We start from the raw sequence: 53,783 nt of genomic DNA on the forward strand, positions 1-53,783 counted from the left end.
CCTGGTTTCCGGACCGCGCCTGGCTCGTGGCGCCGCGGCCCAGCGATCGCTGGCAGTTCGCCGCCAGCGTAGACACCGAGGAGCGCGAACTCGGCGACCTGTTCCGCAGTTCACCCTCAGTCGAGCAGGCCGAGCTTCGAGGAGCGCGCGACCGCGGCACTCTTGTTGGCCACGCGCAGCTTCGCAATGGCGTTCTTGATGTGGAAGTTCACGGTGTTCGCCGAGATCGAGAGGATCGAAGCGATCTCCTCGCTGGTCTTGCCGTCGGCCGTCCATCGGAGAACTTCGGCCTGCCCACGCGTGAGCGGCTCGTGGAGGGCCGCCTGGGCGCCGCCAAGATCGCCGGCGAGCGTCAGGTGCGCGTTGTTCGCGAGCCAGCGCATCATAGGATCGTGCGCGAGAAGCTCTTTGCGCGTTAACCGGTCGTTCGAACGCGCAAGCGTGAGCATGCCGATGCGGCCATCGGCATCGAAACAGGATTGGGCCCGGCCCACACGCAGGCCGAAGGAGCGCGCCTCCTCCCACATCTGCGGTGCACGCTCGAAAAGCTTGTTGCTCCACACCACCGGCTGCGCACTGCGCGTACCGTGCGCGACGGTCGGATCCGTGCGCAGGTAGCCGGCCTTAAGGTGGCGCTCGCGCCAGCCGCGCTCGTAACTCGAGAGGATCAGCGTTTTCGGATTGGTGAACGACAGCGGAAGGCGCAGGCCATAGGCACAGTACTCGAAGCCGAGCTCGCGTGCGCCGAGCGCGATCTGCGCGAACGCGTCCTCCAGGCTGCGTGCGCCCGTGAGCCGCCGCAATACGTCATGGGTCCACAGTGCCATCGAAGAGCCCCTCTCGAAGTACGGGACGCGAGGCACTCACATCCTGGTCGGGGGCAAGGCACCCCCCGCTGCCTGAAGGCTCGAGCACTTCCTCCAGCAGCCACAAGAGAAGTCTAGAAGTGACCCCAGCAGCCGACCGGCCCGCGCACAGCTGATGCCGCTCGCCGCGCCGGACAAGGTGCCGCGCTGTGCCCGGTGGCCGGCGCGAGTGCGTCGCCCGATCCCCGGCTCACACTTCGTGCAGCTTCAGGGACCGCACCAGCGCCAACAACTCCGCGCGCCGCGCCCCGACGGCCAAGGGTTCTTCATTCAGCACCTCGAACGGCGGCTCGGGAAGGCGTTGCCCGAACAGCATCAGACAGCGGGCCGCATCGTGGCGCTTCGAGCCGTAGCCGATCGCCTGGGCCGCCGGTCGCTGCAGGTAAGCCGCCTGGGACCAGCGCCTGGTCTGCGGATAGCACCCCGGCAGGCTGTCGATCAACTGCGCCCGCGAGATCTTCTGCAGCCTCGGCAGATACGGCGTATGGAAGCTGACATACCGCAGCACCGGCGGCAGCTTCAGCTTGACCAAGTGGAAATGCGCCAGCGAGGCCACCTCGAACAAGCCGGGCGGCGAGAGTGAGACGTCGTGGAGCACGGACTCCATGTAAGCGGCTTCCGGGCTGCTCGCAACATAGTAGGTGTGCACCGGCGTGTCATCCGCCTGGTCAATGGGCGCAAAGCGGGTGTCGCCCCAGCCTTCGGTGAACGTCTGTGCCGTGGTGCTGGGATGACTGCGCGTGCAGTACACGTGGTACCAAACGGGCACCTCTTCGTGCGTTACTTCCCGGACCTCGAAGTCCTCGGCCGCGCCGGGGTCGGGAAGGTCGCAGGCCGCGCCGTGCGGCGGACCGCCGCTCATGCGACGTAGCTAGTGCGCCGCCGCTGCGCCGCATGGAGCACGGCGTCATGCCGGTCCAGCGCCTCCTTTGGCGCGACCGGCGTGCCGTCGGCTCCGACGATCCAGGCATTCGGGTAGTGGAACCACGCCGCCAACACCCACGGGTCGGCGACTTCTCCGAAGGCTTTCAAGATCTCGCGGATGACAGGCAGGGGCTCGTACATCGCATCGAACTGGTAGCGGGCGAAGTACTCCCTCCCGCCGTGGCTCACGCCGTAGATACGCCCACGCCGCTTCCAGTCGCTCGCCGGCTGCGACTTGCTCTTGGGCGCCGCTGCCTGCAGCACGTTCAACTGCTCGGCGGTCAACCAGTCGCCCTCGGCGAACACCTGCCGCAGCGTCCGCATCCGATGCACGCGGTCCTCGAGCAGTTCGGTGCTCGGCTCCAGCAGGCCTGTGGCGATCTCCGCCAAATGGTCGGCACGCACGATCACCTGACCCTGGCCGGCGTGCATCAACACCACCAGCGCCTTCTCGATAGCTTCGACCACCGACGACACCGCTGCCGGATCGGTATCGTCCGGCATGTTGACCGGCACACGCAGCCCGCCGGCCGGCCCGGCAGGCATTTGAAAGTGCATCGCTTCGTTGGGCATGGCGGGCTCCTTTGGATTCCGATCTTGCCGACATACTATCATCAATCGTCAATCTCGGCAAACGAACGCGTTCGTGACGGCGTGGGTCAAAGGGCGCCCGCCCCCGGGCGGAGATCATTGGACCTGCCTTGTGGTTGGTCCCCGCTGGCCCTTTGCTGCTACGTGACGGCCAGCGGCTGCGCCGCCGAGTCGGTGCGAGCGCTCGCTTCGCCGCGCCGGTGGACGGCAACACCGCTTCGTGTTCCAGCAATTGGTGCCGCGGCGCATGCAGACCGGCGAGATTGCCGTGACCGACGCGGCCGGCGAGACGCGCGTGTTCCGGCGCGATTCCGACTGCCAGCCAACGACTGGTTCCTGGTCGGCCAGGCCGACCTCACGGTCGGACGGGACCGCACCAGTCGCCCTGCCGCATTGCTGATCAACGGCAAGAACCGCTCGTTCGAACGCGCAAGCGTGAGCATGCCCATGCGGCCATCGGCATCGAAACAGGATTGGGCCCAGCCCACACGCAGGCCGAAGGAGCGCGCCTCCTCCCACATCTGCGGTGCACGCTCGAAAAGCTTGTTGCTCCACACCACCGGGTGCGCACTGCGCGTACCGTGCGCGACGGTGGGGTCTGTGCGCGGGTAACCCGCCTCGAGGTAGCGCTCGCGCCAGCCGCGCTCGTAACTCGAGAGGATCAGCGTCTTCGGATTGGTGAACGACAGCGGAAGGCGCAGGCCATAGGCACAGTACTCGAAGCCGAGCTCGCGTGCGCCGAGCGCGATCTGCGCGAACGCGTCCTCCAGGCTGCGTGCGCCCGTGAGCCGCCGCAATACGTCATGGGTCCACAGTGCCATCGAAGATGGCCTCTCTCGAAGTACGGGACGCGAGGCACTCGCATCCTGGTCGGGGGCAAGGCACCCCCCGCTGCCTGAAGGCTCGAGCACTTCCTCCAGCAGCCAGAAGGCAAGTCTAGAAGTGGCTGCCCCTCGCGGGGTGACAAACTGCCCCTAAATCCCGCCAACGCCCCCTCCGTTGGTCGAAGTCATGCGCGTGTCACAAGTCGCTAAAGTGCGCGCGGGTTCGCACATCGGAACAAGCGCTCTCGAGCATGCAACGTGTCTGGTTTCTGCTGCTGCCCGGCTTTCCCGTGGTCGACGTGACGGGTGCGATCTCGGTTCTGGAGATCGCCAATGCCGTGCTCGGCGAGCTCAGGAAGAAGCCGTTCTACCGCGTGCTCGTGATCGGCGCCGAGGCAGGTGCCGTGCTGGCCTCCAGCGGCGTCGCGCTCGCCGCGGAGCCGCTGCCGGCGCGCATCCAGGGCAGCATCGCCATGCTCATCGTGGCGGCGGGCCCGTGGCTGCGCACGACCGGACACTCCGATGCGGGCCGGGCGGTGGTCGAATCCTGGCTCGCCCGCATGGCCCCGCATATCGGCAGCGGCGCGACGATCGGGCAGGACGCCCGCACGCTCGTCCAGGAGGCATCCCGCGCTGCCCGCGCCATGGCATCGGCACGCACCGCAACTGCTCCCGTGCACTGGAGCGCGGTGAGCGTGACACGTGGCGTCGACCTCGCGATGAGCCTCGTGGCCGCCGACCTCGGAGGCGTGATCGCGACGGCGATCTCGAGCCGCATGGCCGCTCCCTTCCAACGCTCCTACGGCGTTGGCCTTTGGCAGCCGCAGGGGCGAGAGCGCCACCGAGGTGCAGCGCGATCCACGCATTGGCGAGCCGCATCTGTGGATCTCGATGAACCTGCGCAGGTCCTATAGCGTGACGCAGCTCGCCGAGCACCTCGCGATGTCCGAGCGCACCTTCGCGCGGTTCTACCGCGGCGCGACCGGCTCGACGCCTGCGGCAGTCGTGCAGCAAATCCGCGTGGACGCCGCGTGTCGGCTGCTTGGGGGCAGCCATCTCTCGGTCAAGGCGATCGCCTCCCGATGCGGCTTCGCCTCCTCGGAGGCCATGCGCCGCGCGTTCATACGCAGCCTGCAGCTCTCGCCACAGCAGTACCGGCAGATCCAGACCCACACCCGCAGGCACGTTGAAACGGCGCATGGGTAGCCGCATCAGGTCGATGGCGGATCGGCGAGGAGGTCCGGTAGGCCGCGGCGTCCTGGACCGACAAGACGGCAGCGCCCCTTGCGTTCAACCGGAGCAGGAGCCAGCCGCGCGTTGTGCTTATACGCCCCATGATCAGCGATCCTCGCGAGTGTGAAACATGCGCACGATGAAGATCGTGCTGCCGTCGATCTCGTAGCGCAGTTCGTAGGCACCCACGAGAAGTCGCCGAACCTCATGAGGCTCGGGGGCCTCCACTCGGCGTCCAATGCGGGGGTTGGCCTGCAGAGTCACCGGGGCGGCAGTCAACATCTGTACCGTCCGAGCTGCAGCTGTCGTATCGACTGGCTCGAGGAATTCGTAGAGGCGCGCGAGGTCAGACAGAGCCTTGGAGGTCCAACGGATCTCCATCAGCGCGGCACCGGCACCGGCAGCGGCTTGTCAGTACCGAGGCTCTGGGCCCATGCGTGGACGGAGGCATGGTCGACGGTGCGGCCGGCCTTCACATCTTCGAGCCCTTCCAGCGTGAGCCGCATTCGCTCGGCTTCCTGCTCAACCCATGCGGTGAGGGCCTGCTTGATGACCCACGCGCGCGAGCGATCGAGCTTCGCAGCGAAGTGGTCGACCTGGTCGGCGAGCTCGGTAGGTACATGAGCCGTCATCACCTTGGTAGACGGAGGAGTAGCGGTTTGAGTCATTAGTGAATCATAGCGATTCAATTTGATTTATCAACCTCTCCATACTTTGAAGCCGATGGATGCGCCGTAAAGCGGCATCCCTTGTGTTGGCGTGGAACCGCTTGGGCCTTCCAAAAAGCCGCATCGATGGTAGTAGCCCGAGCTTCCCGCTCAGCGAAGGTCAGTGCGCTCGCCTTCCGGACGCAAGCTACAACCCCATTGCGACACGATCGCTCAGACCCTGAGTTGACGCGCACAACGCAATGTCGGCTATGGCATCTCGCCGAGGCTTCTTCATGTCGGAGTCATCGGTCCATCGCTTGAGTCGGATTGCCAGAACTTCCACCAGGGTCGCCTGGGGGTCGGAACCAGCGGGGCACGCAGGGTGATCATCTGGCTCGCGCGAATGCGCCCTCGCCTTTCGACTTCGAGCACGTGGGCGACTCCGAACGCGCCAGACTCACCACGCGCAGCGCGAGCCCGCCAGGCGTGCGCCAACTCGTCAAGCTCGGCATCTTCGAGCTGGGCCAGTTGAGATGGCGTTGGAACGGCAGTCATGTCCTCTTGAAGTGAACCGAGTGAATCTTGGACGGGCGCAAGGCACCCCCGAACGCTGTGGCATCCGGCACGACCATTATCTACATAATTAGTAATTATGACGTGGCATCTGTCACGGCACTTTGAGTTGGGAAGCGCGGCAAGAATTTCTCCTTCTAGCCCCAGGCGCGGGTTATCAATTCGCCCATGGCATCGGTGATCTGTTGCCCGTGATCCGCGAGCGATTCGACGACAGCACCCAGCTGGTCAAGGGCCACAGAGACGGTTTGAAGTGGATTGAGTACCACCTCGACGCCACCGACACTGAAGATCGGGTTCATTCGAGACCCGGATATGGACGCGCCGCTCGGGGCGTTCTGGCGGAGAACCAGCGGGACTACAACGCGGCGACGATAGGCATCGAATCGCGCGGACTGGATGACCACGACGTAAGGAATGCTGTCCTTCTGGCTGCCCTTGTTGCGATGGACGTCGAATTGCGCCATGGGCGGGTTAGAGCGTCGAGTGTTCGTCAGCGAACGAACCGAACTTGTTGTCGAATTCGTTCCAGGCCTCCGCGCTGGCTGTTGCCCAGTCGCGTTGAGCCTTCTGTTGGGTGTCACCGCGCGCTCGCGCCTCCTGAAGCTCTTTCATGTCTTGAGGGGAGATCATGTATGCAGCTGGTCGCCCATGGCGCGTGATGATGATTGGCTCACGCTGTGCCTTGTCAAGAAGCTGTCCGAATCTGTTTTGCGCATCAACGGACGTGACAGTAATCATGGTTCAATCCCGATTAAAATAGCTAACCTGTACAGTTTAGCGCGGTCAGCTGCCCGACGTCCAGCTGTGCCACGGACCGGAGCCGCCAACTGGTAGCTATGCGCTCGATCTGGCGCTCAGGCGAACAGCGCCGTCACCTGTGCCCGAGCGCTCACAATTCCACCTGGCTGGCCCGCCGGCGCGCCGGCGCGCTCTACTTCCGGCGCTACGCCGCCTTCGACTCCTCACCACCGGCCATCATGGTTGTCGTTCGACCGGACAAGATGAGTGTCGCGCCCCACGGCATCGAGTGGGAGAGCTGCGGCAACCTCGGAGCGGGCGATCCATGGCGCTGAACTGAGCCGATTAAAAGCTGGACAGTTGGAGGTCAGGCGTGGGAGTGAAACTGAGCAGCCTCTGCCCCTGCTCCTTCTCCTATCTGCCCGGTGAGTCTGCGAAGGCGAACGCCCGTCAAATAGAACGAAGTCGGAATTGCGGACACAAGGCAAGCTTCCCACAAACAGACAGCAGGGCGTGCGACGCAGAGAGCGAATTGAGGCGGCGCCTCGAGCCCATGTCACACACGTGTGCCACGCGTCGGTAGGGTTGAACGTCCTCCCGCGCTCTCCCCTTCAACCCCACCGGGCGGGCGTCTTCACTGGCCTCGAACTGCTCGGCCTGCGGGAAATTCTCCATGCGCTGCGCTTACGCGATCGGCCAAGCCCTGCAGCGCCGGCGCCGCGGCGAATCGATCCGGGTCGAGCAGGATCAGCCGTGCGGTCTGAATTTCTATTCCCGCCGCGCGGCCGCGCCCTGCGAACTCGGCGTCATCGACATGGGCGAGCTGCGGCAACGTCGGAAAGGAGGTCATGGCTTGTTGAAGTTGCTCGATCAAAAGCTGGACACTTCCGCCTTGGCGGCAAGACGTGTGAAAGAACCGCACGGCCCCTGCTGCCCTTGGCCAATGGCATGACGCCGAGTGGGCCAAGGATGATGGCGGCCGCAGCAATGCTCAGCATTCTTGGTGACAGCATGCCCATGCTTTGGGCGTTTTGAACGGATTCCGCACCCTGAGCCGAACGGCCGGTCCGGTCCTGACCATTCCGGTTGCGGCGGTTGAGCCCAATGAGGTGTCCGTCGTCGAAGACATCACGAGTCTCTCCGTGCCGCCGGGCCGTCCGTTGGCCTATTTCAGGATGCGGGAACTGTCAAAGATTAGTGTCGCATCGGCTCAACTACTGTGTCGCATGACAGAAGTTGGGGCAAGAATCAGCGCATCTCGGATTCCGTGAAACATTGCGCCTCCCAATTGGAGCAAGAATCCGCAAGACTTTTTCTGAAGTGCGACAACAACTTAGCTTGCGCGCTGTGCCTTGGGCAAAAAATTGTTTCACGGAAATCGGGGCCGGAAAAGCTCTTTGGCAATAGCGGGCTGATAATTCGGTTATTCAGTAACCAAATCATTCAGGCGTGGTGCATTTGTCCTCCTTACCCACCGATCGTGCTTCAGAACAGGTTGTGGATCTCGGAGAATTCCGTGATGCCGCATGGCCGGAAATCAGCAGTGTCGCGGACCTCGGGCGCATCCTGGTCATCCTGCACGGCGCCAGCGCACCGTCAGAAGCAATGCTGAAAAAGTGGAGTGCAAGCGGCGAATTCAGGGAATGTCTCATCGCGTCGCGCGGGGAGGCCGACCCAGGCGGTCAGGATGGCGCGAACGCCAAGGGCACCGTGCTGCCTGGCAAACCGGGCCGGCCAGGACTGCGCCTGGCCACCGACAAGGCGATCGCACGGGTCTACGAGTTGTGGCCGCAGCTTGCGGACTCGAATCCGAAAGCCGTTTTCGAGGAAGCCGTGGCGCGCACGGCCCGCCAGCTGTCTGCGGTGCTGCGCCCGCTGATGCACGACCAGGTGGCACCTGCGGCGCCCGCTCACCGATTCCACGAAGCGACGCCCGCGGCCGCGCCGCCCTCGGAGGAACTTGCAGAGTGGCAGCAGCGCATTGAGCAGGTGCTCGTGACGCTGGGTGACGACGTGCGAGAAATGCGGCGCGAGATGGCGCAGTTCGCTGCGCTGCGAAACAACCTGATTACCAGGCTTGACGAGGTGGTGGCGCGTTCCAGAGAGACTTTGCTCGCCACCGCGCGTGCGGACGGAGGCGGCGGCAACCCCATCGTCGAGGCTCGGCGCGACAGGGACATGGGAGTTCTGAAGTCGACGATCGATCAGATCCTGTCGTCGCTCGAGCGTCTCGAGGCGTCTCGCGGCTCGCAGTCATGAGAGGCGTGAGGGTGGTTGCGGCCTAATCGCCGTCGCTGTTCGGAGGGGTGTAGTACGGTACTACACGCAGTTCGGTACCGACGACTTCCCCGCCCGGGTCGCTTCGATCGCGGGGTGTAGTACCGTACTACACCTCCCGATTCGGATATTCGAGGCCAACAAAAAAGGCGCCCAAGGCGCCTTTTTTGTTTGTCCCGCAGGGGTCTCTCTTATCCTTCGGCGACGAACTGCTTGAGCAAACGGGCGAGCTCCAACTGACGCGCCGCGGTCAATCCGACATGGATGCGGATGGAGGGTTTGGCTTGTCCGTCGACCTTCATCGTCGCGATGGTCGTACCCGCCTTCTCGAAAGTCTGAATCGACGGGTGCGACGGGGCCCGCATTGCCGCTGCCTGCGGGGACGTCAGCCGAGCGAAGATTTCCTTCGCACTCAGGGTGCCGCGGTCCGCCGCGATCTCGGCCGCCCGAGCTTCCAATCCCGCGGGGTCGCTCTCCACCGCGGCCTTGAACGCCGTCGACCAGCGAAACTGAAGATCCAGCGGTGACGCGAAGGCCTGCAGCACCGCCTGCGGCAGCCGCGCCAGCACCAGCGCCTTCGAGAGATTGGTCGGGTCCACGCCGATCGCGCTGGCCATCTGGCGCAAGGACGGATAGAGGCCGCGGTCCAGCGCACGCGCGTACATCACGCCCTGCTCCCAGGCCGACAGATCGGCACGCTCCCGATTCTCGCGCTCCATCTCCTCGAACAGCGCGCGATCGTCCAGGTTGTCCACGAACGCCAGAACCTGCAAGCCCAACTGCAGACACGCCTCGTGCCGGCGATGGCCGAACACGATCTCGTACTTGGGACCATCGCCCGGACTCGCGATCGGGCGCACCTTGATGGGCTGGATATTGCCCCCGGCCTCCTTGATCTCACGCTTGAGATCCTCGAAGTCCTCGAGTCGAAAACTCGACTCGTGGCGATTGGCATAGTCGCTGCGCTTGATCTCGCGCGGATCGAGCAAGCGCGTCGCCTTGGCGCCGTCCCAGGTGTGGAGCTCGGTCACGGCGTCGTTCAGGCGCCCCTCCAGTTCCGCCGCGCGCGCGGCTTGCCCGCGCAGCAGGTCATTCTCGCGCAGGAGTTCGGAACGCTGGTCGTTGGCCAGGGCCATCATGGCGCCCGGCGCCGTCTTCGGCTTGGTGACGTCGGGCGTGGGTGCCGCCACCGGCATCAACGATGCGAAGTCGATCTTGGAGGCCTTGTCTTTCAGTCCCATGTCAAACCACCGTTTCCAGAACCTGCCGCTCCGCCACCTGGTGCGCCCACACCGCTTCGATCTGCTGCTCGATCAGCTCGCACATCCGATCGTAGGCAACGCGCGCGCGGGAAAATGTCTTGGAGTTCACCGAGCCGCGTGGCAGGTCATAGACCGTTCCGAACTCCGCGCTGGCGGTCGCCGCCACCGCGGTCTTCGGGATCTCGATCGGCAGCACCTTGTCGCCGTAGCCCTCGAGCACCCACTGGCGCACCACCGAGCTGGCCGTGTCCGAGGCCTCGACCCGCGACAACAGCACATCGATGAACTCGAAGCTCTTGTCCTTGCCGCGGCTTCGGACCAGCTGGTTGCACAGGTCGGAGAACAGGTCCCAGAACTGGGCCGAGCTCGCGAAGTCGAGCGCGGAAGGGGGCAGGGGCATGATGACGCCGTCGGCCGCCATCAGCGCGTTGATCGTCACGTAGCTCAGGGACGGCGGGGTGTCGATCACGATCACGTCGTAGGCCTCGCGCGTCAGGTCCAGGCCGCGGTCCAGCACGCGCCAGAACTCGAAGCCCGCGTCCCTCGCCTGGCGCGCCGGCAGGTGGAATTCCGCGCCATAGAGAAGCGGCGCCGCGCAGACCAGGTCGATGTTCGGCCAGTAGGTCGGGCGGATCGCATACTGCAGGTTGTCCTGCTCCCCGGTGAACAGCGACATCGCCGTGTGCTCGGTCTCGACTTCGGCGTCCGGCAGCACCCCGAACAGGGTGGTGGCGGAGCCCTGCGGATCCAGGTCCAGCAACAGCACCTTGTGCCCGCGCATCGAGAGCCCCTGGGCCAGCGTGACCGCCGAGGTGGTCTTCGCCACGCCGCCCTTGAAGTTGGCGACGGTGATCGTGATGCCGGCGGCGCCGTCCGGGCGCAGGTGGTCGGCACGCAACTCGCGGGCCCAGGCCTGGGCCTCCGCCATCGTCCATTCACGACTGTTGCCATGGATCTCGCCACTGGGCAGGTCGCCGCGCGTAAGCCGGTAAGCTATCTTGGACTTGTCGACCCCGCACAGCTCGGCCAGTTGCACCGCCTTGAGGGTCGGCGCGGTCTTGGTGGCGGTCGGTGCCAGCATCGCAACCCGGATGCGCTCCATCATGCCCGCGACCTTGTGCGCCTGGTGCTCGATGTCCTCGAGATTCTGGCGCCGGATGGTTTGCTTGATGTCCACGAAGTCTGCCCCGGAAGTTGAAGAGTGCTGCGATTATGCCCATCACCTTCGCAAAAACGAAGAATCTTCAACAATCATCCTGCGCGGACGCTGCCCTGTGGCGGCCTTTGTATTCTGTTCTCCATCCACCTCTCCCGAGATTAAAAGATATTGAATACCTTAAAGAGATTAAGCCCCTGGAAAATTCAATTTTCTCTTTATAAATCAATAACTTACGAGACAATATTCGCGTACGCCGTCCGGGTTTTGATCGCTTGCGTCCAGCTTCTAATCGCGTCTGTCCAGACTCTGATCGGCAACCGTCCAGCCGGTGACGCGATGCCTCGCAGCTTATCCACAGCGGTGCTGAGGCCCCAAAATCTGCCCGTTTGCCTTCGCAAGAGGGCAATGTCCAGGTTCTAACCGCCTCAATGAAGACCGTCAGAACAGGCTGCGAGGCGAACTGTCCGGGTTTTAATCGGGCCGGCTGAAGCTCCCGAGGCAGGGGAGATCACCAAGTGTCCAGCTTTTAATCGGGCCCCGTTCTGATTGTCGACCCCTCGCGCCCAGCGCGTGAGAGAGGGTGCCAACTGGACAGTGATTCCGCTTGTGTCCAATCGGAGTTGGACATACGATCAGGTCCTCATGAACAGTCAGAAGAACGTCGCGGCGCCTGATGCCGACGAAGCGCTCGAGTTGCGCAAGCCGCACGAGATGATCGTGATGATGCCGCGCTCGGCGCGGGTGACGCTGACCGGCCGTCGCATCTACACGGCGCTGCTGCAGATCTCCCAGACGCGGCTGGTGGCCATGCCGGCCATGCCCTCGGCCGACTTCATGTTCGAGGCACCCCTGGCGGCTGTGCTGCGCACCACCGGCTCCAGCGGCAGCGAGCGCACCGCGGCGAAGCGCTATCTGCTGGAAATGCGCAGCCTGGAAGTCGACTGGGAGTCGACCGCGCCCGGGGACGGCGTGAAGTGGCGGGGCTTCTCCATGCTCTCGGAAGTCGCGCTGGAAGTGCGCCGCGGCGAGAACTGGGTCAGCTGGTCGTATCCGCCCACGATCATGTCGGCCCTGCGCGAGCCGCAGCGCTGGGCCACCATCGATCTGGAGGTTCTCGGCAAGCTCGGCTCCTACACGGCCGTGGCGCTCTACGAGATCTGCATTCGCTACCGGGACAATCCGAGCGGGGTCACCAGTCGCAAGCCCGTGGCGTGGTGGGTCGACGCCTTGAGCAACGGCCCGGGCCCCGAGCGGCGCGAGTGGCGCAAGTTCAAGAACGAGCGCGTGAAGGATGCGGTGGCCGAGATCAACAGCGACACGGACCTCGAGATCGAGCTCATCGAACACAAGCAGGGCAGGCTGATCCACGAGGTCCAATTCGCCGTCAGGAAGAAGCGCCAGGCGTCGCTGCCACGGGCGGCCTCGAATCAACCCGTGGATGCCAACCTGATCCTGCGGGCCGAAACACTCGGCATCCGGGAGATCAAGCTCGAAGGCCTGATCAAGGAGTTCGGTGACGACCGTGTCCGCGATCAGATCGCTGTGCTGGAACGACGCGCCGGCAACAAGAGCCTGCGCGCCGTCGACAACGCTTTCTCCTATCTGCGCTCGCTGCTGCGCAACGAGACGGAGCCCGATGCGCCAACGGGGCCGGCGCCCGCCACCCCTTCGCTGCCCGTGGCTGCGCCCGCACAGGCCGTGCCCGCGCAGCCCGCAGCCTCCGACGGGTCGACCTGGTTGCGCGAGCAGATCGAAGCCATGAAGAAAGAGGTCGCCGCCCTGGAGCCGGCCAAGCTCAACGGCTGGGTCAATCGGGCCCTTCAGGATCTGGCGCGCAAAGGCGCGCTGAACGCGGTCATCAGTCGCAGAGCTGCGCAGGGAGACGTTCTTCACGGGCTCCTCGGATCAGCAGTGGTCTACGCCTATGCGGATGCGACCTACGGCCCGGACTGGAAGGTCGATCGGCAGCTGTTCGATGCGCCGGCCGGCAAATAGGCCCATTCCCACTGACCTCAGGATCCGGCGCCATGGTCCCGGCTTGACCAACGATTCAGCTACTGCAATCGCATCCAAATGATGTGAGTGTTCACATCATTGGAAGGGCGCTTAAAGGGGTGAACAGCCACCCCCGGCAATCCGTCCAGTGCTCTTGGGAGATTTTAATTCCGTGATCACCAAAAGCGAGTTCTTCACAGAATTCAGTTCAAGTGGTCATCGCCAGCAATATGATGAATTGAAGGCATTGCCTGCTGAGGACCGCTTGCATGATGATCAGCACATGCCAAGCCGCCTGACGTATCTTCCGGCGCTGCGCGGTGGTCTTTTGGCGCTGCTGGCGGCCGTCCTTTTCGGGATCAGCACGCCCCTCGTACAGCGCTTCGGCTCAGGCCTCGGAGCGTTCACGACCGCGGCGCTTCTGTATGCGGGTGCGGCGGCGGTCGGAGCGCTGTCACGCCAGCGGGTGGAGCGCGAGGCACGGATGGTTCGAGGCGATCTGCCTCGCCTCATGGCCATGGCCGCATTCGGTGCCGTGCTCGGCCCCGTGGCGATGGCCTGGGGCCTTCAGCACACCAGCGGCACCAGCGCATCGCTCATGCTGACGCTGGAGGCGCTGTTCACGGCGGTGCTGGCGCGATACCTCTATCAGGAGACGATGGATCGCCGCGTCTGGGCCGCGATGCTGCTGCTTCTCGCGGGCGGCGTGGCGCTGGTACTCGACCAGGGGCGCAGCGGAGGCACGCAGCTCTGGGGCCTGCTGGCGGTTCTGCTGGCCACCGCGGCATGGGGCGCGGACAACACGCTTTCCCGCGGACTCGCTGAGCGTGATCCGGGCCAGGTCGTCCTCGGCAAGGCCGTGATGGGTGCGTTGGCAACGACTGTGCTGGCGCTGCTCTTCGGCGACCCGCTACCCACGCCGGGCGCGACTGTCGCGCTCTTTCTCGTCGGCGCGACCGGCTACGGGTTGAGCTTGCGCTTCTACTTACTCGCGCAGCGCGCATTCGGCGCGGCACGCACCGGATCCGTTTTTGCGTTCGCGCCGTTCATCGGCGCAGCGCTTGCGATCGCGCTTGGCGACCGAAGCGGAACATGGGTGATGGCCGTGGGCGGCGTACTCATGATGCTGGGCGTGACCCTTCACCTTGCGGAGTCGCACGGGCACGAGCATGAACACGATCCGCTGGACCATGAGCACGCTCACTCGCATGACGACGGACATCACACGCATACCCATGATGTGATGCCCGGTGGACCACACAGCCATCGGCACACACACGAGCCCTTGCGGCACAACCACGCCCATGTCCCTGACGCGCACCACCGGCACGAACATTGATCAGTCGATCGTCACCATTGCGACGTAGAGCTCGACGGCGAGCCAGCCGATCAACGCGGCAGCACCAATCAGCAGGATGACCGACGAAACGGCTTTGCCTGCCAAGTACCGACGCGCTGAGGCCATCGACGTATTGCCAGGTGGTCGATCACGGGAGGAAAGGTCCATACGGATATTTTTGACCTCGCGACAGCCGGTGTTAATGGAATGTTCCCTTGGTGGGCTTTTCGTGCAAGCCCGACTTTTGGCATCAGACGACCGCGCCTCACTCTCTATCAAGCCGGCTCCGCCGCATCGCGCGCCACAGCGTCAAGTCATAGGCGATCTTGAGCATGCCGCAGGCGATGAGCGGCATCGAGATCCACCCCGCCGCGAACAGGGCGCCGCTCAGTGTCGGACTGATCGCCGCCGCCAGACTGCGCGGCACGGCCGTGAAACTTGCCGCGGCGCTGCGCTCCGCGGGGGTGACCACCGCCATCACGTAGGCCGTGCGCGTGGGAACATCCATCGACGACAAGGCGCTGCGGACAAACAACAAAGCCAGCGCAATCGGCAGGCTCGGCGCCAGCGCGGCCAGCACGAGACACACGTTGGCGGGCAGGTGCGTGAAGACCATGGTGTTGAGCAGACCGATGCGCCGGGCAACCACCGGCGCTGCCAACTGGGAGGCGGCGCTCAGCAGGCCGGTCCAGAAGAAGAACACGCCGGCCTGGGTCAGCGAGAGGCCGAAGCGCTCCAGCAGCCACAGGGACATCAGCGCGTTGACCGTCAGCCCGCCGGCGAACGCGTCGACGCTGAAGAGCGCCGCCAATCGCACCACGACCCCGCGCGAGGGGCCCAGCGGTGCCGGCGCAACAGGCTCACTCTCTGCACCGTTGGGGCCGCCGCGTGACGGCAGCTCCCGATACAGCCAGAGAACCGCCAGTCCGATCGCCGCGTACACGACGAACATGCCGCGCAGCGCGTCGAGGCGCCCCAGCTCGCTGTGTCGAACCAACCACTCCGGCACCGCGGCGGCCAGCGCGCCCAGCGCCGCGCACAACGCGCCCAGCAGGCTGTAGCGCGCGAACAGCGCAGTCCGGGCATGGCCCTGCGCAGCCGCGGCCAGGCGGGCGTGCTCGAGCGGCAGAAAAACGCTCACATCGCCCGAGCTGGGATTGAGCGTGCCGACGAGTGCCACGATCAGCAAAGGCCAAAACGACGACAAGCCCGCGAAGCCGAGGCCTGTGGCGGCCATCAGCAAGGCGGCTGCGCGCAGCAGTCGCCCGCTGGCGAAGCGATATCCCCACGCCCCTACCGCAAGAGTAGCCAACGCCGACCCCAGCATCGTCGCCGTGCTGACGATGCCGACCTCCAGCGTGCCCAGCCCAATCGACAACAGGTAGGCCGGCAACAGCACCGCCATGTAGCCGTCACCGAAAGCGCGCAGCGCCCTGGCGGCCAGCAGGGGCAAGGCGCCGGGGTCGACGCCGGCCGGCAACAGGCGCGCGAACCCGAACCGCGGGCGAGGCAAGAGATTTGTGTTCACCGCAACTCCGAAACAAGGAGCATTGTGCTTTGTAGCGATCGCGACATCAATGTATTATTCGCTACATGATCTCTCAGGATGTCTCCGCCGAAGCGCACGAATGGTTGTTGCTGGTGGTCTCTTTGCCCACGCAGGGCGCGACCGCCCGCATGCGCATCTGGCGCGCGCTCAAGGCGCTGGGGTGTGCCGCACTGCGTGACGGCGCGTATCTCCTGCCCGGCAATGCGATGCATCAAGAGGCCCTGCAAGAACTGGCGGACGAATGCGTACGCGAAGGAGGCAGCGCCTGGCTCATGATGATCTCGCCGACGAACACCGCAGATGCCGACACATATCCCCAGCTCTTCGACCGCAGCGCGGACTATGCAGCGCTCGTCAAGACGTGGAAGGAAGCCGCGGCGACCCTTTCCTCGCTCGGTGTTACTGAACTGACGCGCCTGCAAAAAAAGTTGCGCCGCGACTACGAAGCGGTCCTCGCCGTGGACTTCTTCCCTGGCGAAGCAAGTCTTGAGGCCGAAGCCGCATGGACAGACTTCAGCCAGCGAATCGACGGCGTCCTGTCACCGGATGAGCCGCACGAAACCGATGGCCAGATTCCGCGCCTGAACGTAGCCGACTATCAGGGGCGCCTCTGGGCCACGCGCCGTCGCCCATGGGTCGACCGCGTCGCGAGCGCCTGGTTGATCCGTCGCTTCATCGATCCCACCGCGCGCTTTCAGTGGCTGGCCAAGCCGGCCGACTGCCCGCGCAAGGCACTCGGCTTCGACTTCGATGGCGCCGCCTTCACCCATGTCGGAGAACGGGTCACCTTCGAAACTTTGATGGCGAGCTTCGGGCTTGAGGATGACCCGGCACTGACGCGCATGGGCGCGATGGTGCGCTCGCTGGATATGGGCACCGGCTCGGTCGCCGAGGGCGCCGGCTTCGAAGCAATGCTGGCCGGTGCGCGCGAGCGCTTACCCGACGACGACGCCCTGCTGGCAGAGATCGGCAGCGTGCTGGATTCGTTGTACGCGCATTTCGAACGCGAAGCTGCGCGCAACAAGGCTTGACCTGGATGCTCCACCTTTGGCGGCAGCGATGCGCAAGAAGCTGACTCGCTTCTTCTCATTTCGGCGGGTAGGTCTGCTGCTGGCGGCGCTCGGCGCGACGATCCTGCCATGCCTGGCCGCTGAGCAGGCCGCGTTTGCACCGTTGAACGGCGCACAGATTCGCTCGGTCCTGCAAGGCAAGGTTGTGAGCGATGACCGGCACTGGGCGCATCACTACTTGCCAGATGGTCGGTTGGTACGGCTCCAGAACGGCCGTCAGAAAGGCGGCCAGTGGATGGTGCAACGCGATGAACTGTGCTTCGTACTGCCCGAGGTCAGCAGCACGGAACCCGTCTGTTTCCAAGTGGTTCGCCACGGCAGTGAATTGCAGTATCTCGACGGCAAACAGGTCGTGTACAAAGGGTTCGTCCGCAGCCGGGCGGCGGCCCGAATGTTCGAAGGCACGACCGAGCGCTGAACAGTTCCCGGTTCTTTCAGGAGATGTGCCATGAAATGGGTTACCCGCAAACGTCCGAAGATCGACCGCATCGCCTGCCCCTGGCTGATCGCACGGTTCATCGACAACGATCCCGAGTTCCTCTATGTGTCCGGCACCGAGGTACTGAAGACGGCGGCAGCCACCGGTGCAGTGCCTTACCTTCGACGCCTTCCTCAAGAAGTACGAACTCGACGATCCGGCGCTGAGGCGCCTGGCCAACATCGTGCGCGGTGCCGACACCTCGCGCCTGGACCTGAAGCCGGAATCGGCAGGGCTTTATGCGATTTCGCTGGGGTTGTCACAGACCTTCGCGAATGATCACGAGATGCTGCGGAACGGTCTCGTGATGTACGACGCGCTGTACGCCTGGTGCAAGTCGCGCCAGGCCCAGACAGGCACGTGACCGTTATTCAACCGAGCGCGGCACCGAGCATGCCGCTCGAATGGAGAACCACATGAACCACGAACCGAAGCACACACGCCGAGACTTCGTCACCACAGCCGCGGCAGGTGCGGGATCTCTCGCCCTTTCGACCACCGCATTTGCCGCCGACCCACCGAAGGAGACCACCATGAACAGCGCACCCGCCTTCCAGAGCAGCGACACCCTGAAGCCCTTGCCGTTCGATCCCGCCAAACTGAACAGTCTGTCCGAGCGGCTGATTCGCTCGCACTGGGAGAACAACTACGGTGGCTCCGTGAAAGCCTTGGCCGTGGTGAAGAAGCGCCTCGCGGACGCGCTGGCGGACAAGGATCTGCCGCCCTACGTCTACAACGACCTCAAGCGCGAGCATCTGCTGCGCACCGGGTCTGTGGTGTTGCATGAGGACTATTTCGACAACCTTGGTGGTAGCGGCCGCGCGGGCACCGGGGAGCGCCAGGCGATCGCGAAGGCCTTCGGCAGCTTCGACGTCTGGGAAACCGAGTTCCGTCGCATCGCGGCAGGTCTGGGCGGCGGTTCAGGCTGGCTGGTTTTGGGCTTCAACCAGCACACGAGGCAGCTCGAAAATTACTGGATGGCCGACCACGCGCATGGACCGGCGGCCACCGTACCGATCCTGGTAATGGACATGTATGAGCACGCGTACCAGATGGACTTTGGCGCTGCCGCGGCGAAGTACATCGACGCCTTCTTCCAGAACATCCAGTGGGAAAAGGTTGCCGCGCGGCTCGCAGCCAGTGGTGCGACCAAGGTGTGAGGCCGTCATGAAGCGCGGCATTGTGATCATGGCGACGACCCTTCTCGCGGCCGGTGCGCCGTTCGCGCAGACCATCGGCTTCGATACTGATGCGGCCGGCAGCCCGCCGACAGGTTGGACTTGCGGTGTCACGGGCCGCGGCAATCCTCGATGGATTGTGGAACCGGACGCCGGCGCACCGAGCCCGCCCAACGTGTTGCTGCAGTCCGGCTCGGGTACCTTTCCCTGGTGCGTTCGCACCAACACGGCCGTCGTCGATGGCTTCGTACAAGTGAAGTTCAAGCCGATCAAGGGCCGCGAGGACCAGGCCGGCGGTGTGGTCTGGCGCTGGAAGGACGGCAACAACTACTACGTGGCGCGCGCGAATGCGCTGGAGAACAACGTTTCGCTGTACTACACGCAAGGTGGTGCGCGAAAAACACTGAAGTACGTTGATGCCCCAGCGGCCGCCGGTGCCTGGCACACCTTGCGAGTGGAGTTCACCGGCAAACGCATCGTGGTGCTGCTCGATGGTAAGACTGTCATCGACCTCGAAGACACGCACCTCTCTGGCCCCGGCGCGCTCGGCGTCTGGACAAAGGCCGACAGCTTCACGGCATTTGACGACTTCACCTTCGGGTCACCGAGAAAGCCCTGAACTGCGCCAGCACCGGGGAGGGATCGCTCGCATTCTCAGGTCGCGCGGTTCGCGTGCGGGACGGTGATGCTCAGGGGTCGCTCTGCGACAAGACATGCGCCGCAGCCTCATGAGCACTACAGTTTGATTGCAATCCGGCGGAATGCGACCGGGGCGCTGTTGTACGACTGCAGGCCTATGTAGCCGACGGGCGTCGTGCCTTCCATCCCGATGCCTCGATCTGCATCGGTGTTAACGAAGATGCTCGTTTTGGTCACGTCCGGCGTCTCGAGGTCTCTGAGATGAACGGTGTAATTGTTACCGCGCACGTCAATTTCATATTCGTACCATCGGCCAGGCACGAGATTGGGTGCCGGTTTGTAGGTTTGCAGTGCCTGATCCAGGCCGCCCCCCGGAATCGCATCACCGGCAGGAATTTTGTAGATCGCACCTGTCCGATTTTTGCGGAGGCCGTTCGGCTCCGGCCTGATGCCATAGAAGTCCTTGCGCGAATCACCTTGCCCGGTGTCGTCGATTTGCACCTCAAAGCCGGAGTGCACGGCGCTCCAGGCTCGATTGTCCTGAAACAGCTGCTGGTCTCCTTCGTCGCGAATGCGTTGCCGAATCACGGCCGTTGGATCGGCCATCGGGTCACGGAAGCGCACGAAGACACCGGAGTTGTGCTGGGTAAGGCCAAAGATTCGAAACTGCACGCGGAGCGTGAAATCAGCAAATGCGCTGCGCGCATAGTAGAGAAGTCCGAAATCTCCGCTACCGAATGTGACGATCTCTCCATCGATCAGCGCGAACCCGTTGCTCTTGTCTGGACTTGTACGCGCCCAGTCGGTGTTGAACGACTTTGCGGTGCCATCAAAAAGCAGCTGCCAGTGTGCTTCAGGTGCGAAGGACAGTGGCCGCGGTAAAACACTGTCGGCGAGTAGTGTGACTGCGCGTCGACCAAGCGCCACGCCCGTCAGCATGGGATTGGGAGAGCCAGCCCTGGGGTTGAGTGCGGGGCCCACAACGTAGCAGTTGGTCGTGTCGTGGATGCGACCGAAATCATTTGTCACGCCCAAGCTAGGGTCATCATTCATCCAGAGCGTCCCTGCCTCGTGGTGAGTCGTGCCGAGCCCATCCCTGCGGGCATTGTGCGGGTGCAAGGCGGCTAAGGTCGCCGCCGTCGGCGGTGCGGCGGCGTCGAATGGCACGGGGATCGTCTTGCCCCCAGAGGTCATGATGATCTCGAAAGGCTCGCCATTCGCAAAGATCAACGCGACATGGTCTGTGAACGTGTCCATCGCCTCCCATAGGTCTCGATCGAATTGCGTTTCCGCACTTCCTCCCGACGGCAGCTTCGAGTCACCGATATCCACGAACGCCTTCGGCCGCCCGTTCTCCCAATCGGACAGGGTTTTCGCAAGGTCGATGTAGCTGTCGGGGTTGTGAGGGACCATCTCGCCGATGCCGCGCAATGTGATGACGACCGTCGAATCGTCAGCCTGCAGCATTGCGTTCAGCTGCTCGAGACTGGGCACCTTTTTGAACAGTTCCGCCTCGGAGTTGTTCCCGAACCTACCAAGGCCTGAGGCAGTGATCTGAAGATGAAAATAACGGTCCACACCTGCGATATATGCTTTGCCTTTCACAAATAGCGCCGAGACCTGTAGCGACCGTACTGCGTTCGGCGGAAGCGCGGCGAGGACCGAGGCGCGCGGCACCCGAATGTTCAGATTCGATCGCAGATGAACCATGAGGTTCTTACCCATACGCTGGGCAGCTCGTCCAGCAAGCGAGGATTGAAACGATGTCAGCGCGAGGCGGGTACTCTCAATCGTGCCTAGGGCGATGATGGCGACGCCTTGTCGGCCCTCGGCTGTGGGCGGTGCCAGTTGAACGATCCGCTCTGAGCCGGTATTGTCCCTGACGCGCACCCCCGTCGTCCGAACCCAGTTGTCGGCTTGCGTCTCAGTGATCAGTTCCAGAACCTGACATTGAGGAACGACCATCAAGCGCCTACGTGCATCGGCTTCGAGGCCGACGCCGCCCGACTCGGAAGAGGCGGAGCGGGCCGCCTGCACCAAAAGAGGAACCGCACTGAACTTGTTGACGGGAAACAGTCCGGGTTGCGCCACGGTTTCAACGGCAAGAGGGGCCTCTATCTTCAGCAGATCCCGAAGGTCCGCACCGGATCCGCCAGCGCCCGCCGGGAGCTTGAGAAGGTCCCGCAGCTCAGCAGCGGTTGGCTGCCGCCCTTCGCGCTCGAAGAAGACCCGGATTGCAGGGTGATCAGGAAGTGAAGAAACCGTGAGGGCGGAAAATGGCCCGCCGCCTCCTGCACCAGCGTTGAGCCCCGCTAACAACATTTGGCGGAGCGCCTGATGGAGGGGGCCGTAGACAAAGTCATTTGTCGCGTTCACCCCAATCTGGTTGCCAGCCTCGAAGAAGTATTGGCGTTGCAGGTCCGCAACGACCGACGGCGGCCAATCCGTCATTTCGTCGCCCGCAAGGCCGTGAAGAAGCTCAGGCGACCAACCACCCCAAGTCAGGGAACGGCCTCCCAATGCATAGAGCAGGCCTGCGTAGCCAAAGTCCTTTTTCTTTTCTTCCCGAACGACCCACGGCACGCGGTAGCTCGGCTCGCCGCCCATGAAGGGGAGGTTCTGTACATGTTCAGGTAGAACAAACGGGCCTTGCTCAAGCACAAGGATGCGTCGGCTACGCGTCGGATCGCGCATGAAAAGACCGTTGGCGACAACGGAGCCGAAGGAGCCGCCCCCAATCACGATCACGTCGAAGTCGCGCCGCTTGCCGGCAACGGTTTGACCCGTGCTGTCTATTGCCTCTTGCAAAGTATTGCAGAGATAGCGCCCCAGATTGTCCAAAGTGAAATCGGTCGTCTTGGACAACAGAAGTTCTGCCATGGCGGTTCTCCTTCGCGGCACGCATGGAGCGAGCAACGAGTGCAAACGGCGCCGATCCGGTATCGCAGCTCGCTTCGAGTGTTCCCACGCGCTGACTTCTAGCGTCTCAAGATGGCCGGTCGCATGGCCGACTCAGTATGGTCGCTTGGCAGGGGATTACTTCAACAAGAAGGAGTAGGCAAGGTGACATATGACCACCGCAACGCTGCACCGGCCGCACCAGTCCAACATCAATACGACGGGTCGGCGCACGGCAAGTATGTTGGCGCGATGTGATCGGGTCTCTAGGGTGGAAGCGGAGCTGCAGGTGAACGCGGCGCGACCATCTTTATTGTTGTCGACGAGCTTTATTCTTCCTCAACACTCACGCCCCGACCTTAGACCCAGAGATACCCCGGAGGCCACCATGACATACCATCCACCGAGATGCTGACCGACATCGCTTGACAAACAAGTCCTCATAGAGGCCGACCTTCAATGGGAGTCATTTACCGATCAGGATGGGCTAGATGCGGACGCGTGACCAGAACACAGCGTTCTGCTGTGGGGACAGGCGCTCAGAGCAAAGGACCACCGGCGTACATCATCGGGATGTATGCGAACACAAGAAGGCTGACGAGCACACCCGCGGTGGCCGCACGCGCGAAGGTCAGAAGGCGTGCCTGATGCCGAAGTCGTAGCCGATGGACCTGCGAGGCTCCATTCCATTGGTGCTGACGTAGGCAGGCTGAGGCAGGATAGCAGGGAGACTCAGCACCAGAGGGGTGACGCCCATCACGGTCGGGTTGTTGTGGCCGTTTCGGATGCCGATGCGCGCCACCGACGCATACAACGCCGTGCGCTTGGACAGGTTGTGCACGTAGCCCAGTGCCAGCTTGTTGACCGAGGCATCGCTGTCCGGCAGGCCGTTGCCGTTCCTGAATTTCACCCGCGCAAACGATGCGCGAATGATGCCTGGGCCCACCGGCACATTCACGCCGGCGACGAGGCCGTCGTAGCGGTCCGTCGATCGCGCGGGGAGGGCCGTGGTGCCATCGCGCACATCGCGCACGCGCGACCATTCGCCGAGGACCTTCACCACCCCGAAGTCGTAGGAGCCGCCGATGTTCAAGCTCTTGATCTTCTCGCCGCCGGGGGTTGTGCTGGCCAAGGTGCTTTCACCATAGCCCAGCGCCACGTCGGCCTTGCCGTCGGTCCAGCCCAGGCGTCCGCCCGCATAGCGCCCGCGCTCGGACGGACCACCGGGCACGGTGCTGACTTCCACGTTCTCGTGAAGCGCGTACTGCACCTGCCCATAGAGGCCTGCCAGTCCCGGAGGCAAGAAGTAGCTGACCGCATTGCTCGTGCGCAGATAGCTGTCGGTGCCGGCAGACAGTCCCCCGCCGAGCAGACCGCCGGTGGCCAGCGCCCGCGAAGCTGCCAGATTGCTGTTGACCACCGCGATCAGATTGGTGCCGACGCCGTTGACGCCGAAGGGATCGAACACGGCGTCGTTCCAGAAGGAGGCGGTGTAGTCGCGGCCCAGTCGAAGCTCGCCGAAGGGGCCGGACAGGCTGACGGTGGAGCGACGGCCGAAGTTCGAGATGGCGCTGGCACCCGAGTCGTTGGCCATTGGCGCCTCCAGCCAGAAGCTGGCCGCCAGCCCGCCGCCCAGATCCTCGGTACCTCGAAAACCGAACCTGCTGGAGTTGTAGCCCGAACTCGACAGCACCTTCTGGCTTTGCGTCACCTGCCGCGGCAGCGTCGGCCCCCAGGATCGACTCGTGGCGCGGTAGTAGCTGAAACCGGCATCGACAACGCCGAACATGGTGACGGACGATTGCGCGGCGGCAGCTCCCGCAACCGCGAGCGCGCAAAGCGCCAGTGCGAGTTTCTTCATGGATGGGTTCTCCTCACATCGATCAGTTGGATTGCACCGGACGTGTCCGTTGCGCTACGTTTGGCGGTCCCGACATGGCCAGCCACCCGCATCAGGGCATCCAGCGCAACAGGGCGATCGCCAGAACTGCCAGGAACACGGTTTCGCCCACCATCAGCACCACCGGCTTGAGGCCGACGGCGACCAGTTCGCGCAGTTGGGTCTTCATGCCGATGCCGGCCATCGCCGCCACCAGCAACCAGCCGGAGAGGTCGCTGCCCATGCGGGTGAGCGACCTCGGCAGCCAACCGGTGCTGTTGAGCGCCACCAGCACCGCGAAGCCGACGGCGAACCACGGCAGCAGCGGTGGCCGGGGGCCGTCGCCTGCCTTCCCGCCGCGGCGCGTGAACGCCACGGCGAGCAGGATCACCGGCAGCAGCGCCGCCACGCGCACCAGCTTGACCAGGGTGGCGGTATCGCCGACCTCCTGCGACATTCCGTAGCCGGCGCCCACCACCTGCGCCACGTCGTGGATGGTGGCGCCGAGGAACACGCCCGCGGTCTGCGTGTCCATGCCCAGCGCGCGCGCAAGCATGGGGTAGAGGATCATCGTGAAGGTGGAGAGCGCCGACACGCCGACCACGGTGAACAGCGTGGCGCGCTCCTTGAGCGGGTGCGGCGGCAGCGCCGCCGAGAGCGCCAGCGCGGCCGAGGCGCCGCAGATGGCGGTGGCGCCGCCGCTGAGCAGGCCGAACAGGATGTTGAAGCCCATCATCCGCGCCACGATCATCGACACGCAGATGGTCAACACCAGCGAGAACGCGACCACCAGCACCGGGGACCAGCCCAGCGCGATGACCTGCGCCGCCGTGATGCGCAGTCCCAGCAGCGCCACGCCCCAGCGCAACACCTGGCGCCCGGTGAACTCGATACCCGGCTTGCACGGCCCATCGCCGGAGAGGAAGTTCATCGCCATGCCCAGCATGAGCGCGAACAGCATCACCGGCGCACCGTAGTGCTGCGACAAGAAGGTGGCCGCGGCCGCGACCACGGCGCATGCGAGCACGCCGGGGAAGAGCTCGCGCCCGCGTGAATGCCAGCTGGCGAGGGAGAGGCTCGTCATGGGTGCCTCAGGCCTTGGCCAGCAATTGGTCGCCCCAGGCATCGCGCAGCAGGTTCTTCTGCACCTTGCCGGTCGCGCCCAGGGGGATGCTGTCGACGAACACCACGTCGTCCGGCGTCCACCACTTGGCGATCTTGCCCTCGTAGAAGCCGAGCAGTTCGTCGCGCGTGACTGCATGGCCCGATTTTTTCGCGACCACCAGCAGCGGCCGTTCGTCCCACTTGGCGTGGCGCGCGGCGATGCAGGCGGCCATGGCGACGGCGGGGTGCGCCATGGCGATGTTCTCCAGGTCGATGGAGCCGATCCACTCGCCCCCGGACTTGATCACGTCCTTGCTGCGATCGGTGATCTGCATGAAGCCGTCGGCATCGATGGTGGACACGTCACCGGTCGGAAACCAGCCGTCCACCAGCGGGTCGGTCCCCTCGCCGCGGAAATAGCCCGCAGCGATCCAGGGCCCCCGCACCATCAGTTCGCCCGCGGCCCGGCCGTCGTGCGGCAGCCGCTCGCCCTGGGCGCCGACGATCTTCATCTCCACGCCGAAAACCGCGCGGCCCTGCCTGGACTGGATGGCCAGGCGCTGTGGCGCGTCGAGTGCCTGATGTTGCGGCTTGAGCCTGCACACCGTGCCCAGGGGGCTGGTTTCCGTCATGCCCCAGGCGTGCACCACCTGCACGCCATGGCGTTCCTGGAAGGACTGCACCATGGCAGGCGGGCAGGCCGAGCCGCCAACAATGGTGCGGCGCATGGTGCTGAACTTCAGCCCGTTGGCTTCCACGTGCGCGAGCAGTCCCTGCCACACGGTAGGCACACCGGCAGACACAGTGACGCCTTCGGCCTCGAACAGCTCGTGCAGCGACTTGCCATCGAGCCGCGGGCCGGGAAACACCAGCTTGGCCCCCACCATGCAGGCGATGTACGGAATGCCCCAGGCGTTCACGTGGAACATGGGCACCACAGGCAGCACGGTATCGCTGCTGGCGTAGCTCAGCGCATCCGGCAGCGCCGCCGCATAGGCGTGCAGGAGCGTGGAGCGGTGGCTGTAGAGCACGCCCTTGGGCTTGCCGGTGGTGCCGGACGTGTAGCACAGCGACGAGGCGCTGCGCTCGTCGAACTCGGGCCAGTCGAACGCGGGCGAATGGGCCTCGAGCAGATCCTCGTAGCACAGCAGGTTCGGGACCGTCGTGGAGACGGGCATGTGCGCGCGGTCGGTCATCGCGACGAAGGTCCTGATGGTCGCCACGTGCGGCGCGATGGCTTCGACCAGGGGAAGGAAGGTGAGGTCGAAGAACAGGATCCGGTCTTCGGCGTGATCGGCGATCCACGCCACCTGATCGGCATGCAGGCGTGGATTGATCGTATGCAGCACGGCGCCCGTGCCCGATACGGCGTAGTAGAGTTCCATGTGGCGGTGGCCGTTCCAGGCCAGCGTGGCCACACGCTCGCCCTGCGCGATGCCATGCGCCGCCAGCGCGTTGGCCAGCCGGCGAGCGCGCCGGCCGAGATCACGGTAGGTCATGCGGTGCAGGTCGCCCTCGACGCGGCGCGACACGATCTCCTGGTCGCCGTGCTGGCTCTCTGCATGCGTGAGCAGGCTGGAGATCAGCAGCGGCCGATCCATCATCAAACCGTTCATGGGAAATGCTCTCAGGTTGTTGGAGGCGAAGCAGGCCCGGCGCGGCCCGGACAAGCAGTCGTCGGCGCCGGCGTCGCTCGGGAGGAAGGCATGCATCCGGATGGCCATCGCCATCCGGCGGTTCAGGGCACCAGGACGGTCGATCCGGTGGTCTTGCGCGACTCCAGCGCGCGATGGGCTTCGGCCGCATCCTCGAGCTGGAACACCTGCTTGGGCTCGCTGACGATGCGCCCGGCGAGCACGTGGTCGAACAGTTCGCGGGCCATGTCCAGCATATGGGCGCGCGGCTGGATGTAGTGCACCATCGCCGGCCGCGTGACCCAGAGCGAGCCCTTGGCGGCCAGCATCTGCGAGTCGATCACCACCGGGCCCGATGAAGTGCCGTTGCTGACCAGCGAGCCCCGGGGCTGCAGGCAGCCCAGCGACGCCTCGAGCGTGTCCTTGCCCACCGAGTCGTAGACGACCGGCACGCCCTTGCCGCCGGTGATCTCCCTGACGCGCTGGACGATGTTTTCGCGCGAGGTCACGATGGTGTGGGCGCAGCCGTTGGCCTTGGCGAGCTCGGCCTTCTCGTCGGTGCTGACCGTGCCGATCATGGTCACGCCCATGGCACGCGCCCATTGGCAGGCGATCAGGCCCACGCCGCCGGCTGCCGCGTGGTAGAGGATGGTCTCTCCGCCCTGGAGCGGGAACACCTGACGGAACAGGTACTGCGCCGTCATGCCCTTCATCATCAAGGTGGCGGCTGTGCGGTCCGATACGCCGTCGGGCAGCGGGATCAGCACCTCGGCCGGCATCACGCGCACCTGCGAGTACGCGCCCTGCGGGCCGATCAGATAGCCCACGCGGTCGCCGACCCGGATGTCCGTCACGCCCGGGCCCACGGCTTCGACCACGCCCACTGCATCGGAGCCCAGCCCGTTGGGCAGCGCAAGCGGATAGCGTCCGGTCCGGAAATAGACGTCGATGAAGTTCAGCGCGATGTAGCTGTGGCGCACTCGCGCCTGGCCGGGGCCGGGATCCCCGACCTCGACGTCTTCGAGCTTCAAAACATCGGGCGTGCCGGTCTCGTAAAAGCGGATGGCCTTGACCATTTCGTGTCTCCTGTTCTTCAGTTGGGGAGCCCGGCGTGCAACATCTGCCCGCGGCGGCCTCGGTGCTCAGTTGAGCTTGATGTCGAAGGTCTTGACGATGTCGGCGTTGCGGTCGTATTCCTCCCGCAGTTCGCTCTGCGCCTGCGCCAGCGAGCGCTCCGGCATCGGCTCGAAGCCGGCACCGATCAGGCGCTCGCGCACCGCTGCGTTCGCCGCGACCTTCTGCAGCGCCGCATGAATCTTCTCGGCCAACGGTGCCGGCATCTGGGACGAGGCGATCACGCCGGTCCAGTTGCTGAAGTTCAGCTGCGGGTAGCCGAGCTCCGCGAGCGTGGGCACGTTCGGAAACTCCGGCAAGCGGGTCTTGGTCGCGACCGCCAGCAGTCGCACCTTCCCGGCAGCGATCAGGCTCCTGGAGGTGACGGCCCCGTCGAACATCAACGGAACCTGGCCGCCCATCAACTGCGCCAGCGCGGGCGCCGACCCCGGGTAGGGCACATGCTGCATGTCCAGTCCCGCCGCCTTGTTCAGGATGGCTCCGGCGTACTGGGATGCCGTTCCCGCGCTGTAGGAGGCATAGGACACCTGGCCGGGATGCGCCTTCACGTAGGCAATGGCCTCCTTCGCGTCCCTGGCAGGGAACTGGGGCGAACAGATGAAGAGCATCGAGGAGAGCGCCATCAGCGAGAGGGGCTTGACATCCTTGAGCGGATCGAAGCCGCCCTTGAGCACGTGCGGCACCTCGGTGAGAACGTTGCTGGCCGTCACCATCAGTGCCTGGCCGTCAGCCGGCTGGGAGAGCAGGTACTTCACTGCGATGGCGCCGCCGGCGCCGGGCTTGTTCTCGACCACCACCGGCTGGCCGATGTCGCGCGAGAGCTGATCGCTCACGATGCGCGCCATCACGTCGATGGTGCCTCCTGGCGGCGCGGGCACGATCATCTTGATCGGCTTGTCGGCAAAAGCGAGCGCCGAAGCCGGCACCACCCCCGCGACGGCGACCGCGGCACACAAGGCGAGGCGGAAGAAGTGCTTCATGGTTTTTCCCGTGCCGCGCTCAGGCGGCCTTGCGCAGGAAGCCCTGCTGGCCACCATTGCGATTGGGTGCGAAACCGTTGGCCAGCAGCGTCTCTTCCGCCGTGTCGTAGAACACGCCGATCTTGCAGATCTCGCGCGCCTCCTGCGCGGTCGCGATGGGGCGGCCGAATTCACCGGCAATGCGCACCAGCTGCTCGATCTGCGCCACAGTGCCGATCTTTGCGCTGCGCGACTGGTTCCAGAGGTTGTCTTCGGTGCCGCAGCGCACATGCAGGCCCATGGCGATGCCCATCATGTTGATCGGCAACACGTTGAGCACCGAGCTCTCCACCGTCAACATCGCACCATCGGGCACGGCGCGCACGAAGTTGGCGAGGTTGTAGATATTCGGCGCGTCCATGCCGCCGCTGATGGCCACCCAGTTCATCACCAGCGGGCCTTTGTAGACGCCGCGGCGCATCAGCCGCTCGACCGACTCGAAGCTGTTGATGTTGTAGCACTGGAATGCACTCTGGATGCCCGCAGCCGACAGGCGACGGATGTGCTCCTCGGCCCAGCCGGGCTGGGCCGGCACGGTCATCTCCTTGTAGGCATTGAAGACGGCCGGATCTTCCATCGAAGTGCCCTGGATGTCCCGGGCGTCGAACTGCTCCAGGATGTTCATCTGCGAGGTGTTGATCGTCACCGTCACCTGGTCGGGCTTGGGGTCCAGCTCCGCCAGCATGTGGCGCGTGTCATCGCTCAGCCACTTGGCGGCGGCGCCATCGGTCTCGGGCGCAAAGCTGATGGAGCCGCCCACTTGAACGATCATCTCCGGCACACGGGCGCGCACGCCGGCGATCAACTCGTTGAACTTGGAAAGTCGCTTGGAACCCTTGCCGTCCAATTCGCGCACATGCAGGTGCAGCACGGTGGCGCCGGCCTCGTAGCAGTCCACCGCCTTCTGGATCTGCTCTTCCATCGTCACGGCGATCTCGCCGGGAAAATCGGAGGGCACCCACGAAGGGGCGTAGGGGGCCGCCGTGATGACCAGCGGCTGCTGGTTCTCGGGAAACAGGTGTCCGTCGAGGAAGTTCATTGAATGCTCCGGGGAATGTCGTGGGGATGGGGCGACGAGGCGCGGGTCAGGACGTGGGCGTGCCGATGATTCCGGCGCGTTCCATCTTGCGGTGGCAGGGCGGGTAGTCCATCACCGCGTAGTGCTGCGTGGCCCGGTTGTCCCAGATCGCCACGCTGTCAGGCTGCCAACGCCAGCGCACCTGGTACTCGGGAATGGCGGCCTGGCTCTGCAGGTACTGCAGCAGTGAGGACGAGCCCTGAACGAAGTCCTGTCCATAGCGCACGTTGGCCGGCGTATGGAAGTTGGTGAAGTGCGTGGTGAAACTGTTGACGAACAGCACCTTCTCGCCGGTCTCGGGGTGGGTGCGAACCACGGGATGCTCGGCGTCCGGGTACTGGGCCTTGAGCGCCAGCCGCTTCTCGATCGGCATGGCCGCGCCGAATGTCGCCTCGATGCTGTGGCGCGCCCGCAGCGGGGCGATCAGTGTCTTGATGTGCTCGGGCAGCCTTTCGTAGGCCAGCGCCATGTTCGCCCACATGGTGTCCCCACCGACCGGCGGGCACTCGACACAGCGCAGCACGCAGCCCATCGGGGGCACCTCGCGCCAGGTGGCGTCCGTGTGCCAACTGTTCTCGTAGCGATCGTTGGGTGCATCGGGCGTCTTGTAGATGCGCACCAGCCCGGGGTGCTCGGGATCGCTGCCGGCGACGGGGTGGTCTTCCAGTTCTCCGAAGCGGCGAGCAAAGGCCACGTGGTCCTCGCGACTGAATGTCTGATTGCGCAGGAACAGCACCTTGTGGCGCAACAGCGCAGCCTTGATCTCGCAGAACAGTTCGACGCTGCGAACTGCGTCGGCAAGGCTGACGCCATTGAGCTGTGCGCCGATGGCGCACGTCAGCGGTTCGATCTGCATGCTTGTCTCCTTCTTGGTGACTGACTGTAGGAGTCGCGCTGTATTGGCGCTTTGCAGTTCATGCCATTCGCTTGACATTTGATGCCAGAATCGGCGCACGACTGGAACGCTTCACGATGGCAGCCTTGGTGCGCGCAGCCGCGCTGACGAACTTCTCCGAAGTTGCACAAGAGCTCGGATTCGATCCGGGCGCGGCACTGCGCAGGGCGGGACTGCGCGCAGAGCTGATTCGCCAGCCGGACCAGCTGATCGAAGCGGATCGGGTTGCACGCCTGTTTGAGGATGCGGCCCGCGAGACCGGTTGCGAGTCCTTCGGTCTGCGCATGGCAGCGCGGCGCCAGCTCTCGAACTTCGGCGTCGTCAGTCTGCTGCTCATGCACCAACCCACGCTGCGGCAGGTACTGCTGACGCTGATCGATCACCTGCACCTGCTCAACGAGAGATTGGCGATCGAGGTCGAGGACGTCGGGAACCTGGTCGTGCTGCGCGAGGAGCTGGTTCTTCCGGTCGCCGCGCGCCAATCCATCGAACTGGCGATCGGCGTTCTCTACCGGCTGGGCGAGGGACTTCTTCAGGAGCGCTGGCGACCGACGAGCGTGAGCTTCACGCACCCACCGCCGGCGAACCCGGCGTTTCATCGTCGCTTCTTCAAGTGCCGCATCGAGTTCAATGGCGCCTTCAATGGGCTGGTGTGCCGGGCGGCCGATCTGGATGTGGCCAATTCGGCGGCCGATCCTGTGCTGGCCGAATATGCCAAGAAGATGATTGCGGCGCTGCCCGATGATCGGCAGCGCTCGATTGACCAGGAGGTTCGCAAGGCGATCTACCTGATGCTGCCGACGGGTCGCGCGACATGCAAGTCCGTCGCATCCGGCCTGGGGATCAGCATGCGCACGCTGCAGCGAGAGCTCGACGGATGCGGACTCACCTTCAAGGCCTTGATCAGTGAAGTGAGGCAGGAACTCGCGCGCCGCTATGTCGCCAATACCCACCACAGCCTTGGCGAGGTGGCGGCGATGCTGGGCTACACCACGCACAGCGCATTCACCCGGTGGTTCGGCACCCAGTTCGGCTGTTCGCCGGAAACGTGGCGCACCCGGTCTTCGCCTTCGGCAAGCCGTGCCGTCCGCCAGCGCCGTCCGCACGCGGGGCGAGGCGCGGCATAGCGTCCTTGAACGCCGGCAGCTGCAGGCAGTGTCGTGAAAAGCCAAGTGGGCGACGCCAAGCGTCAAGCGGGCCATGGCGCGAATCCAGAAGATGCAACCGTCCCGCACAACGCGGGCGTCCATCTTTCCACGGAGACCCACATGCACTTTCTCGACGACTCCCTTCTGCCCGAAAACCAGGAACCGCTTGTCATCCAGGCCGCACCCTACGGACCTCAATGGCTTCCGGGCGACTCCGACGACATTCCCGTCTCGATGGCTGACCAGGTCCAGAAAGCGGTGGATTGCTACAACGCCGGTGCCACCGTGCTGCACGTGCATGTCCGCGAAGCCGACGGCAAGGGATCGAAGCGGCTGTCGATGTTCAACGAAATGCTTGATCGCCTGCGCACCGCCGTCCCGAAGATGGTGTTGCAGGTGGGTGGATCCATTTCCTTTGCGCCGGAGAATGAAGGAGACACCGCGAAGTGGCTCTCCGACGACACGCGCCACGGCCTTGCCGAACTGACGCCCCGGCCTGACCAGGTGACGGTTGCCGTCAACACGAACCAGATGAACACGGCGGAGATGAAGACGCCTTCGGATGTCGAAGGTACTTCGTGGGTAGACCTGAAGAACAGCGCCTACCGGGAGATGGTGATTCCCGCGGGCCCCGCATTCGTGGAGGAGCACATCAAGCGCCTGGTAGCCAACGGCATTCAGCCGCACTTCCAGCTGGGCGACCTGGCGCAATTCGAAACCCTGGGGCGCATGATCCGCCGCGGCGTCTACATGGGCCCCGTCGTCCTGAACTGGGTCTCCATCGGTGGCGGCATGGACGGCCCCAATCCGCGCAGCATGCTGGAGTTCATCAACCATGTGCCGGACGGGGCGGTGCTCACGATCGAGGGGACCGCGCGCCAGACGTGGCCCCTGACCACCATGGGCATCTGCTTGGGAATGCATGTGCGTTGCGGCATCGAAGACACCCTGTTCGACAAGAAGGGAGAGCGCATCACGTCGGTCAAGCAGGTCGAGAAGCTGGCACGAATCTCCCGCGAACTTCATCGTGAAATTGCCACCGGTGACGAGGCCAGGCGCATCTACAAGATCGGCGTGACCTACAAGAGCGTGGAAGAGACGCTGGCGAAGAACGGATTCGCCCCGACCCGCAAAGAGGGACAGCGCGGATTCACGCAGTACGTCGCCTAGTTCGACCACGAAAGCGATGAATGGCCATGTTTCTCCATCTATTGAGGCTTCCCCTGATCTCCTTCGCAGCCTTGTGCTGCATCGGCGCAGGACCTGCATCGGCACAGCAGTGGCCGGACAAGCCCATCCGGCTGATCGTCCCCGCGCCGCCCGGCGGCATCTCCGACGCCGCCGCGCGATTGCTCGCGGAACAGCTGCGGACTCACCTCGGTCAGACCGTCCTGGTGGAGAACAAGCCGGGAGGCTCCGCCGTCATCGCTGAACGGGCATTGATGAACGCGCCAGCCGACGGCCACACCCTGATGGTGGGGCCGTCGAGCGTGCTCTCCGACATCCCGCTCACGGTCAAGACGCCCTTCGACCCGTTGAAGACGTTCACCTACGTCGGCGAGGTGACCGGCATGATCCACGTCCTGGTGGCCAACGCGAACTTCCGTCCGAATACGGTCAAGGAGCTGCTGGCTCACGCCGGGCAGCATCCCCGCTCGGTCAGCGTGGCCAACCTGAGCGCGGGCACGCGCTCCAATCTTCTGGGCGAGATGCTCAGGGAGCGAAGCGGCAACGACATCCTGGTGGTGCCGTACAAGGGCTCGGCCCCAGCCCTGGTCGACCTGATGGGCAACCAGGTTCAGCTGACCTTCGAGGTCGTGAGCAACGTGACATCGCTGGTGCGAAGCGGCAAGCTCAAGGGTCTGGCGGTGGCGTCGTCGAAACGGTCTGAGTTCCTGCCCGACGTCCCGACCTTCGGCGAGCTGGGGCTTGCCGACTTCGTGATGCCGGACGCGAGCGTCGGCGTGTTCGTCCTGAGCAGCACGCCGAAGGCGCTGCAAGACAGGATCCACGGCGAGGTGGCAAGGGCCGTCAACGCGCCGAGGTTTCGCGAAGCCCTGCTCGCGCAGAACTTCGATCCACCGCGAGGCGCTTCGCTGCAGCAACTGCGGCAATCCCTGGATGCCACAACCGCCCACAATCGGGCCATCATCGAGAAACTGCAGCTCAAGATCAGCCCCGAATGAGCAACGGGGCGCACAAACCGTCCCATGAAACATCTCGGTCGACTGATGCGCAGCGCCAGCTTGAGCGGTTATGTGGAACTCGTGGAGTCGCTTGGCCGAGACCCCCATGCGTTCATGCGAACCGTGGGGCTGCAGGCCAAGCTGCTGGACAACCCCGAGACGCTGATTCCCGGTGACGCCGTGCGCGAGCTGCTCGAGATCACCGCGCGCGCCACCCGCACCGAAGATTTCGCGCTGCGCCTCGCTGCGCGGCGCAAGCTCTCCACTCTCGGCCCCATCAGCCTCGTGCTGAAGGAGGAGCCCACGCCGAGGGACGCGCTCGACACGCTGTGCCGCTACCTGAAGTTGGTGAATGCCTCGCTGGTCACCCGCGTTGAAGACGCAGGCAGCGTCGTCATCATCCGGGAGGACCTGCTGCCAAGCCCCGGGCTGCCGATGCGCCAGTCGATGGAGCTCGCCGTCGGCATCATGTTCGGCATCCTGGGCGAACTGATCGACCCGCAGTGGCGGCCGATCCAAGTCTGTTTCACGCATCGCCCGCCGGCGGATGTCTCGGCGCATCGGGCGTTCTTCGGTCGCAACGTCAAGTTCAACCAGGACTTCAACGGCCTGGTCTGCGAGGCGGCCGAACTGCTGAAGCCCCGCGCGGTCGGGGACCACGGGGCGGCGCGTTTCGCGCGTGACTATCTGGAGGCGGCGCTGAGGGACCGCGGTGAAAGCGCACGCGAAACCTGTCGAGAACTGATCCTGGCCCTGCTGCCCGGTGGGGCTTGCACGGCGCAAGAGGTGGCTCGACTTCTGCGCGTTGATCGCCGCACCCTGCACCGTCGACTCGATGCGGAGGGGCTCACGTTCAGCAACCTGCTCGATCTCGTGCGCTCCGATCTGGTCAGGCGCCATCTGCGCGACAGCGACCTGCCACTCGGCGAAGTGGCCGAGCTGTTGGGTTTCTCAGGGCCCAGCAGTTTCAGCCATTGGTTCCGCAGCAATTTCGGCTGCAGCGCCTCCCAGTGGAGCAGGCAGGCAGCGGGCGCGGCCGCTCATGGAGAAGGCGGGGCATCCTGAGCCGGGCAGGCCAGCGCGAATCCGTCTTCGAGACGCAGGGCATGCGACATGCCCTCCACGAGGAGTCAGGCCGCCTTGCGCAGGAAGCCCTGGTTGGCTCCGTTGCGATTGGGCGCGAAGCCGTTGGCCAGCAGCGATTCTTCCGCCGTCTCGTAGAAGACGCCGATCTTCGAGATCTCGCGCGCCTGTTGGGCCGTGGCGATGGGGCGGCCGAATTCGCGCGAGATGCGCACCAGCTGCTCGATCTGCGCCGCGGTGCCGATCTTGGCCGTGCGTGTCTGGTTCCAGAGCACGTCCTCGGTGCCGCAGCGCACGTGCAGGCCCATGGCGATGCCCATCATGTTGACGGGCAGCACGTTGCGCACCGAGCTTTCCACCGTGAGCACCGCGCCGTCAGGAACCGCGCGCAGGAAGTTGGCGAGGTTGTAGATGTTCGGCGCGTCCATGCCGCCGCTGATGGCCACCCAGTTCATCACCAGCGGGCCTTTGTAGACGCCGCGGCGCATCAGCCGCTCGACCGACTCGAAGCTGTTGATGTTGTAGCACTGGAAAGCGCTCTGGATGCCGGCGGCCGTGAGGCGGCGGATGTGCTCCTCGACCCAGCCGGGCTGCGCCGGCACCGTCATCTCCCTGTAGGCCTCGAAGATGGCGGGCGTCTCCCGTGAGGTGCCCTTGAAGTCCGCCAGTTCGGCATGCTCCGTCACGTTCATCTGCGAGGTGTTGACGGTCACGGTCACCTGGTCCGGCTTCGGTTCGAGCTCGGCGAGCATGTGCCGCGTGTCGTCGGACAACCACTTGGCTGCGGCGCCTTCGGATTCCGGTGCGAAGCTGATCGATCCACCTACCTGGATGATCATCTCGGGCACCCGCGCACGCACGCCGGCGATCAGCTCGTTGAACTTGGACAGACGCTTGCTGCCCTTGCCGTCGAGTTCGCGAACGTGCAGGTGCAGTACCGTCGCGCCGGCGTTGTAGCAATCCACCGCCTTCTGGACCTGCGCCTCCATCGTGACCGGAATTTCTTCCGGGAAGTCGGATGGAAGCCAGCCCGGCGCATAGGGGGCGGCCGTGATGATCAGAGGCTGCTGGTTTTCGGGAAACAGGTGGCCGTCGAGAAAGTTCATGTCGTTGCGTCTCCGGGGTGCAATGCGAAATGTCGGGGATGGACGCAAGCCACTCAGTACGGAACGTCGCCGACGATGCCGGCGCGCTCCATCTTGCGCGGCGCAGGCCAGTAGTCGTTCAGCGCGTAGTGCTGCGTGCTGCGGTTGTCCCAGACGACGACGTCGCCAGGCTGCCAGGACCAGCGCACCTGGTACTCGGGAATGGTGGCCCGGCTGATCAGGTAGTTCAGCAGCAGCGCTGCACCTGGCGCCTTGTCGATGCCGTGTCGCACGTTCTCCGGCGTGCTGTAGTTCGCAAAGTGCGTGGTGAAACTGCCGACGTAGAGAACCTTCTCGCCGGTTTCCGGATGTGTTCGCACGACGGGGTGCTCCACCGGCGGATGGTCCTGGCCCAGCTTGATGCGGGCTTCCGGGGTCATGACGGCACCGAACGAATGCTCAATGCTGGCCTTGGCACGCAAGTGCTGGATCTTCTGCCTGATCTCCGGCGGCAACTCGTCGTGCGCCTGCACCATGTTGACCCAGATGGTGTCGCCGCCGACCTCCGGGCACTCGATGCAGCGCAGCACGGCGCCCATCGCGGGGCTCTCGCGCCACAGGCCGTCGCAGTGATAGGTGTTCTCGTAGCTGTGTTTGTTGTCGCTGCGATAGATGCGCACCAGGCCCGGATGCTCGGGGTCGCTGCCGACCACCGGGTGGTCCTCCAGCTTCCCGAAGCAGCTCGCGAAGGCCACGTGCTCGGCGCGCGTGATGTCCTGCCCGCGAAAGAAAAGCACCTTGTACTTGAGCAGCGCGGACCTGATCTGCGCAAAGAGTTCGGCGTCGCGTGACGCCTCCGCAAGGCGGGCTTCCATGACTTCCGCCCCGATGGAGGGCGTGATGGGTCTGAACTTCATTCTTCAGTCTCCTGTGGGATGGCTTGACGGCAGTCAGTTCGCCTGGATGTTGAACTTCTTGACGATGGCGGCGTTGCGCTCGGACAGCGCCTTCGTTTCGCTGAGCAGCGCGGGCGTGTCGACACTCAGCTCAGGCTCGAGGCTCGCGTCGATCAGCTTCTGCTGCACCGCGGGCGCCTGCGCTGCCTTTGCGATGATCGCGTGAAGCTTTGCCAGAGCGTCGGGCGGCAGCTTGCTGGAGCCGATGAAACCAACCCAGCCGCGGAACTGGAGGTCCGGGTAGCCGAGTTCGGTCGTGGTCGGCACGTCAGGGAGGTATCGGGACCGGCTTTTTCCGGTGAAGGCATGGGGGCGCAACTTCCCGGCCTTGATCAAGGGCATGGAGGTCACCATGCCGTCGAACATGATGTCGATCTGGCCGCCGAGCAGGTCTTGAAGCGCGGGCGGCGATCCGGGATAGCCCACGTGCTGCATGTCGAGTCCCACCCGGTCATTGAGGATCAGTCCGGCGTACTGCGACACCGTGCCGGGGCTGTAGCTGGCGAAGCTGGATTTGCCTTTGCGCGTCTTCAACTGCGCGATCAGGCCTTGAAAGTCCTTGGCTGGGTAGCTGGCCGCGGTCACGAGCACGACGCCCGACCTGGCCACCGACGCGATGGGGAGCACGTCCTTGAGCGGGTCGAAGGGCATCTTCATGACCTGCGGCGTTTCTGCGAGGACGTTGCTCGCCGCAAGCACGATCGTGTTGCCGTCGGGGGCGGCCTGCAGCATGGCCTGCAGACCGATCGCGCCACCTGCGCCCGGGCGGTTCTCGACGATCACCGGTCGACCGATGTCGATGGACATCTGTTGGCCGAGGACACGGGCGACGATGTCCATCGTTCCGCCCGGGGGCGCCGGAACGATGAGCCTCAAGGGTCGCTCGCCCAGCGCCCAGACGCTGAGCGCCAGCGACCATCCGATCAGTGCCACGCCGACGCGTGCGATTTGCAGCAGTTTCACTTTTGTCTCCGGTTCTTGTGATGTCCGACCCAGGTGTCGATGCCGCCAGTATCCGGCGCACCGGCGGGTTAACTCTTGCTTGTCTGGGACATTGATTTGTTCATCTGGGACATAGCCGCTCCGCAAAGAATCCAGTCTCGGCATGAGGGCGACGCGCTCAGGAGAGTTCACGAATCAACTCTTCCGCCCGCGGCCATTCACCGAAGCCGGAGTGCGGATTCAGGTGTCCGACTTCGCCAAGCTCGACGAAGCGGCTGCCCCACGATCGCGCCAGTTCGCGGGCACGATCGAGGTGTGTGAGGGGATCGTTGCTGCTCGCCGCGACGATGCTGGGGAACGGTAGCGCCGCGCGCGGGATCGGCAGCCAGCCGTTGTCCTTCAGTGCTTCGGTGGTCGGGTAGCCCGCCGGCATGGGAGTTTCGAGGTCCGCCGGTGCTGCCAGCAGCGCGCCGCGAATATCACTCACGCGACGCGTCGCCGCCCAATGCGCAACCATGATTGCGCCCGCGCTGTGCGCAACGATGATCACGGGTCCGTCGATGCCTTGCAGGGCCCGGTCGATCGCATCGACGCGTGCCCTGCAGCTCAGCTTTTCATGTTCGAGCGGGGGCACGCTGCGTACCAAGGGAAGCCTTGCTGCCAGCAAGGTTTGCCAATGGTCCGCCACATGGTCCCGAAGGCCGGGGACGATGAGCACAGTGGGGTTCGACATCGATCGCACGGATCCGGTGGCAGCGTTGAAGCCTTGGGTCATGAAGCGGGTCTCCTTTTGTCGCAGCGGCGGAAAGATGCTCCGGATTCTGGTTGCCGTGGTGGCCTACGGGTTGACAATGCGCGCCAGCGACTTACCCTCCGATGCCAACTCAGTGCCCAGGTCTTCGATGTCATCTTTGGTCCGTGCTGCAAGTCTTACCAACTACAGCGAGGTCGCTCGCGCAGGTGGACTGGATCCGGCGCGGATGCTTCTGGATGCCGGCCTGAGCCCGAGCGTGCTGCGTGAACCCGATCTGATGATCCCGGTCGAGAGCGTTGCGTTGCTGCTTCAGGCTTCGGCGACCAGTTCCGGCAACGAGAGTTTCGGCCTCTGCATGGCGGAGTCGCGGCGCCTGTCCAATCTCGGCGCCGTCGGAATGCTGATCCGCGACCAGGCGACCTTGCGCGACTCGCTCAACGTGCTGATGCGCTACCAGCCGCTACTCAACGGCTCGTTGTCGTTGATGATCGAAGAGTTCGCCAACGTGGTTGTCATCCGCGAGGAAGTGAAGCCCGGCCATGTGCATGAGCCGACGCGGCAGCGCATTGAACTTGCGCTGGGGGTGATGGTGCGTTTGATGCGCCAGTTCCTCGGGGCAGACTGGCAGCCCAGACGTGTCTGCTTCGCGCACCCGGCACCGCGGGACCTTCGCACCCATCAAAGGGTGCTGGGACGCTTCGTCGAGTTCGATCATGACTTCAACTGCATCGTCTGCGCGAAGGAAGATCTTGACGCGTGCAACCCGTCGGCAGATCCTGCAATGGCGAGATACGCGCAGCAACTGCTGGATGCATCGGTCAAGCCACCTGGGGAAGCCATGCTCGAAGACGTGCGACGCACGATCCTGTTGCTCCTGCCAAGCGGACGCTGCACGATCGAGCAGGTTTCGGAATACGTGGGCGTGGTGTGCCGGACGATCCAGCGTCGACTTGCCGACGAAGGGCAAACCTTTTCGTCAATGGTCAACGACATTCGCAAGGAGCTCGCCACGCGTCATGTCTTGGAGAGCGATCGACCGCTCGCTGAGGTGGCAACGTTGCTCGGGTTCTCTGCACCCAGCGGGTTGTCACGCTGGTTTCACGCCCAGTTCGGTTGCAGTGCGAAACAGAGTCGTGCGGAGCGCACCGCCGGGCGCCGTCGAGAAACATCCCCGCATGCACGGGGGTGACTCTTTCGGATGTGCACGCGCAGCAGTGAAGCCTCGGGAGGCAACAATCGGCCAACACCACACCTTCGCCAATGACCTTGCGTAAAAATTTCCGAAGCCAGGTTGCCAAGATTCGAGCGCCATGCGTCGCCCGAGGCTTGACCGCGCTACCCGCATAAGCGAAGAATCGCGCCGAAGAACAGGGCGAAGGCGAAGCCGGCCAGTGGCGCGGATCGCATTTTCAAGGCCCGGCTTGTTTGATAGCCTGTCGGCTGGTGGCCTCATAGGGTTGAAGGTGGGACACTCGCCGGGGGCTAGCGAAGTTCGACTTCTCGAAGGTCATCCGCGCAGATTCTGTAGGGGGAAAAGATGAAATCGATCGTGCATCTCGCGTTCGGCGTTCTGCTGCTTTCTGCTGTGGCGTTCCACGCCGGCGCAACGGGGACGAACAAGCTATGCAACGGACGACAGACGGACATCGTCTTTGCTGTAATCCATGAGAATTCGGACGATTCGGGTTCGAGATGCGAGCTTCAGGGATCGCGGTGCTACGTGACGCTCCAAGGCTGGTACACCATGAGGCCGGGAGTCTGCATGGACGTCGACGTGGGAAATCAATGGGAATCCTATCTGTCGATCTTCGTCAAGGATACGGCGGCCGGCCAGTACAGGCCAGAAACCTTCCCAGTCAACGACAGGTTCTACAAGGACAGAAACGAGAAGAACTCCGGAGTCGTTGACGTCACCGCGTGCATGCCTGTCGGGCCGTTCAAGAAAAAGCTGCCTGGAGCGCTCGCGCCCATGCTGAATTCAGCAGTCGCATGCGATCCCGGCGAGGCGCTGCATCCGGTCAATTACGTCATGCGCGGCGGACCGCAAACTCACGTCGTGGTCACGTTGAACTAGTGGGCTGTAAAGATTGGATCGTTCGCCGTGTCGCCACGGTCGGTCCTTCGCCCGAAACGGCCTACGTCTCAGATCGGCCAGGACCGGACGGTCAAGGGTCTGCCAGAATTCCTGCTCTACCCACCCCCGTCCAGACGCCACCAATGCGCCGCGTGCTCTTTATCTGCAGTAGGAACAGGCTTCGCAGTCCCACCGCCGAGAGCGTATTCGCGGGGCCCGACATCGAGACGGACTCCGCTGGCCTCGCGCCCGACGCAGACTGCGTACTGAGCATCGAACAGGTTGAGTGGGCGGACCTGATTTTCGTCATGGAGAAGCAGCACCGGGTGAAGCTCAAGCAGAGGTTCACGGCGTCCTTGCAGGGGAAAAAGGTCGTGTGCCTGGATGTTCCTGACCGCTACCAGTTCATGCAGCCTGAGCTCGTCACGCTACTGCAGCAGAAGGTTGGTCAACACCTGCGTTAGCGAGAGCGCCAGCGGAATCGAACGGCAAAAATCCGGCCAACTCCGGACCTTCGCCGGCACCCGCCATTTTTAAGCAGACGACGCGCTGCCTTTGCCTGACATTCAATCTACATGAGCGATTTCCGAACCGTCGAAACCTCGATGCACCGTCTGATGGCCGCGGCCGCCATACCGGGCGTGGCCATGGCCACGGTCGACGAAGGTAAGGTGAGGGTCATGCCAATGGGCGTGACGGAGCTTGACGCTGCTCGGCCGGTTGGCGAGACAACAGTGTTCGACGTCGCCTCGTTGAGCAAGCCGGTCGTCGCCTACGTTGCGCTTCAGCTCGTTGACGGCGGGACCCTCGACCTAGACCAACCATTGTCCGGAATCGTCCAGAAAGGCGTGCCGCCCCAACTCGCCTCATCACCCATCACAGCCCGCCATGTTTTGACGCACACCTCGGGTCTCCCCAACCTTCGCGGTGATGAACCGTTGCAGACTTACTTCCCGCCAGGGAGCTGGTTCAGCTATTCAAGCGTCGGCTTCGCCTATCTTCAAATGGCGCTCGAGGCCGCCACGAACGAGTCTTTGGAGGCGCTTGCACAACGCTTGGTGTTCGACCCATTGGGGATGCAATCGTCCAGCTTCCAATGGCGCGACCGCTTCAGCGAGGATGTTGCCTTGCCGCACGAGGGTGAAGAGCGGCTTGAGAAGCATCGTCCGGCCGCCGCTCATGCCTCCTATTCCCTTCAGACCACAGCTGGCGACTACGCAAAGTTCATGGTTGCTGTTCTCAACGGCACGTCGTTGAGAGAGGCGTCGCGCCGCCAATGGTTGACGCCCACAATGAGGGTGCCGAAAGGGGACGCCACCCACCTAGCAGACAGCCCCCCCGAGACCGAGCAAGAAATCGGTTGGGGCCTCGGGTGGGGAGTTGAAGCAACTGGCGGCACATTCTTCCAATGGGGAAAGATGGATGGCATCCGGGCCTTCGCAATGGGAAATCCAAGAACTCAGTCAGCAGTCGTCCTTCTGACGAACAGTAACCGCGGCCTTCGCTTGATGGATGTGGCGGCAGAAGCTACGCTGCCGGGCGAGCATCCTGCCTTCTCGTGGCTGCGAGCGTGTGTCACAGAGTGAACCCGCTCAACCGCCGCCGACGGCCAAACCCGGACCTTCCATGTTGCGAAAAGAAAGTGACGTGTAGATGCCTCAGTCAATAGGTCAGGTCGCGGTTGTAGTGCGCGACTACGACGAAGCGCTCAGCTTTTACGTCGGAATACTCGGGTTCACTCTTGTTGAGGACACGTATGTGCCCGAACAAGACAAGCGGTGGGTTGTCATCTCCCCACCCGGCGCCACGGAATCACGCTTGTTGCTCGCACGAGCCGCAAATGGCGAACAGGCGACGCGAGTTGGCAACCAGACCGGAGGACGGGTTTTCCTGTTCCTGTTCACGGACGATTTCTGGCGCGACTTTCGTTCGTACAAGGCCAAGGGTGTCACGTTCATTCGGGAGCCGAAGGAAGAGCCGTATGGCACCGTTGCCGTGTTCCAGGACCTCTACGGCAATTTGTGGGACCTTCTGCAGCCGCGGAAGCCCGTCTGACGGCAGAGTTCGGCCAGGGGCCGACATTCACCATGGGTCCTACGTGAGGCACAGGCCGGATTCATTGGGCTTGAGGGTTTTTTCGATACCGAGTTCACGGGGCTTACCGATGACGCTCAACTGGTGTCAATCGGGATAGTCGACGAGACCGGCCGCCTGACCTTCTACGCAGAGGTGATGGGCGTCGACGCTGCAGACTGCAGCCCGTTCTGCCGCGCGAAAGTGCTTCCGCTGCTCCAGGGCGGTCGCTTCGCCGTGCCGCTCGACCAGCTTCGAACTGCGCTTCATGTTTGGCTCTCCGCCTTGGGTCCGGCGGTGTTGGTGTGCGACTCCCCGCGCGACGCGGTTCAGCTTTCGCGCTTGTTCCCAGATGGGTTGCCTGCCAACTGCTCGGTCAGCGTTCTCGGATTCTGGGGAAGGGCGCGTCGACGCGTCCTCAACATCGGGCGTCGGTTGCACCGAAAGCACGGGCTGCGCGTGCACCACCCGCTCGATGACGCCAAGGCGAACCGCATTGCACTCATGTAGAGACGGCCCCTCGCCGTGATGGCCGCCACGGCGCGAGTTGACGAAGTGACGTTAGCCGCTCGGAGGAGGCGCCGCAGAGGACCGTGCCGGCGATTACAACAACGCTTCGTACACAGCGAGGTCCTTGTCCGAGAAGCAGCAGAAAACTACTTCCCCGAGCTCACCGTTTTCTGAGACGTACGCTCGCACCTGGGCGACTGCGATGCGCGCCGCTTGGTTGACGGGATAGCCATAAACGCCAGTGCTGATGCATGGAAACGCAATGGTCTTGGCGTCGACCAGCGTCGCAAGCTCGAGGGCACGGCGATAGCACGAGGCGAGCAGTTCGGGCTCATTCTGCTTGCCACCCTGCCACACCGGTCCTACCGCGTGCACGACATGCTTCGCTGGCAGCAGAAACCCCTTCGTAACCTTCGCGTTGCCGGCAGCGCAGCCCCCCAGTGCACGGCACGCCTCGAGTAGCTCGGGACCCGCAGCACTGTGAATGGCGCCGTCGACGCCGCCACCACCCAGCAATTTCGAGTTCGCAGCGTTGACGATTACGTCAACCTGCAACTTCGTGATGTCCGCCTTGATTGCACGCAGCCTTGTGGCCATTGCACTGCTCCTCCAGTCATTTCCTGGCGCGCTCTGTACGCCATTTGAGGACTATGATGGTCAAGCGCGTCCGCCGCAATCGGGCGTTTGCACCACCTGCGGGTGAGCCAACAATCAGGCGTGAGGCATGTACCGGCGTGCAGTCGTCTGTAGGCACTCAAACGGCGCTTCATCGGCGCCGTTTGTTTGAGGTGCACCATTGATACGTTCTTGCGCCGCCCCGCTCGGATTCCTTGGTACCTCCGCACCTCTCGCCGCGCAACCATGAAAAACTTCACGAAAGTGAGCCCCTAAGTCTGGTCTTCCTCTGTCGCAGAATACGGCAGCATCCGGCGCTACGGCAAGGCCGATGTGGCGCGGGTCCGATTCGTCAAGTCTGCCCAGCGCCTGGGCTTCAGCCTCGACGAGGTCGCCGGTTTGCTCACCCTGGACGATGGTGCGCATTGCGACGAGGCGCGCCAACTCGCGGAGCAAAAACTCGCCGATGTGCGTGCCAAGCTGGCGGACCTGCATCGCATCGAGTCGGTCCTGGCCAAGTTGGTGGACGACTGCTGCGCGAGCCGCGGCAGGGTGTCTTGCCCATTGATCGCCGCGCTGCAGGAAAGCCATAGCGGCAACGATCGGCTGCGGCCTCCCGCGAACCTCTAGTCCTGCGAGTCACGCGAAAGCATTGAACAGACAGCAGCGTCACACGACCCTCAGGATCTCCCAGCGTGGCGTTGCCGAGACAACATGGGGCTCCATGTCCTTGCTCCACTGCTTGTGGGCTTCAATGGCGCCCAGCTTGGTCCACGAATCATTCAACTCGGCAAGGTCTTGAACGCTGACTTCCATCTCGATGGTGGACTCCAAAGCCCCGATCGAACCGGTCGTGAGGCGCAGCTTGTCAGCGCTCCAGCCGACCTGTTCCCCGATATCGCCACACCACGTTTTCAGGGCGTCGATGACGGTCTGCTTGTGCCCGAAGCGGGCGTCGATATGCCAGCGCGCAATCATCATGATGTGTCTCCTTTCAGCATGGACAACAACAACTCGCTGCCGGTGGTCCCGCCGTCGCGAGACGCAGCGCTGCAGCCGGTATACGTGCCCGCATCCACGTTGGATGCGGCGCAGAGTTCCATTTACAATCAATCTAACGAGTGTTGGAATATAGTCAATGAGAGAGTTGAAAGACCATCTGTACGAGCAGGTCGCTCGCCTAGGCAAGGCCCTGTCCAGTCCCAAGCGCCTGGAGCTCATCGAGCTTCTGTGCCAGAGTGAGAAGGCCGTGGAAACGCTTGCGGCACAGGCGCAGATCAGCGTGAAGCTGGCCAGCGCGCACCTCAAGGAACTCAGGCAAGCGAAGTTGGTCGAGACCCGCAAGGACGGCAAATATGTGCAGTACCGGCTGGCGGCCCCTAGCGTGGCCGACCTGTGGGTGGCGCTGCGCAGCGAGGCCGAGGCACGACTGGTCGAGTTGCAAGCCGCGCTGGCGGCGCTCATCGAGCATCGCGGTGACCTCGAAGGCGTCGACCGGCGCGACATCCTGAAGAGGGCCAAGACCGGTGAGGTGGTGGTTCTCGATGTCCGCCCGGCGGAGGAGTTCGCCAGCGGCCACCTGCCCCACGCGCGTTCGCTGCCGTTGAACGAACTCAGGAAGAAGCTCGCCGAACTGCCGAAGGGCACCCCCGTGGTTGCCTACTGCCGAGGGCCGTTCTGCCTGATGGCCCGGGACGCCGTGGAGCTCCTGCGCGACAAGGGCTACAACGCGTTCCAGCTCAGCGACGGTATCGCGGAGTGGCGCGCGCGCGGGTTGCCGGTCGAAGCCTAGCGTCCAGACGAATTGAGCCGGGAGACAACGATGTTCTTCAAGCAACGGGCCACCGACACCGCGACGCTTTCGTACTTCCTCGGCTGCGCGGGGCACGGCCTGGGCATTGCCGTGGACGTCGTCGCAGGCGACGAGGACTGGTTCCTATCCGAGGCCGAGAAAGCGGGCGCGGCGATTGCCCACGTGATCGACACCCATGTTCATGCCGACCACTACTCCGGCGGCCTAGCGCTGGCACGTCGCAGCGGCGCGGCATACCGGCTGCACGAGAGCAATCAAGGGCGAGCGGCCTTCGACTTCGCGCCGATGACCGATGGTCAACGGCTCGAGGCGGGCAACGTGCTCGTCGACGTGCTACACACGCCGGGCCATACGCCCGATAGCGTCTGCCTGCTGGTGCGCGACCTGCGCCGTGGCGACGAGCCCTGGTTCGTCATCACCGGCGATACGCTGTTCGTCGGTGCGGTCGGCCGCCCCGATCTGGCAGGCCGGGAGCAAGAGATGGCGGCACTGCTGCATGATTCTCTGCACCGCAAGCTGCTCGCGTTGCCCGGCGACCTCGAGATCTACCCCGGCCATCAGGCGGGCAGCGCCTGCGGCGTGGGCTTGTCGGGCAAGCCGGCGTCGACCCTTGGCTTCGAAAAGCGCTGCAATCCCATGCTGTCGATGCCGCGCGAGGAGTTCGTCGCGGCGTTGACGCGTGACATCGCACCGCAGCCGCAGGAGATGGCCCGCATCATCCAGGCCAACCTGCGCGGTGTGCTACCCGAACTCGCTCGCGCTTGAGCCGCGCAGCATGGAATACGGCATTCGCGCCAATCTCGGACAGGTCCTGCAGCAGTTGCTGCAGGTGCTGCTCGTGGGCATGACCCTGGGCATGATGCGCAATGTCGTGCCGGCGCTGGCCGAAAGCGAATTCGGCGTACCTCGAGGGTCCTTCATGCTGCTGGCGGCTTTCGTGGTGGCCTTCGGCTTCGTCAAGGGCGCGCTCAACTTCGTCGCAGGCCGCCTGGCCGAGCGCGTCGGCCGCCGCCGGGTGCTGATGCTCGGCTGGCTGGTCGCGCTGCCCATCCCGGCGCTGATCCACTTCGCGAGTTCGTGGAACTGGATCGTCCTGGCCACGTTGCTGCTGGGCGTGAATCAGGGGCTCACCTGGTCGATGACACAGACGGCCAAGCTCGACATCACCCGCGCGGACCAGCGCGGTCTGGTCATCGGGCTCAACGAATTCTCCGGCTATGTCGGCGTCGCACTCGCCGCGGTGATCACCGGCTACGCCGCCGCGCTGGCCGGGCCGCGCGCAGGACTGCTGTGGTTCGGTGTCATCGTCATCGGGCTTGCGACGCTGCTGGCGTGGGCGGCAGTCGCCGAGACGCTGCCCTGGGCCCATGCCGAGGCCCGGCGCCACGCCGCAGGACAAGCTACGCAGGACCTGCGCCCGCACCATCCGATCACGCTGAGCGCGCCGCCGTCCACCGGCGAGATATTCGCGCTGATGAGCTGGCGCGACCGCCGCATGGCCGCGCTCTGCCAGGCCGGCCTGGTCGAGAAGTTCGTCGACGCGCTGGTCTGGGTGTTCTGGCCGGTCTACCTGCACCAGCACGGCGTGAGCCTGCCCGGCATCGGCTGGATCGTCGGCGTCTACGGTTTCACCTGGGGCGGCGCGCAACTCATCACCGGCCGCCTGTCGGACCGCGTCGGACGCCATCGGCTCAACACCTGGGGCATGTGGATCTGCGGCGTGGGCGTGGCCTTGCTGCCGATGGGTACGGGCTCGGCTTGGTGGAGCCTCTCGGCCGCCGTCGCGGGCCTGGGTATGGCGATGCTCTACCCGAACCTGAGTGCCGCAGTTGCCGACATCGCGCAACCGAACTGGCGCGCCTCGGCGATCGGTATCTACCGTTTCTGGCGGGACCTCGGCTACGGCATCGGTGCCCTGGCGCTCGGCGGCGCCGCGGCGCTGGGTGGCCACATCGAGAGCGCGTTCTGGTTCGTGGCCGTGGCGATGGGGCTGTCGGGCCTCGCGCTACACCTGTTGGGCGAGGAGACGCATCCGCGGCTCAGCGCCGCCCGTTGAATGCAATCGACCCACGTGGCCGGTGCGTGGCTCGGTCTATTAGTAAGAAACTCGACAGCGCCGCCCGCCTACGGATCCAACCAGCAAGATCGCGGCGGCCGTGCGAACCTTCAAGGACACCGAGGCAATATGAAACTTCGCGCCATCACCTTCGACACCGGTGGAACTGTGCTCGATTGGCACAGCGGTGTCGTGCAAGCTCTCCGTCGGGTCGCTCACCAACAACAGGCTTCGCAAGCCGATTGGCATGCCATCGCCAACGATTGGCGCAGGCGCACCATGGCCGCGATCGTCGGGCTTAACCGGCCGACCTTCGATATGGACGATGTACATCGCTGGACCCTCGACGAGTCATTGACTCACTTCGGTCTGCAGGCACTGACACCGGCGCAGCGACACGAGATCTGGCGTGCGTGGCACGAACTGGACGCCTGGCCCGACTTTCCCGCTGCCATGGCGACATTGCGTCAGGTCCTGCCCGTCGTCTCGTTCACGATGTTGCCCACGTCATTGGTGATCGATGTTTCTCGCAGGAACGCCTTGACCTGGGATGCCGTGATCTCGTGCGAAATGATCGGCGTCTACAAGCCGCATGCGCAGGCGTACGAAACGGCGGCGCGATGGCTGGCCCTTCCGTCTTCCGAGATCCTCATGGTGGCTTGCCACAACTTCGACCTCAACGCCGCCCACGCGGCGGGCTATCGAACCGCTTTCGTGAAGCGGCCCGACGAATGGGGGCCCGAAGGACCGCCGGACCCGCATCCGAACATGGACTACGACTTCGTGGAGGATGGGTTCGAAGGTTTGTCGAGCAGCGTTTTGCGCGCACTCGGCGAGCCGGAAATTGGCCGATAAGCAAGGGAAAGCATGAAATTCGTTCGTATCACCGTCGCTGCAGCATGCGCGCTATGCGCCATCGCGGCCTTTGCTGCAGAGGGCCTGATTGCCATCAAGAGCCCGCACTCCCCCGCAGAAACAGCGTCGCGCTTCGAGGCTGCGGTCAAGCAACGAGGATTGACCGTGTTCGCGCGTATCGATCATGCCGCTGGCGCATCAGCGGTTGGAAAGACGCTTCGCCCGACCGAGGTGTTCATCTTCGGCAGCGCCCAGGCAGGTACGCCATTCATGGAATGCCAACAAACCGTGGGGATCGACCTACCGCTCAAGGCCTTGATCTGGCAGGACGCCAACCGTCAGACCTGGTTCGGCTACAACGACCCTGCCTAGCTCGCCAGACGGCATGGGGTGGATGCCTGCCCGTCGGTCGAGGGCCTGACCAAGGCCTTGTCGGGTCTGGGCGCGGCGGCCACGACACCATAGGCTCGCGTTTGATGCTTCTGCGCGGTCAAACGGCACCGACGTACTCACCGCGGGCCGGGTAGTTCTTCGCGAGCGCGAAGTCGAGCGCGCCGAGCAAGTCGTCGAAATGCGGGCGCGCAAAGGGCATGGTCTGAACCGAGCCGTAATACAGCGTCGCGTCGGCTCGCACGATGAACACGCCAGGTTCAGCGAAAAGCGCAGGCTCTTCGATGCCGATGGACGTCGTGCCGCGCGAGGTGCTGATGTACAGGCCCCATTCCCGCGCCTTCGAAAGCGGCAGGTCGTAGCCGATGCGCAAATTCTCGGCCTTGAGCTTGTCGGCCATCGCCTGCGCGCGCTCGCGCGTGTCGCTGGAGATGGCAATGATCTTGACGCCGCGTTTCTCGAACTCAGGTTGCAAACGACCCAGTTCGAGCAGGTATTTGAGGCAGATCGGGCAGTGCAGCCCTCGATAGAAGACGATCAGCGAGAAATGCTCTGGTGCGTCTTCAGCCAAGGTGAAGCCGCCGTGCGCGAGCGTGGGTACTTGGAGGGCGGGGACGGGTTGCCGAGGCTGAAGCATTGGGTATCTCTCCGAGGGTGTTGGGTAGTTCGAGGCGCAAAGCGCCGGACCGAAAGTGAAGAACGATGATGACGTTTTTCTCGCCTGTTTGCAGTTGAGGGGCGATTGCAAGACGCCTGGGAGATGCAGCCCAACTGAGCAGCGCTTCGTAGTCAAGCCTCGTGCGAACCGACCCTCCGCCACAACCAATGATCGAGCGACCAGGCTCCGGGCCCCCGGCACAGCAGAACGAGGAGCATCGCTGCCCACTGAATGTGCGTCGGCCACGCCTGGGGATAGACAAGGATCTCGATGACCGCCGTCATGCCCAGCAGCACGGCGGCGGCGGGCCGGGTCAAGAGTCCCAGCACGAGCAACACCGGTGCGCTCAATTCGATGCTTGCCGCCATGTACGCCGCAAGCTCCGGCGGCAGCAGCGGCAAGCGATATTCGTCCGCGAACAGTGCAACGGCCGTGTCCCAGTTCGCGAGCTTGGTCATCCCGGAGTTCCAGAACACGGTCGCCACCGCGAGCCGCAGCGGGACCGCAAGGACAGTGTAGGGAGTCGCCTCGAGCCAGCGGCGCAGGCGTGCGAGAAGATGGATCACGGCGTTCCTTCCGGCCGGCAAGGCTTGTTGGCCGCACCGGCGAGCCGGAATGCGACCAGGCGCCCCGCACTCAAGTGCTGCGCGAGAAGTGCGGGCGCATCGACGCCCGCCGCCGACTCGAGCGCGGCCTCGAGTGGCCTGCCGTCGAACAGTGCGGCCGTGAAACGCCACGCGCCCTCGTCGAGGCGCTCGACTTCGACCTCGCCCGTCAGGCGCTGCACCAGCAAGCACACGGGCCCGCTGCCCGGATCGATCGCGGCGATGGCCTCGCCGTCTTGCTGCAGCACGGCGTGCCACATGCTGTCGACCGGGAAGTCCGAGCGCAACGTCGATACGGACGGGTGCGCCGTGAAGCACACCTTGCCGTGGTCGGCGGGTGCAACGGTTGCCAGCCGCTCCACCGTGAGCGGGTCGGCGTCGGACGCATGCAGCGCACGGTTCACCGCCCATTCGAGGCGAGCCACGTCGGCCAGGTAGGCGAGCGTCGCCGCAGGCTCGAAGCGCTGCAGGAAATCCGGAAACTCGGCGCCGTAGGCGTTCAGATCGGCGCGGCGCGGCGCTTGTTCGCGCGCGAAGATCTGCGCTGCGCCTTCGAAGAAGTCCGCACCGACCAGCCGATGCACGGCCGGAAATGACAGCCGCAGCGCGTTGGCGAGCGTTGCGACCATGGTGTTGCGATAGATGCTCAGCCGCTGCGCGGGCGCCAGTCCCGCGCCGACGATCAGGTCCGCCGCATGGTCGTCCGCATCCTCCAGCATGCTGCGCCGCATCGCCTGCTGAACATCATGCAGCGAAGGCATGGCCCGTCTCCTCGAGCAGCGCCGCGGCTTGGGCCGCCTCGGCCATCAACACGTCCATGGGCGGTATGTTCGTGTCCCACTCCACCAGGGTCGGCACTGGGCCGAACCGAGCCAGCGCCTGCGCATACAGTGCCCAGACCTCCGGCGCGACGCGCGAGCCGTGGTCGTCGATCCGCAAGGCCTGTCCGCCTTCGAGCTGCCTCAGCGTGTGGCCGGCGAGATGGATTTCGCCGATGGCGTGAGCGGGCAGCGCGGCCAGGTAGGTCGAGGCGTCCCAGCCGTGGTTGCACGCGCTGACGTAGATGTTGTTGACGTCGCACAAAATTCCGCAGCCGGTGCGCTGCGCCACTGCCGCGATGAAGTCCCACTCGGGAATCGTCGAGTGCTTGAAGCGCAGGTAAGTCGATGGGTTCTCGATCAGGATCTGGCGCTGCAGACAGGTCTGGGCCTGGTCGACATGGCGGCAGACGAGGTCGAGCGCTTCGTCGGTCATCGGCAGCGGCAACAGGTCGGCCAGATAGGTACCGCCGACGACGCTCCATGACAGGTGTTCGGACACGAGCCCCGGCTCGATCCGGCGCACGACATCCCGAATGCGTTCGAGGTGCGCGGCGTCCAACCCGTCCGCGCTGCCCAGCGACAGGCCGACGCCGTGCAGGGACACCGGATAGTCGCACCGGATGGCCTCGAGCGTGCGGATCGGCGCGCCGCCGCCCATGTAGTTCTCGGTATGCGCCTCCAGCCAGGCGACGGCGGGCCGTGTCTCGAGCACGGCCTCGTGGTGCTGGAAGCGCAGCCCGATCCCCGCGGCGGCCGGCACCGCGCCGCGTTCGTCGCGCATGGCCGCCACCGCGCTCAACTCGACTTCATGCTTCCGCCCTGGATCTTGGCGCAGTCACCCGCCGGCAGCAGCACGAAGGACTTGGGGTCGCGCGCCTGCGTGGACTGGCCGGCACAGGAGTGCTTGCCCTCGGCGCAGTCGTTCTTGGCGGCGGCATTGATGCCGTAGCACTTCTCCAGTTTGTTCTTCTCCATGCGCGCCATGTTGTCCTTGACGGCCTGTGGCGCCTTGCTCATGTCCATGCCTTGCGCCTGGGCCGCCATCCCCGATGCGGCCAACACCAGTCCGAGCGCGGTAGACAGCGCTGAACCTGCGAACACTTGATGAGTCATGGTTTCACCTCTCGCGTTAAGGCCTCGGGTCGAGACCGACACTCAAAGGTTCGTCCGAGGGCGGCGAAAGGTTACGCACCGCGAAAGAAAAATAGTCGCCCCGGCGGACCGCGTTGAGGGCTATCGTGCGTTGCGTGAGCAGCAACCGTGATCGAAACCCTGCGTTGAGGCTCGTCCCTCACACAACGTCGCCGAGCGAAATGCCCGTCGTGGTGCGCGAGTTCGACTGGTCCATCTTGATGGCGCGCGCCCAGGCGGGTGATCGAGAGGCCTATCGACGCCTGCTCGACGAGATCACGCCGTATTTGCGCTCGCTGGCGGTGAAGGCGCATCGCGATCGCAGCGATGTCGAAGACACGGTGCAGGATGTCCTGCTCACCGTTCATTCCATCCGTCATACCTACGATCCGGGCCGCCCCTTCGGCCCATGGCTGGTGGCGATTGCGCATCGGCGCATGGTCGACCGGCTGCGCCGCCAGGGCCGCGCCACACAGCACGAGACACCGCTGGCCCCCGGACATGAAACCTTGGTGGTCACCGAAGCGAACTACCCTGGGGAAAGTGCCGACTTGGTGGCCGTTCGCGAGGCGGTGGAGCGCCTGCCGCCGGGGCAACGTGAGGCAATCAAGTTGTTGAAACTGCAGGAGATGTCGTTGCGCCAGGCCGCCACGGTCAGCGGAATGTCGATCGCCGCCTTGAAGGTGGCGGCTCACCGCGGGATCAAGAACCTGCACAAGCTACTCAACGGACCCGGCAGCGGATCATGATCAAGACGAGCGATCTCATCGAAGCGCTGGTGGCCGATGCGCGGCCGGTGCGCCGTCTGCGGCCGCCGTTGTTGCGGGCGGCGCTGTGGCTGCTGCTGCCGGCGCTGATCTTCGGATTGCTGGCGGTGGGCCACGGCGTGCGCCCCGACCTTGCGCAGCGACTGGAGCAGCCGGACTTCATCGTCGGCACCGCTGCCGCGCTGCTGACGGGCGTGCTGGCGGCCATCGCATCGTTCAAGCTGAACCTGCCCGACCGATCGCGCGGCTGGGCCCTGCTGCCGGTGCCCGCG

The 53,783-nt window shown here is 64.4% G+C and carries 59 protein-coding genes and 2 pseudogenes (1 of these 61 cut by a window edge); 29 read left to right on the top strand and 32 right to left on the bottom strand.

The annotated features are described in order from the left end of the window. Positions 1 to 116: 116 nt before the first annotated feature. From ACSQ9A_RS35465 to ACSQ9A_RS35480, 4 genes are all read right to left on the bottom strand, one after another. Positions 117 to 827 (bottom strand): autoinducer binding domain-containing protein, encoded by a 711-nt coding sequence (locus tag ACSQ9A_RS35465; RefSeq protein ID WP_436307420.1) that lies wholly within the window; start codon positions 825 to 827, stop codon positions 117 to 119. Between the two features lie 229 nt (positions 828 to 1,056). Then, the gene (locus ACSQ9A_RS35470) at positions 1,057 to 1,728 is read right to left on the bottom strand and encodes an RES family NAD+ phosphorylase (protein ID WP_436307421.1); all 672 of its coding nucleotides are present in this window, start codon (positions 1,726 to 1,728) and stop codon (positions 1,057 to 1,059) included. Continuing rightward, the gene (locus ACSQ9A_RS35475; RefSeq protein ID WP_436297138.1) at positions 1,725 to 2,363 is read right to left on the bottom strand and encodes a hypothetical protein; all 639 of its coding nucleotides are present in this window, start codon (positions 2,361 to 2,363) and stop codon (positions 1,725 to 1,727) included. Before ACSQ9A_RS35475 ends, ACSQ9A_RS35470 begins: the two co-directional genes overlap by 4 nt. A gap of 158 nt (positions 2,364 to 2,521) precedes the next feature. Then, positions 2,522 to 3,202, bottom strand: a complete 681-nt coding sequence (locus ACSQ9A_RS35480) for an autoinducer binding domain-containing protein (protein WP_436307422.1) — start codon at positions 3,200 to 3,202, stop codon at positions 2,522 to 2,524. 254 nt (positions 3,203 to 3,456) lie between these two features. Between ACSQ9A_RS35480 and ACSQ9A_RS35485 the strand changes: the two genes are divergently transcribed. Both ACSQ9A_RS35485 and ACSQ9A_RS35490 read left to right on the top strand, forming a co-directional pair. Then, positions 3,457 to 4,119, top strand: a complete 663-nt coding sequence (locus tag ACSQ9A_RS35485; protein WP_436307423.1) for a hypothetical protein — start codon at positions 3,457 to 3,459, stop codon at positions 4,117 to 4,119. Continuing rightward, complete coding sequence (locus ACSQ9A_RS35490; RefSeq protein WP_436307424.1) at positions 4,097 to 4,411, top strand: helix-turn-helix domain-containing protein; 315 nt, start codon at positions 4,097 to 4,099, stop codon at positions 4,409 to 4,411. Before ACSQ9A_RS35485 ends, ACSQ9A_RS35490 begins: the two co-directional genes overlap by 23 nt. Positions 4,412 to 4,543: 132 nt before the next feature. Here the strand turns inward: ACSQ9A_RS35490 and ACSQ9A_RS35495 are convergent, their stop codons facing one another. The 4 genes from ACSQ9A_RS35495 to ACSQ9A_RS35510 all read right to left on the bottom strand — a co-directional run bounded on the left by ACSQ9A_RS35495 (position 4,544) and on the right by ACSQ9A_RS35510 (position 6,402). Further along, a complete protein-coding gene (locus tag ACSQ9A_RS35495) occupies positions 4,544 to 4,819 on the bottom strand; it encodes a type II toxin-antitoxin system RelE/ParE family toxin (RefSeq protein ID WP_436293149.1) in 276 nt (91 codons plus the stop codon). After that, the gene (locus ACSQ9A_RS35500) at positions 4,819 to 5,106 is read right to left on the bottom strand and encodes a CopG family ribbon-helix-helix protein (protein WP_436307425.1); all 288 of its coding nucleotides are present in this window, start codon (positions 5,104 to 5,106) and stop codon (positions 4,819 to 4,821) included. Before ACSQ9A_RS35500 ends, ACSQ9A_RS35495 begins: the two co-directional genes overlap by 1 nt. A gap of 692 nt (positions 5,107 to 5,798) precedes the next feature. After that, positions 5,799 to 6,128, bottom strand: a complete 330-nt coding sequence (locus tag ACSQ9A_RS35505) for a CcdB family protein (protein ID WP_436307426.1) — start codon at positions 6,126 to 6,128, stop codon at positions 5,799 to 5,801. Positions 6,129 to 6,135: 7 nt separating this feature from the next. Further along, positions 6,136 to 6,402 carry a type II toxin-antitoxin system Phd/YefM family antitoxin gene (locus ACSQ9A_RS35510; RefSeq protein WP_093111842.1) on the bottom strand — a complete coding sequence of 89 codons (267 nt, stop codon included), beginning with the start codon at positions 6,400 to 6,402 and terminating at the stop codon, positions 6,136 to 6,138. Positions 6,403 to 6,500: 98 nt separating this feature from the next. Between ACSQ9A_RS35510 and ACSQ9A_RS35515 the strand changes: the two genes are divergently transcribed. From ACSQ9A_RS35515 to ACSQ9A_RS35525, 3 genes are all read left to right on the top strand, one after another. Next, entirely contained in the window at positions 6,501 to 6,737 is a 237-nt protein-coding gene (locus tag ACSQ9A_RS35515; protein ID WP_436307427.1) for a hypothetical protein, read from the top strand. A 338-nt stretch (positions 6,738 to 7,075) separates the two neighbouring features. Further along, a complete protein-coding gene (locus tag ACSQ9A_RS35520) occupies positions 7,076 to 7,354 on the top strand; it encodes a hypothetical protein (protein WP_436307428.1) in 279 nt (92 codons plus the stop codon). Between the two features lie 506 nt (positions 7,355 to 7,860). Then, positions 7,861 to 8,661 carry a hypothetical protein gene (locus ACSQ9A_RS35525; protein WP_436307429.1) on the top strand — a complete coding sequence of 267 codons (801 nt, stop codon included), beginning with the start codon at positions 7,861 to 7,863 and terminating at the stop codon, positions 8,659 to 8,661. Between the two features lie 209 nt (positions 8,662 to 8,870). Here ACSQ9A_RS35525 and ACSQ9A_RS35530 read toward each other — a convergent pair whose 3' ends face one another. Further along, positions 8,871 to 9,920: a ParB/RepB/Spo0J family partition protein gene (locus ACSQ9A_RS35530; protein ID WP_436307430.1), complete on the bottom strand. Its 1,050-nt coding sequence runs from the start codon at positions 9,918 to 9,920 to the stop codon at positions 8,871 to 8,873. Between the two features lies 1 nt (position 9,921). Next, positions 9,922 to 11,118 (bottom strand): ParA family protein, encoded by a 1,197-nt coding sequence (locus ACSQ9A_RS35535; protein WP_436293141.1) that lies wholly within the window; start codon positions 11,116 to 11,118, stop codon positions 9,922 to 9,924. Between the two features lie 624 nt (positions 11,119 to 11,742). Here ACSQ9A_RS35535 and ACSQ9A_RS35540 point away from each other — a divergent pair. Both ACSQ9A_RS35540 and ACSQ9A_RS35545 read left to right on the top strand, forming a co-directional pair. Then, the gene (locus tag ACSQ9A_RS35540) at positions 11,743 to 13,095 is read left to right on the top strand and encodes a hypothetical protein (protein WP_436307431.1); all 1,353 of its coding nucleotides are present in this window, start codon (positions 11,743 to 11,745) and stop codon (positions 13,093 to 13,095) included. Positions 13,096 to 13,378: 283 nt separating this feature from the next. Further along, the gene (locus tag ACSQ9A_RS35545) at positions 13,379 to 14,434 is read left to right on the top strand and encodes a DMT family transporter (RefSeq protein ID WP_436307764.1); all 1,056 of its coding nucleotides are present in this window, start codon (positions 13,379 to 13,381) and stop codon (positions 14,432 to 14,434) included. Here ACSQ9A_RS35545 and ACSQ9A_RS35550 read toward each other — a convergent pair whose 3' ends face one another. After that, on the bottom strand, positions 14,435 to 14,602 hold the full coding sequence (locus ACSQ9A_RS35550) for a hypothetical protein (RefSeq protein WP_436307432.1): 168 nt from the start codon (positions 14,600 to 14,602) through the stop codon (positions 14,435 to 14,437). Between the two features lie 97 nt (positions 14,603 to 14,699). Further along, a complete protein-coding gene (locus ACSQ9A_RS35555) occupies positions 14,700 to 15,962 on the bottom strand; it encodes an MFS transporter (RefSeq protein WP_436307433.1) in 1,263 nt (420 codons plus the stop codon). Between the two features lie 65 nt (positions 15,963 to 16,027). On the opposite strand from ACSQ9A_RS35555, the gene ACSQ9A_RS35560 reads away from it, so the two are divergent. From ACSQ9A_RS35560 to ACSQ9A_RS35580, 5 genes and pseudogenes are all read left to right on the top strand, one after another. After that, positions 16,028 to 17,014: a chromate resistance protein ChrB domain-containing protein gene (locus ACSQ9A_RS35560; protein WP_436307434.1), complete on the top strand. Its 987-nt coding sequence runs from the start codon at positions 16,028 to 16,030 to the stop codon at positions 17,012 to 17,014. 28 nt (positions 17,015 to 17,042) lie between these two features. After that, positions 17,043 to 17,471, top strand: coding sequence for a hypothetical protein (locus ACSQ9A_RS35565; RefSeq protein WP_436307435.1), 429 nt, complete (start codon positions 17,043 to 17,045; stop codon positions 17,469 to 17,471). A 30-nt stretch (positions 17,472 to 17,501) separates the two neighbouring features. Further along, positions 17,502 to 17,895, top strand: a pseudogene (locus tag ACSQ9A_RS35570) (chromate resistance protein ChrB domain-containing protein). 52 nt (positions 17,896 to 17,947) lie between these two features. Further along, positions 17,948 to 18,691: a superoxide dismutase gene (locus ACSQ9A_RS35575; RefSeq protein WP_436307436.1), complete on the top strand. Its 744-nt coding sequence runs from the start codon at positions 17,948 to 17,950 to the stop codon at positions 18,689 to 18,691. Between the two features lie 7 nt (positions 18,692 to 18,698). Continuing rightward, positions 18,699 to 19,328 carry a family 16 glycoside hydrolase gene (locus ACSQ9A_RS35580; RefSeq protein ID WP_436307437.1) on the top strand — a complete coding sequence of 210 codons (630 nt, stop codon included), beginning with the start codon at positions 18,699 to 18,701 and terminating at the stop codon, positions 19,326 to 19,328. A 116-nt stretch (positions 19,329 to 19,444) separates the two neighbouring features. Here ACSQ9A_RS35580 and ACSQ9A_RS35585 read toward each other — a convergent pair whose 3' ends face one another. The 8 genes from ACSQ9A_RS35585 to ACSQ9A_RS35620 form a co-directional block, all read right to left on the bottom strand. Next, a complete protein-coding gene (locus ACSQ9A_RS35585; protein ID WP_436307438.1) occupies positions 19,445 to 22,228 on the bottom strand; it encodes a family 16 glycoside hydrolase in 2,784 nt (927 codons plus the stop codon). Between the two features lie 649 nt (positions 22,229 to 22,877). Then, positions 22,878 to 24,107: a porin gene (locus ACSQ9A_RS35590; protein ID WP_436307439.1), complete on the bottom strand. Its 1,230-nt coding sequence runs from the start codon at positions 24,105 to 24,107 to the stop codon at positions 22,878 to 22,880. Positions 24,108 to 24,198: 91 nt separating this feature from the next. Then, positions 24,199 to 25,209 (bottom strand): YeiH family protein, encoded by a 1,011-nt coding sequence (locus tag ACSQ9A_RS35595; RefSeq protein ID WP_436307440.1) that lies wholly within the window; start codon positions 25,207 to 25,209, stop codon positions 24,199 to 24,201. A gap of 7 nt (positions 25,210 to 25,216) precedes the next feature. Next, positions 25,217 to 26,845 carry a 3-(methylthio)propionyl-CoA ligase gene (locus ACSQ9A_RS35600; RefSeq protein WP_436307441.1) on the bottom strand — a complete coding sequence of 543 codons (1,629 nt, stop codon included), beginning with the start codon at positions 26,843 to 26,845 and terminating at the stop codon, positions 25,217 to 25,219. Between the two features lie 122 nt (positions 26,846 to 26,967). Beyond that, the gene (locus ACSQ9A_RS35605; protein ID WP_093111857.1) at positions 26,968 to 27,939 is read right to left on the bottom strand and encodes a quinone oxidoreductase family protein; all 972 of its coding nucleotides are present in this window, start codon (positions 27,937 to 27,939) and stop codon (positions 26,968 to 26,970) included. Positions 27,940 to 28,005: 66 nt separating this feature from the next. Further along, positions 28,006 to 28,977, bottom strand: coding sequence for a Bug family tripartite tricarboxylate transporter substrate binding protein (locus ACSQ9A_RS35610; RefSeq protein WP_436296775.1), 972 nt, complete (start codon positions 28,975 to 28,977; stop codon positions 28,006 to 28,008). Positions 28,978 to 28,996: 19 nt separating this feature from the next. After that, the gene (locus ACSQ9A_RS35615; protein ID WP_436296776.1) at positions 28,997 to 30,055 is read right to left on the bottom strand and encodes a 3-keto-5-aminohexanoate cleavage protein; all 1,059 of its coding nucleotides are present in this window, start codon (positions 30,053 to 30,055) and stop codon (positions 28,997 to 28,999) included. A gap of 46 nt (positions 30,056 to 30,101) precedes the next feature. Next, positions 30,102 to 30,950, bottom strand: a complete 849-nt coding sequence (locus tag ACSQ9A_RS35620; protein WP_436307442.1) for a TauD/TfdA dioxygenase family protein — start codon at positions 30,948 to 30,950, stop codon at positions 30,102 to 30,104. Positions 30,951 to 31,066: 116 nt separating this feature from the next. On the opposite strand from ACSQ9A_RS35620, the gene ACSQ9A_RS35625 reads away from it, so the two are divergent. The 4 genes from ACSQ9A_RS35625 (at position 31,067) to ACSQ9A_RS35640 (ending at position 35,388) form a co-directional block, all read left to right on the top strand. Further along, on the top strand, positions 31,067 to 32,116 hold the full coding sequence (locus ACSQ9A_RS35625) for an AraC family transcriptional regulator (RefSeq protein WP_093111863.1): 1,050 nt from the start codon (positions 31,067 to 31,069) through the stop codon (positions 32,114 to 32,116). A gap of 141 nt (positions 32,117 to 32,257) precedes the next feature. Next, positions 32,258 to 33,307 (top strand): 3-keto-5-aminohexanoate cleavage protein, encoded by a 1,050-nt coding sequence (locus tag ACSQ9A_RS35630; RefSeq protein WP_436307443.1) that lies wholly within the window; start codon positions 32,258 to 32,260, stop codon positions 33,305 to 33,307. A 20-nt stretch (positions 33,308 to 33,327) separates the two neighbouring features. Further along, positions 33,328 to 34,323 carry a Bug family tripartite tricarboxylate transporter substrate binding protein gene (locus ACSQ9A_RS35635; RefSeq protein WP_436307444.1) on the top strand — a complete coding sequence of 332 codons (996 nt, stop codon included), beginning with the start codon at positions 33,328 to 33,330 and terminating at the stop codon, positions 34,321 to 34,323. A 24-nt stretch (positions 34,324 to 34,347) separates the two neighbouring features. After that, positions 34,348 to 35,388, top strand: coding sequence for an AraC family transcriptional regulator (locus ACSQ9A_RS35640; RefSeq protein ID WP_436307445.1), 1,041 nt, complete (start codon positions 34,348 to 34,350; stop codon positions 35,386 to 35,388). 65 nt (positions 35,389 to 35,453) lie between these two features. On the opposite strand, the gene ACSQ9A_RS35645 is transcribed toward ACSQ9A_RS35640, so the two are convergent. The 4 genes from ACSQ9A_RS35645 to ACSQ9A_RS35660 form a co-directional block, all read right to left on the bottom strand. Further along, positions 35,454 to 36,512 (bottom strand): 3-keto-5-aminohexanoate cleavage protein, encoded by a 1,059-nt coding sequence (locus tag ACSQ9A_RS35645; RefSeq protein ID WP_436307446.1) that lies wholly within the window; start codon positions 36,510 to 36,512, stop codon positions 35,454 to 35,456. A 53-nt stretch (positions 36,513 to 36,565) separates the two neighbouring features. After that, complete coding sequence (locus ACSQ9A_RS35650; protein ID WP_436307447.1) at positions 36,566 to 37,408, bottom strand: TauD/TfdA dioxygenase family protein; 843 nt, start codon at positions 37,406 to 37,408, stop codon at positions 36,566 to 36,568. Between the two features lie 33 nt (positions 37,409 to 37,441). Further along, positions 37,442 to 38,410, bottom strand: a complete 969-nt coding sequence (locus ACSQ9A_RS35655; protein ID WP_436307765.1) for a tripartite tricarboxylate transporter substrate binding protein — start codon at positions 38,408 to 38,410, stop codon at positions 37,442 to 37,444. Between the two features lie 157 nt (positions 38,411 to 38,567). Beyond that, entirely contained in the window at positions 38,568 to 39,164 is a 597-nt protein-coding gene (locus ACSQ9A_RS35660; RefSeq protein ID WP_436307448.1) for an RBBP9/YdeN family alpha/beta hydrolase, read from the bottom strand. Positions 39,165 to 39,291: 127 nt separating this feature from the next. Between ACSQ9A_RS35660 and ACSQ9A_RS35665 the strand changes: the two genes are divergently transcribed. From ACSQ9A_RS35665 to ACSQ9A_RS35685, 5 genes are all read left to right on the top strand, one after another. Further along, positions 39,292 to 40,332: an AraC family transcriptional regulator gene (locus tag ACSQ9A_RS35665; RefSeq protein WP_436307766.1), complete on the top strand. Its 1,041-nt coding sequence runs from the start codon at positions 39,292 to 39,294 to the stop codon at positions 40,330 to 40,332. 348 nt (positions 40,333 to 40,680) lie between these two features. Next, entirely contained in the window at positions 40,681 to 41,217 is a 537-nt protein-coding gene (locus ACSQ9A_RS35670; protein WP_436307449.1) for a hypothetical protein, read from the top strand. Between the two features lie 143 nt (positions 41,218 to 41,360). Then, on the top strand, positions 41,361 to 41,681 hold the full coding sequence (locus ACSQ9A_RS35675; RefSeq protein ID WP_436307450.1) for a low molecular weight protein tyrosine phosphatase family protein: 321 nt from the start codon (positions 41,361 to 41,363) through the stop codon (positions 41,679 to 41,681). A 111-nt stretch (positions 41,682 to 41,792) separates the two neighbouring features. Next, on the top strand, positions 41,793 to 42,803 hold the full coding sequence (locus ACSQ9A_RS35680) for a serine hydrolase domain-containing protein (protein WP_436307451.1): 1,011 nt from the start codon (positions 41,793 to 41,795) through the stop codon (positions 42,801 to 42,803). A gap of 67 nt (positions 42,804 to 42,870) precedes the next feature. Further along, on the top strand, positions 42,871 to 43,272 hold the full coding sequence (locus tag ACSQ9A_RS35685; protein ID WP_436307452.1) for a VOC family protein: 402 nt from the start codon (positions 42,871 to 42,873) through the stop codon (positions 43,270 to 43,272). 126 nt (positions 43,273 to 43,398) lie between these two features. On the opposite strand, the gene ACSQ9A_RS35690 is transcribed toward ACSQ9A_RS35685, so the two are convergent. Continuing rightward, positions 43,399 to 43,560, bottom strand: a complete 162-nt coding sequence (locus ACSQ9A_RS35690) for a hypothetical protein (RefSeq protein WP_436307453.1) — start codon at positions 43,558 to 43,560, stop codon at positions 43,399 to 43,401. Between the two features lie 333 nt (positions 43,561 to 43,893). Further along, positions 43,894 to 44,397, bottom strand: a complete 504-nt coding sequence (locus ACSQ9A_RS35695) for an O-acetyl-ADP-ribose deacetylase (protein WP_093111869.1) — start codon at positions 44,395 to 44,397, stop codon at positions 43,894 to 43,896. Between the two features lie 318 nt (positions 44,398 to 44,715). Between ACSQ9A_RS35695 and ACSQ9A_RS35700 the strand changes: the two are divergent. Continuing rightward, positions 44,716 to 45,045: pseudogene (locus ACSQ9A_RS35700) on the top strand (MerR family DNA-binding protein); the annotation flags it as partial. A 39-nt stretch (positions 45,046 to 45,084) separates the two neighbouring features. Here ACSQ9A_RS35700 and ACSQ9A_RS35705 read toward each other — a convergent pair. After that, positions 45,085 to 45,396, bottom strand: coding sequence for a hypothetical protein (locus ACSQ9A_RS35705; protein WP_436307454.1), 312 nt, complete (start codon positions 45,394 to 45,396; stop codon positions 45,085 to 45,087). A 157-nt stretch (positions 45,397 to 45,553) separates the two neighbouring features. On the opposite strand from ACSQ9A_RS35705, the gene ACSQ9A_RS35710 reads away from it, so the two are divergent. The 5 genes from ACSQ9A_RS35710 (at position 45,554) to ACSQ9A_RS35730 (ending at position 49,511) form a co-directional block, all read left to right on the top strand. Continuing rightward, the gene (locus ACSQ9A_RS35710) at positions 45,554 to 46,207 is read left to right on the top strand and encodes an ArsR/SmtB family transcription factor (RefSeq protein ID WP_436307455.1); all 654 of its coding nucleotides are present in this window, start codon (positions 45,554 to 45,556) and stop codon (positions 46,205 to 46,207) included. Positions 46,208 to 46,237: 30 nt separating this feature from the next. Beyond that, the gene (locus tag ACSQ9A_RS35715; protein WP_436307456.1) at positions 46,238 to 46,993 is read left to right on the top strand and encodes an MBL fold metallo-hydrolase; all 756 of its coding nucleotides are present in this window, start codon (positions 46,238 to 46,240) and stop codon (positions 46,991 to 46,993) included. 10 nt (positions 46,994 to 47,003) lie between these two features. Then, positions 47,004 to 48,284 (top strand): MFS transporter, encoded by a 1,281-nt coding sequence (locus ACSQ9A_RS35720; RefSeq protein ID WP_436307457.1) that lies wholly within the window; start codon positions 47,004 to 47,006, stop codon positions 48,282 to 48,284. A gap of 129 nt (positions 48,285 to 48,413) precedes the next feature. Continuing rightward, positions 48,414 to 49,139 (top strand): haloacid dehalogenase type II, encoded by a 726-nt coding sequence (locus ACSQ9A_RS35725; protein WP_436307458.1) that lies wholly within the window; start codon positions 48,414 to 48,416, stop codon positions 49,137 to 49,139. 12 nt (positions 49,140 to 49,151) lie between these two features. Next, positions 49,152 to 49,511: a DUF302 domain-containing protein gene (locus tag ACSQ9A_RS35730; protein WP_436307459.1), complete on the top strand. Its 360-nt coding sequence runs from the start codon at positions 49,152 to 49,154 to the stop codon at positions 49,509 to 49,511. 118 nt (positions 49,512 to 49,629) lie between these two features. Here ACSQ9A_RS35730 and ACSQ9A_RS35735 read toward each other — a convergent pair whose 3' ends face one another. From ACSQ9A_RS35735 to ACSQ9A_RS35755, 5 genes are read right to left on the bottom strand one after another with little or no spacing between them, the layout of a single operon-like run. Beyond that, positions 49,630 to 50,322 (bottom strand): peroxiredoxin-like family protein, encoded by a 693-nt coding sequence (locus ACSQ9A_RS35735; protein ID WP_436307460.1) that lies wholly within the window; start codon positions 50,320 to 50,322, stop codon positions 49,630 to 49,632. Beyond that, on the bottom strand, positions 50,319 to 50,753 hold the full coding sequence (locus ACSQ9A_RS35740; RefSeq protein WP_436307461.1) for a DoxX family protein: 435 nt from the start codon (positions 50,751 to 50,753) through the stop codon (positions 50,319 to 50,321). The genes ACSQ9A_RS35735 and ACSQ9A_RS35740 overlap by 4 nt, the downstream gene beginning before the upstream one ends. Continuing rightward, positions 50,750 to 51,553: an HvfC/BufC family peptide modification chaperone gene (locus ACSQ9A_RS35745; RefSeq protein ID WP_436307462.1), complete on the bottom strand. Its 804-nt coding sequence runs from the start codon at positions 51,551 to 51,553 to the stop codon at positions 50,750 to 50,752. Before ACSQ9A_RS35745 ends, ACSQ9A_RS35740 begins: the two co-directional genes overlap by 4 nt. Then, the gene (bufB, locus tag ACSQ9A_RS35750; protein WP_436307463.1) at positions 51,537 to 52,394 is read right to left on the bottom strand and encodes an MNIO family bufferin maturase; all 858 of its coding nucleotides are present in this window, start codon (positions 52,392 to 52,394) and stop codon (positions 51,537 to 51,539) included. The genes ACSQ9A_RS35745 and bufB overlap by 17 nt, the downstream gene beginning before the upstream one ends. 14 nt (positions 52,395 to 52,408) lie before the next feature. Continuing rightward, entirely contained in the window at positions 52,409 to 52,726 is a 318-nt protein-coding gene (locus ACSQ9A_RS35755) for a BufA1 family periplasmic bufferin-type metallophore (protein WP_436307464.1), read from the bottom strand. 200 nt (positions 52,727 to 52,926) lie between these two features. Between ACSQ9A_RS35755 and ACSQ9A_RS35760 the strand changes: the two genes are divergently transcribed. Continuing rightward, positions 52,927 to 53,493: a sigma-70 family RNA polymerase sigma factor gene (locus tag ACSQ9A_RS35760; RefSeq protein WP_436307465.1), complete on the top strand. Its 567-nt coding sequence runs from the start codon at positions 52,927 to 52,929 to the stop codon at positions 53,491 to 53,493. Further along, positions 53,490 to 53,783 carry the start of an NrsF family protein gene (locus ACSQ9A_RS35765; protein ID WP_436307466.1) on the top strand. Its footprint extends 405 nt past the window's final position, so the window shows 294 of its 699 coding nt (coding positions 1–294); the start codon lies at positions 53,490 to 53,492; the stop codon falls past the right edge of the window. Before ACSQ9A_RS35760 ends, ACSQ9A_RS35765 begins: the two co-directional genes overlap by 4 nt.

Origin of the sequence: Variovorax sp. LjRoot290, assembly GCF_964253985.1 — a bacterium.
Classification (GTDB): Bacteria; Pseudomonadota; Gammaproteobacteria; order Burkholderiales; family Burkholderiaceae_C; genus Variovorax.

Bases quoted from the DNA above. Each gene is read 5' to 3' on its own strand.
- ACSQ9A_RS35675 (WP_436307450.1), top strand. From the start codon at position 41,361: ATGCGCCGCGTGCTCTTTATCTGCAGTAGGAACAGGCTTCGCAGTCCC.
- ACSQ9A_RS35705 (WP_436307454.1), bottom strand. From the start codon at position 45,396: ATGATGATTGCGCGCTGGCATATCGACGCCCGCTTCGGGCACAAGCAG.
- ACSQ9A_RS35545 (WP_436307764.1), top strand. From the start codon at position 13,379: ATGCCAAGCCGCCTGACGTATCTTCCGGCGCTGCGCGGTGGTCTTTTG.
- ACSQ9A_RS35760 (WP_436307465.1), top strand. From the start codon at position 52,927: ATGCCCGTCGTGGTGCGCGAGTTCGACTGGTCCATCTTGATGGCGCGC.
- ACSQ9A_RS35515 (WP_436307427.1), top strand. From the start codon at position 6,501: ATGCGCTCGATCTGGCGCTCAGGCGAACAGCGCCGTCACCTGTGCCCG.
- ACSQ9A_RS35490 (WP_436307424.1), top strand. From the start codon at position 4,097: ATGAACCTGCGCAGGTCCTATAGCGTGACGCAGCTCGCCGAGCACCTC.
- ACSQ9A_RS35585 (WP_436307438.1), bottom strand. From the start codon at position 22,228: ATGGCAGAACTTCTGTTGTCCAAGACGACCGATTTCACTTTGGACAAT.
- ACSQ9A_RS35620 (WP_436307442.1), bottom strand. From the start codon at position 30,950: ATGCAGATCGAACCGCTGACGTGCGCCATCGGCGCACAGCTCAATGGC.
- ACSQ9A_RS35510 (WP_093111842.1), bottom strand. From the start codon at position 6,402: ATGATTACTGTCACGTCCGTTGATGCGCAAAACAGATTCGGACAGCTT.
- ACSQ9A_RS35580 (WP_436307437.1), top strand. From the start codon at position 18,699: ATGAAGCGCGGCATTGTGATCATGGCGACGACCCTTCTCGCGGCCGGT.
- ACSQ9A_RS35695 (WP_093111869.1), bottom strand. From the start codon at position 44,397: ATGGCCACAAGGCTGCGTGCAATCAAGGCGGACATCACGAAGTTGCAG.
- ACSQ9A_RS35720 (WP_436307457.1), top strand. From the start codon at position 47,004: ATGGAATACGGCATTCGCGCCAATCTCGGACAGGTCCTGCAGCAGTTG.
- ACSQ9A_RS35745 (WP_436307462.1), bottom strand. From the start codon at position 51,553: ATGCCTTCGCTGCATGATGTTCAGCAGGCGATGCGGCGCAGCATGCTG.
- ACSQ9A_RS35575 (WP_436307436.1), top strand. From the start codon at position 17,948: ATGAACCACGAACCGAAGCACACACGCCGAGACTTCGTCACCACAGCC.
- ACSQ9A_RS35475 (WP_436297138.1), bottom strand. From the start codon at position 2,363: ATGCCCAACGAAGCGATGCACTTTCAAATGCCTGCCGGGCCGGCCGGC.
- ACSQ9A_RS35730 (WP_436307459.1), top strand. From the start codon at position 49,152: ATGAAATTCGTTCGTATCACCGTCGCTGCAGCATGCGCGCTATGCGCC.
- ACSQ9A_RS35690 (WP_436307453.1), bottom strand. From the start codon at position 43,560: ATGAAGCGCAGTTCGAAGCTGGTCGAGCGGCACGGCGAAGCGACCGCC.
- ACSQ9A_RS35595 (WP_436307440.1), bottom strand. From the start codon at position 25,209: ATGACGAGCCTCTCCCTCGCCAGCTGGCATTCACGCGGGCGCGAGCTC.
- ACSQ9A_RS35480 (WP_436307422.1), bottom strand. From the start codon at position 3,202: ATGGCACTGTGGACCCATGACGTATTGCGGCGGCTCACGGGCGCACGC.
- ACSQ9A_RS35755 (WP_436307464.1), bottom strand. From the start codon at position 52,726: ATGACTCATCAAGTGTTCGCAGGTTCAGCGCTGTCTACCGCGCTCGGA.
- ACSQ9A_RS35605 (WP_093111857.1), bottom strand. From the start codon at position 27,939: ATGGTCAAGGCCATCCGCTTTTACGAGACCGGCACGCCCGATGTTTTG.
- ACSQ9A_RS35530 (WP_436307430.1), bottom strand. From the start codon at position 9,920: ATGGGACTGAAAGACAAGGCCTCCAAGATCGACTTCGCATCGTTGATG.
- ACSQ9A_RS35470 (WP_436307421.1), bottom strand. From the start codon at position 1,728: ATGAGCGGCGGTCCGCCGCACGGCGCGGCCTGCGACCTTCCCGACCCC.
- ACSQ9A_RS35640 (WP_436307445.1), top strand. From the start codon at position 34,348: ATGAAACATCTCGGTCGACTGATGCGCAGCGCCAGCTTGAGCGGTTAT.
- ACSQ9A_RS35715 (WP_436307456.1), top strand. From the start codon at position 46,238: ATGTTCTTCAAGCAACGGGCCACCGACACCGCGACGCTTTCGTACTTC.
- ACSQ9A_RS35625 (WP_093111863.1), top strand. From the start codon at position 31,067: ATGGCAGCCTTGGTGCGCGCAGCCGCGCTGACGAACTTCTCCGAAGTT.
- ACSQ9A_RS35505 (WP_436307426.1), bottom strand. From the start codon at position 6,128: ATGGCGCAATTCGACGTCCATCGCAACAAGGGCAGCCAGAAGGACAGC.
- ACSQ9A_RS35660 (WP_436307448.1), bottom strand. From the start codon at position 39,164: ATGACCCAAGGCTTCAACGCTGCCACCGGATCCGTGCGATCGATGTCG.
- ACSQ9A_RS35645 (WP_436307446.1), bottom strand. From the start codon at position 36,512: ATGAACTTTCTCGACGGCCACCTGTTTCCCGAAAACCAGCAGCCTCTG.
- ACSQ9A_RS35485 (WP_436307423.1), top strand. From the start codon at position 3,457: ATGCAACGTGTCTGGTTTCTGCTGCTGCCCGGCTTTCCCGTGGTCGAC.
- ACSQ9A_RS35725 (WP_436307458.1), top strand. From the start codon at position 48,414: ATGAAACTTCGCGCCATCACCTTCGACACCGGTGGAACTGTGCTCGAT.
- ACSQ9A_RS35680 (WP_436307451.1), top strand. From the start codon at position 41,793: ATGAGCGATTTCCGAACCGTCGAAACCTCGATGCACCGTCTGATGGCC.
- ACSQ9A_RS35635 (WP_436307444.1), top strand. From the start codon at position 33,328: ATGGCCATGTTTCTCCATCTATTGAGGCTTCCCCTGATCTCCTTCGCA.
- ACSQ9A_RS35560 (WP_436307434.1), top strand. From the start codon at position 16,028: ATGATCTCTCAGGATGTCTCCGCCGAAGCGCACGAATGGTTGTTGCTG.
- ACSQ9A_RS35465 (WP_436307420.1), bottom strand. From the start codon at position 827: ATGGCACTGTGGACCCATGACGTATTGCGGCGGCTCACGGGCGCACGC.
- ACSQ9A_RS35550 (WP_436307432.1), bottom strand. From the start codon at position 14,602: ATGGACCTTTCCTCCCGTGATCGACCACCTGGCAATACGTCGATGGCC.
- bufB (WP_436307463.1), bottom strand. From the start codon at position 52,394: ATGCGCGACGAACGCGGCGCGGTGCCGGCCGCCGCGGGGATCGGGCTG.
- ACSQ9A_RS35540 (WP_436307431.1), top strand. From the start codon at position 11,743: ATGAACAGTCAGAAGAACGTCGCGGCGCCTGATGCCGACGAAGCGCTC.
- ACSQ9A_RS35615 (WP_436296776.1), bottom strand. From the start codon at position 30,055: ATGAACTTCCTCGACGGACACCTGTTTCCCGAGAACCAGCAGCCGCTG.
- ACSQ9A_RS35665 (WP_436307766.1), top strand. From the start codon at position 39,292: ATGTCATCTTTGGTCCGTGCTGCAAGTCTTACCAACTACAGCGAGGTC.
- ACSQ9A_RS35650 (WP_436307447.1), bottom strand. From the start codon at position 37,408: ATGAAGTTCAGACCCATCACGCCCTCCATCGGGGCGGAAGTCATGGAA.
- ACSQ9A_RS35670 (WP_436307449.1), top strand. From the start codon at position 40,681: ATGAAATCGATCGTGCATCTCGCGTTCGGCGTTCTGCTGCTTTCTGCT.
- ACSQ9A_RS35520 (WP_436307428.1), top strand. From the start codon at position 7,076: ATGCGCTGCGCTTACGCGATCGGCCAAGCCCTGCAGCGCCGGCGCCGC.
- ACSQ9A_RS35685 (WP_436307452.1), top strand. From the start codon at position 42,871: ATGCCTCAGTCAATAGGTCAGGTCGCGGTTGTAGTGCGCGACTACGAC.
- ACSQ9A_RS35610 (WP_436296775.1), bottom strand. From the start codon at position 28,977: ATGAAGCACTTCTTCCGCCTCGCCTTGTGTGCCGCGGTCGCCGTCGCG.
- ACSQ9A_RS35590 (WP_436307439.1), bottom strand. From the start codon at position 24,107: ATGAAGAAACTCGCACTGGCGCTTTGCGCGCTCGCGGTTGCGGGAGCT.
- ACSQ9A_RS35500 (WP_436307425.1), bottom strand. From the start codon at position 5,106: ATGACTCAAACCGCTACTCCTCCGTCTACCAAGGTGATGACGGCTCAT.
- ACSQ9A_RS35600 (WP_436307441.1), bottom strand. From the start codon at position 26,845: ATGAACGGTTTGATGATGGATCGGCCGCTGCTGATCTCCAGCCTGCTC.
- ACSQ9A_RS35565 (WP_436307435.1), top strand. From the start codon at position 17,043: ATGCGCAAGAAGCTGACTCGCTTCTTCTCATTTCGGCGGGTAGGTCTG.
- ACSQ9A_RS35495 (WP_436293149.1), bottom strand. From the start codon at position 4,819: ATGGAGATCCGTTGGACCTCCAAGGCTCTGTCTGACCTCGCGCGCCTC.
- ACSQ9A_RS35710 (WP_436307455.1), top strand. From the start codon at position 45,554: ATGAGAGAGTTGAAAGACCATCTGTACGAGCAGGTCGCTCGCCTAGGC.
- ACSQ9A_RS35630 (WP_436307443.1), top strand. From the start codon at position 32,258: ATGCACTTTCTCGACGACTCCCTTCTGCCCGAAAACCAGGAACCGCTT.